Here is a 57,076-nt window from a genome sequence, read left to right on the forward strand (position 1 = left end):
GGCATTCACCCCAGAGTATTTGGGGCCAAAAGAAGCCCGCCCGAGCGTCAGTTGCAGCGCTTGCGGGCATCATCCAGCGCTGCGGTAAAGCCCAGCAGCGAGAAGGTGTCTTTGGTCTGCGTGCCACGGGCAGAGCGCGCGGTCAGCACGGCTTCTTTGCCGCGCTTCATGGCGGCGATGATTTTTGCGTCCGCGTCTTCGGTTTCCGGCCAGGCCCATTCGCCTTGGGTGACCAGCGCGAATTTGTCATCGCCGATTTCCAAGTCTACGGTGGAGTTCGGGGCAAAGGGATAGCCGCCGGTGAAGGTCACGTTGGGGGCTTTGGTTTCGGACGGGCGGAAGAACACAAACAGGCGGATGGCGCTGCGGCGCACCGCGACGACGCGGCCGTCGCGGGTGTTGACCGGCGGTTTGGAGGTTTGCGAAGCCGCGAAGCATTCTTTTGGATCGGTTTCTTCAAACACGCTCCACGCCACATGGGCGCCGACGCGATTGGTTGAAGTGCCCTGTGCGGATGCTGTCAGTGTTGTTGCTGCCAATGCCACTGCAGCCACGCATGCACGAGCGGAAATTTGTCCCAGTTTCCAAGCCATCTGTCCTGCCTCCAAGACCGTCTAAAACCTCAAATATGCGCCCGGAGGTCGGGTTAACCGTTACTCTTCTCTTAACGGGCGCGCTTTTTTGCTGACACAAACATATTCGCGACGCAAGGGCCATGCGCAATTGGGGGTTTGGGCAGGAAATTGCCATCTTTGGGCAAAAAACTCTGGTATGGGGCTGGCCTAGCGTGCACAGCCTGATCAAGCAAAGAGGAGATCAGATCATGACACAGCCTGTCAGCCTTGTGGAACTTTGGCGTGGTGACCTGCTGGAAAGCCAGCATTGGGGCCATGCGGTGGTCTGTAACGGAGCTGGTCAGATTGTGGAGGCCTGGGGCGACCCTGAGGCTGTGGTCTATCCGCGCTCTTCTGCCAAAATGATCCAGGCATTGCCGCTGGTGACCTCGGGTGCGGCGGCGAAATATGGCTTGGGGCCTGAACATCTGGCGCTGGCGTCGGCGTCTCATAGCGGCGGCGCGATCCATGTGGAGGCGGTGTCGGACTGGGCTGGAAAGCTGGGTCTGACTGAAGGCGACTGGTGCTGCGGGCCGCAGACGCCGAAAGATCCGGTGGAACGGAAACGTGTGATCCGCGCCGGACAAAAGCCCGGCCAGTTCCACAACAATTGCTCTGGCAAACACGCTGGATTCTTGACGCTGAGCCAGCATTTGGCCTCGGGGCCGGACTACACGGCTATTGATCATCCGGTGCAACAGGCCGTACGCGCCGCCTTCGAGGAGGTCACCGGCGAGGCGTCTGATCATATTGGTCTGGATGGCTGCTCTGCGCCGAATTTCTCGACCTCAATGGTGGGGATGGCGCGGGCGATGGCGTGGTTTGCCACCGCCCACCAGCGCGCTGATCCGCTGAGCGCGGCGGCGGTGCAAATCCGTTCGGCCATGATGGCGCATCCCGACCTTGTGGCGGGCGAAGGCCGGGCCTGCACCCGCCTGATGCGGGCGCTGAATGGTAAGGGGGCGGTGAAAACCGGCGCCGAGGGGTATTTTGTTGCGATCCTTCCCGAGCAAGAGCTGGGCGTGGCGCTGAAGATTGCGGATGGCGCTACGCGGGCTGCGGAATGCGCCATTGCCGCGCTTTTGGTGCGCCTTGGGGCGCTTGACCGCGATGACCCGGAGGCACAGGCCTTTATTAACGCGCCGATCCAGAACTGGCGCGGGCTGCAATGCGGGGTCATGCGCCCTGCGGCGGGGCTGTTGGCCTGAGATTACATCTCGTGGATTTCCGCGACCTCGACGCTGCCAGACCCATCGAGAACCATGGGGCAGCCTTTGGCCAAATCGCAGGCGGCGTCGATCGTGTCGGCGGCAATAATGCTGTAGCCGGACACCGGATTGGCTCCGCCATCCCCCTGCACGCCTGCCTGAGACACGGTTTTTGACATCATCACCGGGTTGCCGCCGTCGATCACGGCTGCGCCCATATCCGAAAACCAAGCCATCCAGGCCGCCATGACCTTTTCGCCTTCTTCCGGGGTCTCGGGTGGGGTGCCACCGTGATAGACCAGTAAAAACTTGGGCATCTCGTTACTCCTTCCACTTTGCGATGGGGCAAGCCTACGCAAGGAGGGGTAGAATCAGCAAACCGGTTACAGCAGATCCCAGATCAGTTTTGCGGCCAGCGTCAGGGTGGTCAGCACCAGCAAAGGCTTGATCAGTCGCGCGCCCTGTTTTTGTGCGAGCGCCGCACCTGCGCGTGCGCCCAGAATCTGGGCACAGCCCATCGCCAGCCCGGTTGCCCACCACGGCGTTGCGACCACCGCAAAAGCCGCAAGTGCCCCGGCGTTAGAGGCAAAGTTCAACAGCTTTGTATGTGCGGTTGCTTTCAGCACGCCATAGCCCGCCATCGACACAAAGGCGATCATATAGAAGCTGCCCGCCCCCGGACCCAGCAGGCCGTCATAGGCGGCGCACAGCGGCACCATCGTGCCGGCAAATACCGCAGGCGCCATGCGCGCGGCGCGGTCGCTGTCGTTGAGCCCCTTCTTAAGGGCAAAGAACAGGGCAACGGCGACCAGCAGGACCGGTAGTACCAGCCGGATCAACTCGACCGGGAGGCGTGTCACCAAAAGCGCGCCTAGGATCGACGCCACAAAGGCAATGGCTGCGGATCCCGCCTGTGCGCGCAGGTTCACATGGCCGCCGCGGGCATAGGTCAGCGCCGCGGTGGCCGCGCCAAACAGCCCTTGGACTTTATTGGTGGCCAGCGCGGTCACTGGGTTTGCGCCCGCGATCAGCAGCACCGGCACAGTGATCAGCCCGCCACCGCCTGCAACCGCGTCGATGAACCCCGCCGCAAACCCTGCCGCCAGCAGCAGCGCCAGAACTTCGATCGAAACCTCGAACATGGATCAGACGGCGAAGTCGTCGCGGCTGTAGCCTTGGATGTACAAAAGCGCGGTCAGGTCGCCGTGGTTGATGCGGATCTCGCATTCCGCCGCGACCGAGGGTTTTGCGTGCAGGGCGACGCCAAATCCTGCGCGGCCCAGCATGCCAAGATCATTGGCCCCATCGCCAACGGCGATCACGTCCTGTTCCGTCAGGCCCAGACGAGCTGTAATCTGCTCCAGCGCGTCAACTTTGGCTTCGCGGCCCAGAATCGGGCGGCTGACCTCGCCAGTCAGTTTGCCATCTTCGGTGATCAGCGTATTGGCGCGGTTTTCATCAAAGCCCAGCTCGGACGCGACCCGCGCGGTAAAGGCGGTGAACCCGCCCGACACCAGCGCCGCATAGGCGCCATCTGCCTTCATCGTCGCCAGCAGGGTTTTGCCGCCGGGCATAAAGGTGATGCGCGTGTCCAGAACCTGACCAATCACGTCTTCCGGCAGTCCTTTCAGCAGGCCAACCCGTTCGGTCAGCGCACCGTCAAAATCCAGCTCGCCATTCATGGCGCGGGCGGTAATGTCTTTGACCCGTTCGCCAACACCGGCCTCATCGGCCAGCTCGTCAATGCATTCCTGCTGGATCATGGTACTGTCCATATCGGCCAGCAGCATTTTCTTGCGGCGGCCTTCGGTGGGCAGAATCACCAAATCCACCCCCATTTTTTGCAGATCCGCCCAGACGTCCCATTGATTACCCGGCTTCTCAGCCAGCGAAAATTCAGCCGCAATGCCTGGGTTCAGCCAGTTTGCCTCGCCGCCGCCCCAGGCATTGCGCAGGTTTTCAACCAGTGCAGGCTCCAACGACGGGGTGGTGGGGTTCACAAGCAAAGTGGCGGTAAACATGCGGTTTTGTCCTTTGGAAAGCGGAGTCTCCGCTTTCTTAACGACGGCTGAACAACAGGGCTAGGGGGCAGCGGCGTCGCACCCAAAAGTTTCCGATAGGCGTCAATATAGGTCGCAATTTGATCTGATATGGCCGCTATCGGTCGATTTTAGCTGTTGTGCACCGGCGTGCGGCCCCGTAGATCGGTCCGTGGGACACCTCTCCCCAACGAGAGGCGCGTATCTGAAAGGGTAGCAGTAATGGCTATTGAACAACCGGCAGCGCGGCCGGCAAACCCGCGTTTTTCCTCTGGCCCCTGTGCCAAACCCCCCGTTTTTGATCTCGCTAAACTGAGCGATGCGCCTCTGGGTCGCAGCCACCGTGCCGCTGTTGGCAAGGCCAAGCTGAAGGACGCCATTGAAGGCACCCGCGAGGTTCTCGGGATCCCTGCTGATTACAAAATCGGTATTGTTCCCGCGTCCGACACCGGCGCGGTCGAGATGGCCATGTGGAACCTGCTGGGCGAACGCAAGGTCGAGATGCTCGCTTGGGAAAGCTTTGGCGCGGGCTGGGTCACCGATGTGGTCAAACAGCTGAAAATCGACGCCGAGGTCAAAACCGCCGACTATGGCGAGATTGTCGACCTGAGCACCGTTGATCCCAAAAACGATGTGGTCTTCACCTGGAACGGCACCACTTCGGGCGTGAAGGTTCCCAATGGCGACTGGATTGCAGATGACCGCGAAGGTCTGACCATCTGTGATGCGACTTCTGCCGCCTTTGCGCAGGATCTGCCTTGGGACAAGCTGGATGTGACCACCTTCTCCTGGCAGAAGGTTCTGGGCGGCGAAGCGGCGCATGGCATGATCGTCCTGTCCCCGCGCGCAGTTGAACGTCTGGAAAGCTACACGCCCGCATGGCCGCTGCCGAAAATCTTCCGCCTGACCAAAGGTGGCAAGCTGATCGACGGCATCTTTACCGGCGCGACCATCAACACACCCTCGATGCTGTGTGTTGAAGATTACCTGCTGGCGCTGGATTGGGCGCGCAGCTTGGGTGGGCTTGAGGGCTTGAAAGCCCGCGCGGATGCCAATGCCGAAGCGGTGCATGCCTTTGTCTATGCCAACGACTGGATCGAAAATCTGGCGGTGGATGCGGCGACACGGTCGAACACCTCGGTTTGTCTGAAGTTCGCGGATGCGCGCATTCAGGATGGTGCGGCCTTTGCCAAGGCCGTGGCAAAACGTCTGGAGGCGGAAAACATCGCGCTGGACATCGGCGCCTACCGCGACGCCCCGGCGGGCCTGCGCATCTGGTGTGGCGGCACGGTTGAGACCGCCGACATTGAGGCGATGCTGCCCTGGCTGCAATGGGCCTTTGAGGCCGAGATCGCAGCCCAAGCCTAAAGGCATGTGCCCGGCGGCGGACGCCGGGCCATTTTCCCCTATTTTGTGGCCCAAAGCGGCCCCCCGACATCAAAGGACCAAGACCCATGGCTCCCAAAGTACTCGTCTCTGACAAACTTTCTGAAACCGCCGTCCAGATCTTCCGTGACCGCGGCATCGATGTGGATTTCCTGCCCGACGTGGGTAAGGACAAGGAAAAGCTGGCGGAAATCATCGGCCAATATGATGGCCTCGCCATCCGTTCCGCGACCAAGGTGACCCCGACCATTCTGGAAGCGGCCACCAACCTCAAGGTTGTGGGTCGTGCTGGTATTGGCACCGACAATGTGGACAAAGAAGCGGCCTCCAAGAAGGGCGTGATCGTCATGAACACGCCGTTCGGCAACATGATCACCACGGCAGAACACGCGATTGCGATGATGTTTGCGGTGGCCCGTCAGATCCCCGAGGCGTCCGAATCCACCCACGCGGGTAAGTGGGAAAAGTCCAAGTTCATGGGCGTTGAGCTGACCAACAAAACCCTTGGCGTGATCGGTGCGGGCAACATTGGTGGCATCGTCTGCGACCGTGCCCGTGGCCTGAAGATGAAAGTCGTCGCCTTTGACCCCTTCCTGTCCGAAGAAAAAGCCGCGAAAATGGGCGTCGAGAAGGTCGAGCTGGACGATCTGCTGACCCGCGCCGACTTCATCACCCTGCACGTGCCGCTCACTGATGGCACCCGCAACATCCTGTCTGCTGAAAACCTCGCCAAGACCAAGAAAGGCGTGCGCATCATCAACTGTGCCCGCGGGGGTCTGGTCGATGAGGAAGCCCTGGCAGAGCTGCTGAAATCCGGCCACGTGGCTGGCGCGGCGTTCGACGTTTTTGCGGAAGAGCCCGCAAAAGAGAACGCCCTGTTCAACCTGCCCAACGTGGTCTGCACCCCGCACCTCGGTGCCGCCACCACCGAGGCTCAGGAAAACGTTGCCCTGCAGGTCGCCGAGCAGATGTCCAACTATCTGCTGACCGGTGCCGTGGAAAACGCGCTGAACATGCCGTCCGTGACCGCCGAAGAAGCGCGCGTGATGGGGCCGTGGATCAAACTGGCCGACCACCTTGGCAACTTTGCGGGCCAGATGTCGGACGAGCCGATCACCGCGATCAATGTGCTTTATGATGGCGTCGTGTCTGAAATGAACCTCGAGGCGCTGAACTGCGCCGTGATCGCCGGTATCATGAAAAACGTGAACCCGGATGTGAACATGGTGTCGGCCCCGGTTGTCGCCAAAGAGCGTGGCATCCAGATCTCTACCACCAATCAGGATAAATCCGGCTCCTTTGATGGCTACATCAAAGTGACCGTGGTCACCGCCAAGCGCGAGCGGTCTGTTGCGGGCACCGTCTTCTCGGATGGCAAGCCGCGTTTCATCCAGATCAAAGGCATCAATATCGACGCCGAAGTGGGCGCGCATATGCTCTACACCACCAACGAAGATGTCCCCGGCATCATCGGTGCGCTGGGTCAGACCATGGGTGATATGGACGTGAACATTGCGAACTTTACCCTGGGCCGCTCTGACGCGGGCGGCGAAGCGATTGCGCTTCTGTACGTCGACGCACCGGTGCCCGCCGAAGCGCGTGCGAAACTGGCAGAGCTGGGCCTGTTCACCCAGATCAAACCGCTGCACTTCGATGTTGCCTAAGCGACCCCGCCGATAAAATCACCAAGGCCCGCCAATTTGGCGGGTCTTTTTTGTTTGTGTTTGCAGGGGGCGAGTGCGGGTTTTCCAGCCTTTGCAACCACGGTAGGGCTGCTAGGTTGGCACCATATTGTTTTGTGGATTGCTTTTGAAATTATGGTTTTGAACAAGAAAAAACTCTTTGAAGTTTTAGGACTTGCCGCGCTCCCTCTCGTTTTTTGGTTCTTGTGTGACGACGGCCTGTCTGAACGTGAGGCTTGGTCGCGTTTCGTGGTTGTCATGTTGCTGTCCGTCGCGCTGTGGCCGCTGCGCTACTGGCCAAATGCATTGGGGCAACCGCTTGGATATAAGGTCTGTTTTGCTGTCTTTCTGGGATTGTACTTCGGGCTTATGATGATGCTGGCTCTTTCCGGCGAAGGGGTCATCATTGAGCCGCTCATCTCCCTGCTGCTCTCGGGTGGGATCTTTGGGGCGTCAATGCTGCGCTTTCAAAAAGGTCATCCCAATGCACCACTTGTGCCGCAGTCGGTGTGGCGGGCCATGGCAATGCGACTGGCCGTTGGTGTCTTCGGTCCCACTTTGATGATTCTGGGCGGTGGGTTGCCGCTGTCCGCAGCCGGTTTGGTCGGGGTCGCTATGCTGTTCGCAGTGCCCCAGCCTTCTGAAGCGGGCTTGCCCAAAACAGAGGCACGTGTGCGGCAGGCCATTGGGTTCCTGTTACTCTTGGGGTTTATTGGGGTGCAGGTATTCCTCTGAAGGCGGCTTTCTTATGACCCAGCCCATTTATGCCATTGGCGACAGCCACGGCCACCTTGACCAATTGCTTGAACAGATTGCCCTGATCGAAGCTGATGGGGGCAAGGACGCAAAGATCATCTTTTTGGGTGACTATGTGGATCGGGGCCCCGACAGCTACGGCGTGATCGAACATCTGGCGCAGGGGCTGGATGCGGGGCGCAACTGGGTCTGCCTCAAGGGCAACCATGACCGTATGTTTGAATGGTTCCTCGAAGACGTGCCGCGCCATGATCCGCATATGCTGGTCGGCTATCATTGGCTGCATGACCGTATTGGCGGCGTCGCCACGCTGGCCTCTTACGGGGTCGAGGTGCCCGACCGCATCCGGCTCGAAGATCTGCACGCACAGGCAAAGGCCGTGGTGCCACAGTCCCATGTGGATTTCCTGCAGGCGCTGAGGCCATATCATCAGGAACAAGAGCTGTTGTTTGTCCATGCAGGCGTACGGCCCGGCGTTGCGCTGGAGGATCAGATCGAAAATGACCTCGTCTGGATCCGCGACGGGTTTCTGGACTTCGACGGCAGCTACCCTTGGCTTGTTGTCCATGGGCACACGGCGCTGGACCACCCCATCCATTTTGGAAATCGCGTCGACCTGGACGGTGGGGCTGCTTATGGCCGCGCGCTGCGGTCTGCGGTGTTTGACGGCACCGACGTGCAGCTTCTTTCGGCGCAGGGGCGCGAGCCGATGGTAAGGAATTCCTGAGGTTCGCAGACATTTACAGGAATTTCATTTGAGAAAGGCGCGGTTAGCGCCTAAACTCAACCATAGGCTGATTTCGTTCGTCCTTGGTTGGTCGGTTCCTTGTTAGGTTCCATGTAACCAGTTAATCAGCCTGTTTTTTATTTTGTCCCTTTGTTTTTTTCGAGTGGGCAGGCCTTTGTTCCATGTGGCCTGCTCACTCTTTTTTTCGGCCCTGATCCATGTGCCCTGATCAACGGGCCATGGTCACCAGGTCTGGATTACGTCCAATCCAGCACGACCTTGCCGCTTTGTCCGGATTTCATCGCAGCAAAGCCATCTTTGAACTCATCCACACCATAGCGGTGGGTGATCACTTTGCTCACGTCGAGGCCGTTTTGCAGCATTGCGATCATCTTGTACCAGGTTTCAAACATCTCGCGGCCGTAGACCCCTTTGATGGTGATCGCCTTGAACACAATCCGCGACCAGTCGACGGGGGATTTGCCCGGCGGAATGCCCAAGAGCGCAATCTTGCCGCCCATCACGAGGCTTTCGACCATCTGATCCAGCGCGACCTGGTTGCCGGACATCTCCAGCCCCACATCAAAGCCCTCTTTCAGGCCCAGCTCTTGTTTGACGTCGTTCAGGTCTTCTTTGGCGACATTCACTGTGCGCACATCGGCAACCTTCTCGGCCAGCGCCAGACGGTCGGGGTTGATGTCGGTGATCACCACATTGCGGGCCGAGGCATGGCGCGCGACGGCTGCCGCCATAATGCCAATGGGGCCCGCGCCAGTGATCAGCACGTCTTCGCCCAACAAATCAAAGCTCAGCGCGGTGTGCACCGCATTGCCAAGCGGGTCGAGGATCGCGCCGATCTCGTCCGGGATATCGTCGGGCAGGGGCACCACGTTGAACGCGGGCAGGCGCAGGTATTGCGCAAAGGCCCCCTGTTCATTGACCCCAATGCCACGGGTGCCGGGATCTAGGTGGAACTTGCCCGACCGCGACTGACGGCTGTCATATTCCACCAGATGGCCTTCGCCCGAGCAGCGCTGACCAATCCGCAGGCCAGTCACATCCTTGCCCAGCTCCACGATCTCACCGGCAAATTCATGGCCTGTGATCATCGGTGTCGGCACCGTGTTGGCCGCCCAGTCATCCCAGTTCCAGATGTGAATATCGGTGCCGCAGATGCCGGTCTTGTTGACCTTGATAAGCACCTCGTCCGGGCCGATTTCCGGCACCGGGGCCTGCACCATCCACAGGCCTTCTTCGGGCTTGGATTTCTCAAGGGCTTTCATCGTATTCGGCAGCATATCAGATCACTCCACAGGCTTTGCCGGCCACCTCAAAGGCGTTCAGCGCGCGGGTCAGGTCCTCGCGGGTCAGGGCGGCATTCATCTGCGTGCGGATGCGGGCCTGCCCTTTGGGCACAACCGGGAAGAAGAAGCCAGAGACATAGACGCCTTCTTCAAACAGGGTGGAAGCCATCGCCTGTGCCAGTTTGGCATCGCCAAGCATAACAGGGACAATCGGGTGTTCGCCGGGCAGCAGCTCAAACCCCAGCTCGGTCAGCCCGTCGCGCCAGAACTTGGTGTTCTCAAACAGCTGCGCGCGCAGGGCGTCGCCTTCTTCGACCAGGCGGATCGCCTCAATGCCCGCGGCGACAATCGCCGGCGGCAGAGAGTTCGAGAACAGATAGGGGCGGGCGCGCTGGCGCAGCAGGTCAATCACCGGCTGTGGACCGGCGATATAGCCACCGATCGACCCACCCATCGCCTTGCCCAGTGTGCCGGTCATAATGTCGATATCGACGCCAAAATGGTCCGGCGTGCCTGCACCGCGCGGCCCCATGAAGCCTGTGGCGTGGCAGTCATCGACCATCACAACTGCGTCGTATTTATCAGCCAGCGCGCGCACGGCGGGCAGGTTCGCCAGATACCCATCCATGGAGAACACGCCATCGGTGGCAATCATGATATGGCGCGCACCTGCGGCGCGGGCCTCTTTCAGCTTGGCTTCCAGATCGTCCATGTCGTTGTTGGCATAGCGATAGCGCTGCGCCTTACAGAGGCGAATGCCGTCAATGATCGATGCGTGGTTCAGACTGTCGGAAATGATTGCGTCCTCGGACGTCAGCAGCGGTTCGAACAACCCGCCATTGGCGTCAAAGCAAGCCGCAAACAGGATCGAGTCGTCTTTGCCCAGGAACTTTGCCAGCTTCTGCTCCAGCTCGCGGTGCAGATCCTGTGTACCGCAGATAAAGCGGACCGAGGCCATGCCAAAGCCTTTGTCGTCCATGACGCCTTTTGCTGCCGCAATCAGATCGGGATGATCTGCCAGACCCAGATAGTTGTTGGCGCAAAGGTTGATCACGTCGCGTTCGCCAACCTTGATCGTGCCCGCCTGCGGCGAGGTGATCATGCGTTCGCGCTTATAAAGACCATCCGCTTCGATCTGCGTGAGGGTCTCGGAAATGTGGTTCAGAAACTGTGTGGCCATGGATGCTCTCCGTCGATTTCCTGAATTTCTGACATATTGGATTTTATTCCGTAAAGCCGGATTGCGACATTGCGGAGGAAAAATCCACCATTGCGGACACTATCGGAAACAGCAGTTCCAAATAGAAACAGGCCGCGCCCATTGGGTGCGGCCTGTCTATGACTGTAACATATCGGAGTGTTTTAGCTTGATTTGACGATCAGAAAGACCCTTGCTGGCCCATCAGAGGTTACAATTTTATGAGCAACGTCAGCGGCATAGCGCGCCGTGTCGCCGGGAGAGAGCCTGTCGGAGGCGCTGCCGGATTCAACCGTCACCTGACCTTCCAGAACGGTCAGCTGTTCCAGTGTTCCGGGGCCGTGTGGCTGGCTTGCCAGTTCCGCACCCGAATCGAGCCGGATGTCATAGACCTCATGTCCGCCGGCATCTTCGGGCGGGGACAGGATCATAATCCGACATCCTTTGGAGCGATTCTCGATCATCGGGACCTGATTTGCGCGCAGAACATCGATGCTGTCCTTGGCCTCGTGATTCTCCAGCAGGCCCGCAAAATCCACCTGCAGCGCGCGGGTCAGGTTCCACAGCGTCGCAATCGTCGGAGAGCTTTCGCCCCGTTCGATCTGGCTTACCATCGAACGCGACACGCCCGACAGGTTGGCCACGGCTTCAAGGCTCAGGCCTTGTGCGCGGCGCGCTTCCTTCAAGCGGGCGGGCAGGAGGGTGAGGATGTCGTCGCTGTTTTCCGTCATGGCGGAATGTCTGCTGCCTGCGTCTTGCTTTGTCAATGACGGGACGTTGCGCGCGACACCACCCATGGCAGAGGTCATAGTGACGCCAAACCGCTCAGCAGGGAGAATTTCTATGACGGATATCGTGATCTTGGATGGCGCACGGACGGCGATTGGTACGTTCGGTGGCGCATTGGCGCAAACCAGCCCGATCGATCTGGGGACGGTCGCCACTAAAGCGGCGCTTGCGCGTTCGGGTGTTGACGGGGGGCAGATCGGCCATGTGGTCTTTGGCCATGTGATCAATACGGAACCGCGCGATATGTATGTGGGTCGTGTGGCCGCCATGCAGGCGGGCATTCCGGAGACCACGCCCGCAATGACGGTGAACCGCCTGTGTGGGTCGGGTGCGCAGGCGATTGTTTCTGGTATTCAGTCGCTGATGCTGGGGGACGCTGAGTTTGCCCTGACCGCGGGTTCTGAGAATATGTCGCGCAGCCCGTATATTATGCAGAACGCGCGCTGGGGTCAGAAAATGGGCGATGTGAAGTCGCTCGACATGATGCTGGGCGCGCTGAACTGCCCGTTTGGCACGGGCCATATGGGTGTCACGGCCGAAAATGTCGCTGACGAGCATGAGATCACGCGCGCGGAAATGGATGCTTTTGCCCTGACCAGTCAACAGCGTGCCGCCGCAGCGATTGAGGCGGGATACTTCAAAGAGCAGATCGTCCCTGTTGAGGTGAAGATCAAGCGTGACCTGGTGCCATTTGAAGTGGACGAACACCCCAAGGCCACCACCGCCGAGGCCTTGGCGGGGTTGCGCCCGGTGTTCCAGAAAGACGGGCAGGTCACCGCAGGCAATGCCAGCGGCATCAACGATGGTGCCGCCGCGCTGGTTCTGGCCCGCGCAGAAGCAGCAGAAAAAGCAGGCCTGAAACCAAAGGCGCGTATCCTTGGGTATGCGCATGCAGGTGTTCGCCCAGAGGTCATGGGCATTGGCCCCGTTCCTGCGGTTCAAAAGCTGCTGGAGAAAACCGGCCTGCAAGCGAGCGATTTTGATGTCATCGAATCCAATGAAGCTTTTGCATCGCAAGCGCTGGCAGTGAACAAGGTGTTGGGGCTGGATCCGGCGGTTGTGAACCCCAATGGTGGCGCAATTGCGCTGGGTCACCCAGTGGGGGCGACGGGCGTGATCATCACGGTGAAGGCGCTGTATGAGTTGGAACGCATTGGCGGCAAACGCGCGATCATCACCATGTGTATTGGCGGTGGTCAGGGCATTGCCATCGCAATCGAACGCCTCTGATCAGGGGAGGGGCTTTGCCCCTCTGCGCTGGCGCGCATTCACCCCAGGATATTTGGAAAAAGATGAAAGGCGCCGGGTGCGTGATGCCCGGCTTCTTTGCGGTTTTAAGCGACACCTAGATCTTCGGCGGGGCCAAAGAATTCAAAGTGGATGCGATCCATGCTGACGCCCGCATCGCGCAGCCCCTTGATTGCCATGGCCATGAACCCTTTTGGTCCACAGATGTAGTAGTCAGACGCCGCCAGGTTGGTATTGGCCGCTAGCCAGTCGGGGCTCATCCGTCCGGCAATGTCATAGTTTGCAGTGTCGCTGTCTTCCGGGGCCTCGTAAAAGACCACAGACCGCGAGGCCAAAGCCCGACTATGAGCGCCCATTGCGTGGGTTTTCCCGTTCAATGTGGCGTGTACGAAGGTGGTCTGAGCCACGCTGCCCGAGAGGCTTTCCAGCATCGACACCATTGGGGTCAGGCCCACGCCGGCCGACAGCAGCACCACATCGCGTTTTTCCGGGGCAAGGAAGAACTCGCCCGCGGGTGCGGCCACGTGCAACAGGTCACCGACCTTCGCGCCGTCATGCAGCCATCCGCTGACTTTGCCGCCGGGCTCGCGTTTCACGGTGATGCGGTAATGATCGGTGTTCGGACCGCAGGAAATGGAATAGTTTCGCCGCGCCTGGCCTGTTTCCGGACGGTCAAAAGCGAAGGACAAATACTGTCCCGGCTTGTGACGCATGACGCTGTTGCCATCCACTGGGCGCAGCACGAAGGATTTGATCGTTTCGCTTTCTTCCCGGATCTCGGCGATGCGGAATTCCCGGAATCCTTCCCAACCGCCTTCGCTGGCAGCGATCTGTTTGTACATGCTGTCTTCGGTGTCGATCAGCAGGTTAGCAAGGACCCAGTAGGCTTCGCCCCAGGCATTCAGGACATCGGGGGTTGCAGCCTCACCCAGCACATCGGCGATCGCCTGCAGCAAGGCGTTGGCGACGTGAACATAATGATGCGGCTTGATCTGAAGACCGACGTGTTTGTTGACGATCCGGTCCACCACGGGGCCCAGCACGGCGAGGTTATTGATGTTCTTTGCGTAGCCCAGGATCGCATTGGTGAGCGCTGCGTGCTGGGGCGAATCGCCGGATTGGTGACTCTGGTTGAACAGCGCGCGGATTTCAGGATCCGCCAGCAGATGCTGATACATGGTCGCAACGACCTGCTTCCCGTGCTGTTCAAGGGCAGGAACAGTTGCGGCGACGATCGCTTTGGTTTCAAGGCTCAGTGGGTTGGTCATGGTCCAAACTCTTTGCTTTTCCGAGGAGGCTAAAAACATTCAGTGAGAATGAATGTATTTGGTGGAGTTGAAACATTCAACCCAGTTGAATATTAAATCAGAAGGCAAGGAGGGCGCGATGAAGCTGAATCTAAAAACTGACTATGCGCTTAGGGTGCTGATTTTCCTCAGTAATAAGCCGGAGGAGATGTTTGATATTGAGACATTGAGCCGCACCTATGATTTGCCCGCAAGTTCGCTGATGAAGATCGTGAGCGAACTGGTCGCGGCCGGGTTTGTACACAGCACACGCGGCCGGTCTGGCGGAATTCGCATTGGCAAAGACCCCGCAGAAATTCGTGTCGGCGATGTGGTGCGCGCCATGGGCGAAGGGATGCAGATGGTTGATTGCTCGACCTGTTTGCTGGTCAGCAATTGCAAACTGGCGGGGGTCCTATGTGAGGCCGCGCAGGCCTTTGAGGCGGTTCTGATGAAGTACCGCCTCAGTGATCTATTGGCAGGCCCGGCCCCGGTTCTTGTGCCCTTTCAGACAGAGGGGCGCCCGGTTCAAGCCTAGGCGCTTACATCAGCCAGCTGCCAAGCGCGGCAATGGCAAGCCCTGCAACCAAACCGCCCGCAGCTGGCGCTATCCAGGCGCGACGGGCGTTGTTTTGGGCGTCTTCCCCGTTCTGCGCAATAAGGGCGCGTTCCACCAATGCGGGCAGGCGGGGGCCAAAACGGGCCAGAACCTTAGCGGTTTTCGCCAGATCCGAGGCCACAGCGCGGGGGCCGATGGAGGTCTTGATGTAGTCCTCGACCACGGGGCGCGCAACTTCCCAGATGTTAATGTGCGGGTCGAGCGAGCGCGCCACGCCTTCGACCACAACCATGGTGCGTTGCAGCAGGATCAGTTCGGTTCGGGTTTCCATGCCAAAGCGTTCGGTCACCTCAAACAGGTAATTCAGCAGCCGTCCCATAGAGATATGCGAGGCATCCATGCCAAAGATCGGCTCGCCAACCGCACGCAGGGCACGGGCAAATTCGTCCACATCCTGATGGGCGGGCACATAGCCGGCTTCAAAATGGACCTCGGCCACGCGCTTGTAATCGCGGCGGATAAATCCAAAAAGAATCTCGGCATAGACGCGGCGCGTATATTCATCAATGTGACCCATGATACCAAAATCATAGGCAATGATATCGCCATTCGGGGCGACCTTCATATTGCCCTGGTGCATGTCGGCGTGGAAGAAACCATCGCGCAGCGCGTGGTTTAGGAACAGCGACAGCACCCGTTCGCCAAGCGCGCGGCGATCGTGGCCCGCTGCATCCAGCGCATCATTGTCACCAATGGGGCTGCCATCGGCCCAGCCAAGCGTCATCACGCGACGCGAGGAGTATTCCCAATTCACCGGCGGCAGGCAGAACCCTTCGTCTTTGTCGGTATTGGCGGCAAATTCCGAGGCAGCAGAGCTTTCCAGACGCAGGTCCAATTCGCCGTTCACCACGCCTTCAAAATGGGTGATGACCTCCATCGGGCGCAGGCGGCGCGCACCGGGCGCGCAGAGCGAGACAATGCGCGCTGCCAGATAGAAGGCGTCTACATCCTTGCGAAAAGCGCGTTCAATGCCGGGGCGCAGCACTTTGACGGCCACTTCCTGCCCGTTTTGTTTCAAGCGGGCGCGGTGTACCTGCGCGATCGAGGCCGCGGCAATGGGTTCGGAAAACTCAGAAAAGATCTCAGACACCGGCTGGCCCAGTTCGCGCTCGACCTCGGCCAGGGCTTCGTCTTTGGAAAACGGCGGCAGCTTGTCCTGAAGGACACGCAGCTGCTGGGCCAGCTCGTCCCCGACCACATCGGGGCGCGTGGACAGAACCTGACCGAATTTGATGTAGGCCGGACCCAGCGCCGTCAGCGCGCGGGTGGCGGGGGGCATGTCAGGATCACCGGCATAGCCCATCCATTGGAAGGGCCATCCCAGCGCATAAGCAACGGCGCGCAGGGGGGCAGGGGCCTCAAACGCGTCCAGCACGACATTCATCGCACCTGTGCGCACCAGTGTTGCGCCTGTGCGGATCAGGCGGACAATATTATGGGGACCACGCATGGATCAGATCTTCCAGCCAGAGTGCAGGGCGGCAATGCCCATCGACAGGTTGCGGTACTTGGCGTTCTCGAAACCCGCTTTGCGCACCATCGACAAGAAAGTGTCCTGATCCGGGAAGTTGCGGATCGATTCCACCAAATACTGGTAGCTGTCATAGTCGCCCGCAATCATCTGGCCCATGCGGGGGATGACGTTGAAGGAATAGAGGTCATAGAGCTTCTGCAGCCCTTCATTGGGCAGCTGCGAGAACTCCAGCACCATGAGCCGACCACCGGGTTTCAGCACCCGGTAGGCCTCGTTCAGGGCCACTTGCGGGCGGGTCACGTTCCGGATGCCAAAAGAGATGGTGTAGACGTCGAAGGTATTGTCCTTGAACGGCAGCGCCATGGCGTCGCCGGTGACCCAGTCGAGGCTATCTGCCATCTGGTCGGCCTCGGCGCGCAGGCGGCCTTCTTCCAGCATCGGGCGTGTCAGATCCAGCACGGTCGAATGGCCGTAGCCTGCGCGTTTCAGGAAGCGGAAGGAAATGTCACCGGTGCCGCCCGCCACATCCAACAGCTTCTGACCAGGGCGCGGTGCCAGCCAATCCATCATCGCGTCTTTCCAGACGCGGTGGATGCCGACACTCATCACGTCGTTCATGATATCGTATTTGGAGGCGACCGAGTTAAAGACCCCCTGAACACGCCCGGCTTTTTCATGCTCGGGCACGGTTTCGAAACCAAAATGGGTGGTGCTCTCAGTTTTCTCGGTCATGCGGCTTGCCGTCCTTGATGTTTCGCTCTTGTTATAGAGCGCTGACAGGGCGGCACAATGCGCCCAAGTGTACGAGGAGCATGTAATGCCTGAATTGCCCGAGGTCGAGACGGTGATGCGCGGTCTGCGCCCATCGATGGAAGGTGCGGTGATCCAGCACGCCGAGGTCCGCCGCCCGGATCTGCGCTGGCCCTTTCCGGATCGCATGGCGGCGCGGTTGACCGGTGCGCGGGTTCTGGCGATGCGACGGCGGTCAAAGTACATTCTCGCGGAACTGGACACCGGTGAGACACTGCTGATCCACCTGGGCATGTCGGGACGTATGACAGTGTCAGGCGACCCGCTGGGGCAGTTTGTGCATGATCACCCGCAACAGGAAAAGCACGACCATGTGATGTTCGACATGGACAATGGCGCGCGCATCACCTTCAACGACCCGCGCCGATTTGGGGCGATGGATCTGCTGGATACGGCAACTGCTGAGGACAGCAAGCTGCTGTCGGTCCTTGGTCCCGAACCCTTTGCAAATGAGTTCAACGAAGACCACCTGATTGCGGCCCTGAAAGGCAAGAACACGCCGATCAAAACCGCGCTTCTTGACCAGGGAATCATTGCCGGGCTTGGAAATATTTACGTCTGCGAGGTCCTTTTTCGGGCGGGTATTTCGCCCAAACGAAAGGCAGGCCAGATATCTGCCCCGCGCATAGCAGCACTGGTTCCGATCATTCGGGAGGTGCTGCGAGACGCCATTGACGCGGGCGGATCCTCGCTCAAGGATTTCCGGCAAGCCAATGGAGAGCTTGGATATTTCCAGCATTCCTTTGACGTCTATGGCCGCGAGGGAGAGCCCTGCCGACGCGAGGGTTGCGGTGGTAGCGTAAACAGAATCACGCAATCAGGTCGGTCTTCTTTCTATTGTGGCAAGTGCCAAAGATAGCTTGAATGAACCTGAGTGCGTGGTAAGGACTCGGGCTCGAGAGAAACAACTGAAAGCGAATTGTCATGGCCTTTGAGACGCTCAACGTCGATATTCAGGACCACGTCTGCACCATCAAGCTGAACCGGCCTGAAGCGTTGAATGCGCTCAACAGCGTTCTTGTGAGAGAGCTCTGCGAAGCTCTTGAGGAAGCCGACGCCAGCGACAAGGTGCGCTGTATTATCCTGACTGGTTCCGAGAAGGCTTTTGCTGCGGGCGCCGACATCAAGGAAATGTCCGAGCTGACCTATGTGGAGGTCTTTGCCTCCAATCTGTTCGCCAGCGCCAATGATCGTATCGCGGCGATCCGCAAACCGATCATCGCGGCAGTCGCCGGTTACGCGCTGGGCGGCGGCTGCGAACTGGCAATGCTGTGCGATTTCATCATCGCGGCCGACAATGCGAAATTCGGCCAGCCCGAGATCAACCTCGGTGTGACCGCAGGTATTGGTGGCACGCAACGCCTGACGCGTTTTGTGGGCAAGTCCAAATCCATGGACATGAACCTGACAGGCCGTTTTATGACCGCAGAAGAAGCGGAACGTTCGGGTCTCGTTTCGCGTGTGGTTCCGGCCAAGAAACTGATGGAAGAAGCCACCGGCGCGGCGCAGAAGATTGCTGAGAAATCTCTGCTGACCGCTATGGCGGTGAAGGAAGCGGTGAACCGTTCCTACGAGCTGCCGTTGAACGAGGGGCTATTGTTCGAGCGGCGGGTCTTCCATTCAATGTTTGCGACCGAAGATCAGAAAGAGGGCATGGCTGCCTTCTTAGAAAAGCGCGAAGCACAGTTCCGAGACAAGTAACAAGGCGGATAGGGGCGGTGACCTTTAGGTGATCTCCCCGTGAGGTCACCACGCCAAAAGGAGAGGATGGCGGGTCCCGAACCAGGGCCCGCCGTTTTTGTTCCAAAGCTTTGATGGCTTTTTTGTCAGGGGGGCTAAACAAGGGTCCGGTGTTCGACCCACTTGCCAAGCCCCGCCCTTTCCGGTAGAGACCTCCGCCATACATGCGCGTGCAGCCCGCTCTGGCTAGAATCACACCGGTGGATCTGATCCGGGTTTGGCTGGCATTCGCCCTTTTTTGAAACGAACCCGAAGATAAGGTCCAATACCATGGCAAATAGCCCTCAGGCCAAGAAGCGCGCACGTCAGAACGAAAAACGCTTTGCAGTCAACAAAGCCCGTCGTTCGCGCATCCGCACCTACCTGCGTAAAGTAGAAGAAGCCATCGAATCCGGTGACAAGGAAGCAGCGACCGCAGCTCTGCGCGCAGCTCAGCCGGAACTGATGCGCGGCGTCACCAAAGGCGTTTACCACAAGAACACCGCATCCCGTAAAGTGTCCCGTCTGGCATCCCGCGTTAAAGCGCTGGGCTGATTCCAAACGGAGCTGTGACGCAAGCGTTACGGTTTTACGGAATTGCTGATTCCTTCCCCAGATGGGGATAAAATTGACGGAATCGAACATTCAAAGGCGCCGCGCCCCGCGGCGCCTTTTTCATATTTGCCGGATTCCCATTTCCCCCACAGAGTCGTGGGGATTCTTTGTGGGGGATTCCGGAGTCAACATCATAGTTCAGTTGCCGCCTACCGCTTGGAATTGGTACCACTGTTCCAGCGATTCATTCGCTGGGGGGACAGGCTGCCAGCGGCGATTCTAACGGGCATTAGAACCGCCAACAGCTTCGGATCTTGCGCTTTCGAGACCTATGTCTTGTGGGCCATGATGAAGTTGTTTTGCCACTTCCGGAGACCTTTGTCGGTTACCGGTTGTGGATATCCTGTCTTTTTCGGTGAGCTCGGGTCGAGCGTTTTACGCGTCGGATGTGTGTGTTCCGCGCGTGGTGGCGTTTTTCATATTGGGAAACATCTCTCAGGCTGTCTTTGTGCAAAGTCAGTCGACGCTCTTCCTATGCCTGATCGCTGTCGGGCGGCCTTCGGTTGGTCCGACGCTGAGACGAATAAGGAAAGGTCCCTTCCAATTGGGGCCACAATGATAGGAATGCGTGAGGCGCAGCATGAACGAAGATACCTGGGGCCAACTAAGAAACCGTTTGCTTAAGACGGTCGGGCAGAACAACTATACGACTTGGATTGAACCGCTGGAACTGGAGCGCGTGGATGCCGGTGTGGCAACCTTTCAGGTTCCAACGAACTTTATGGGCAATTATGTCAGTCAGAACTTCTCTGACCTGATTCTGCACGAATTCTCCCTGTCGGGTGAACCGGTGCAGCGACTGGCCTTTAAAGTGGCGGCGAATTCTCCGACACGTCCCGTGCAGCCCACCCCTGCCAAGCCTGCTGCGGCCCCGAGCCCGGTGCGCGAGGCGTCCAGTGTGATGGAGACTGCCGTGTCCGAGAAATCCCCCTTGGAAGAGCTGCAAGCCGCGCCGCTTGATCCGCGCTATACCTTTGACAGCTTTGTTGTGGGTAAACCGAACGAACTGGCGCATGCTGCCGCACGCCGCGTTGCCGAAGGTGGTCCGGTCACCTTTAACCCACTGGTGCTTTATGGTGGTGTTGGCTTGGGTAAAACCCATCTGATGCACGCCATTGCGTGGGAGCTGACCGAGAAGAACCCGCACCTGAACGTGCTGTATCTGTCGGCTGAGCAGTTCATGTATCGCTTTGTGCAAGCGCTGCGCGAACGCCGCATGATGGACTTTAAACATCTGTTCCGGTCCGTGGACGTGCTGATGGTCGATGATGTTCAGTTTATCGCCGGCAAAGATTCCACTCAGGAAGAGTTCTTCCACACCTTCAACGCGCTGGTGGACCAGAACAAACAGATCATTATCTCTGCCGACCGTGCGCCCGGCGAGATCAAGGATCTGGAAGACCGAGTGAAATCCCGTCTGCAGTGCGGTCTGGTCGTCGACCTGCACCCGACCGACTATGAGCTGCGTCTGGGCATCCTGCAGACCAAGGTTCAACAGAACCGCCAGACCTACCCGGATCTGAAGATCCAGGATGGCGTTCTGGAGCTGCTGGCGCACCGCATTTCGACCAACGTGCGTGTTCTTGAAGGTGCGCTGACCCGCCTGTTCGCCTTTGCCTCGCTGGTGGGTCGCGAGATCGACATGGAGCTGACCCAGGACTGTCTGGCCGACGTGCTGCGGGCGTCCGAGCGCAAGATCACCGTTGAGGAGATCCAGCGTAAAGTGTCCGAGTACTACAATATTCGGATGTCGGATATTATCGGCCCGAAGCGCCTGCGCTCTTATGCGCGTCCGCGTCAGGTGGCGATGTATCTGTGCAAACAGTTGACCAGCCGCAGCCTGCCGGAAATTGGCCGCCGCTTTGGTGGGCGCGACCACACCACTGTCATGCACGGTGTGAAGCGGATCGAAGAACTGAAGACCATCGACGGCCAGATCGCCGAAGATGTGGAAATGCTGCGCCGCGCGCTTGAGGCCTAAGACAAGCGAACAACAGGCCGCGCCTCTATGAGGTCTGTTGCCAAACGGTCCCGGTTGCCCGCCGGGGCCGTTTTTTTGACCCAACCCACCGTGTTAAGTGTGCCTTGCGCAACACCGCATTGGCCTTGGGCAAGGTTTGCGGCCGTGGTGCTGGGTCAGCCCTTGACGGTTCTGTAAAACCTTAGAAGAAATCTACAAAAAACCTTGTGTCACAGGCGCGAGGCGGTAACCTGCCGGTCCCTACCAACGTTGGCGCGGCAGAAACGCCCGCACAAGAACACCCAAGACGCAGGGACCCCGATCCGGGACGCCAGATGAAGAGGAATGACGGATATGAGAATCAGCATTGAACGCGGCACCCTGCTCAAGGCCGTGGCCCAGGCGCAGTCGGTGGTTGAACGCCGCAATACCATCCCGATCCTCGCCAATGTTCTGATCGAAGCCGAAGGCGAAACCGTTCAGTTCCGCGCCACCGATCTTGATATCGAAGTGGTCGACAAAGCGGTTGCACAGGTCGAACGTGCCGGTGCGACAACTGTGGCTGCAACCACCCTGCATGAAATCGTTCGAAAACTGCCCGATGGTGCGCTGGTGACGCTGACGGCTGATGCGGCCTCGGGCCGTCTGACGGTTGAAGCGGGCCGGTCGAACTTCTCGCTGGCGACCCTGCCGCGCGAAGACTTCCCGGTTATGGCGACTTCCGAATACCACTCCAACTTCACCGCGAACGCTGCCGTCATGCGCCGTCTGTTCGACAAGTCGAAGTTCGCGATCTCCACCGAGGAGACCCGGTATTACCTGAACGGCGTGTACATGCATGTGACCGACGGGTCTGATGGCCGCAAGGCGCTGCGCTGTGTTGCCACCGATGGTCACCGTCTGGCGCGGATCGATTCCGATCTGCCGATGGGCGCCGAGGACATGCCGGGCGTGATCGTGCCGCGCAAAACCGTTGGCGAACTGCGCAAGCTGCTGGACGATGACGAAATGGACATCGCAGTGTCCGTGTCCGAGACCAAAGTGCGCTTTGCGACGCCGACCATCACCCTGACCTCCAAGGTCATTGATGGCACTTTCCCCGACTACACGCGCGTTATTCCCGTCGGCAACACCCGCCGTCTGGAAGTCGACGCGTCCGAGTTTGCCAAAGCTGTGGACCGCGTGGCGACCGTGTCGTCCGAGCGTTCGCGTGCGGTGAAGCTGCAGCTGGAAGAGGATAAGCTGATCCTGTCGGTCAATGCGCCCGACAGCGGTGCCGCCGAAGAAGAGCTGGCCGTGGCTTACGGTGACGAGCGTCTGGAAATCGGCTTCAACGCGAAATACCTGCTGGAGATCGCCAGCCAAGTGGACCGCGAAAATGCTGTGTTCATGTTCAATTCGTCCGGCGATCCGACCCTGATGCGCGAAGGCACAGACGAAAGCGCGGTGTACGTCGTCATGCCGATGCGTGTGTGAGCGCGGTCGGATGCCTCCGGCGGGGATATTTGGAAAAAGATGAAAGATAGGCGCGCGCCATGTCTGCGCTGACTTCCTTGCAACTGTCTCATTTCCGCTCGCATCTGCGAGCGGAATTGCGTTTGGACGGCCGCCCGGTGGCCATCCATGGCAACAACGGGGCGGGTAAGACCAATATTCTTGAAGCCGTGTCGCTGTTTTCACCTGGGCGCGGTATTCGCCGCGCAGCGGCCGCAGAAATGGCGCGCCGTCCCGAGGCGCTTGGCTGGAAGCTGTCGGCTGTCCTGCAGGCGCCGGACATGGCGTTTGAGGTTGAGACTTGGGCCGAAGGTGGCAATGCACGTCAGGTGAAAATTGACAATAAGCCCGCCAATCAGGTGGCGCTGGGTCAGATTGCCCGGGTGGTCTGGCTGATCCCTGCGATGGACCGGCTGTGGATCGAAGCGGCAGAAGGGCGGCGACGGTTTCTGGATCGGATTGTTCTGAGCTTTGACCCCACCCATGCGGAGGCCACGCTGGCTTACGAGAAAGCCATGCGTGAACGCAATCGGCTGCTGAAAGACAATATTCGCGATGCTGTCTGGTACAAGGTGCTCGAAAGCCAGATGGCCGAAGCGGGTCACCGTATTCATCAGGGTCGTGTCGGCGCGGTAGATCGGCTTATGGCGGCGCAGTCTGCAGCAGAGACGGCCTTTCCCACGGCGGAGCTGGAACTGATCCAGAGCGAGGGCAGCATGCCCACCACGGTTGAGGATTTTCGGGATGCGCTGGATGAAAGCCGGTTTCGGGATCTCAACGCCGGGCGCACTCTGGTTGGTCCGCACCGCAGCGATCTGATCGGCACCTATCAGGCCAAAGGTCTGCCTGCGAAGGATTGTTCGACCGGGGAACAGAAAGCGCTGCTGGTGTCGCTGATCCTTGCCAATGCGCGGGCGCTGGCAAAGGCGGAGGGCGCACCGCCTATTCTGCTGCTGGATGAGGTCGCGGCGCATCTGGACGCGGGACGTCGTGCGGCACTTTATGACGAGATCTGCGCGCTTGGCGCGCAGGCCTGGATGACGGGGACGGGTCCAGAGCTCTTTGGTGAGCTTGGAGATCGGGCACAGAGGGTAGAGGTGCGCGACGAAGACGGGCAATCAGCCCTGATTACGGGCTGAGCCAGGCCTGCAAAAAGGGCTGAAGCGCCGCTTTGGGGTCGCGCAGTTCGTGTTCCATGCAGAAGCTAATGGCGAGCACATGGGCAAGGAAGGCCTCAATACCTTCGGCCAGAAATTCGGGGTCCAACCCCGCGCGCACCGTGCCTGCGGCCTGCATCTGGGAAATCCAGCCTTTGGCAAGGTCGCAGCGACGGGTGAAGGTTTCTGTGACGACCTCATTGGTTTCAGACCCAGTGGCGCCGGAATAGCGCAGCAGGATGTCAAAAATCATCCGATCCTTGGCGACGAAATCCAAATGAACGAACAGGCGCTTGGTCAGATCGTCGATCGATTCGGGGGTGCCTAGGCCATGGATCTGATCTAGCTGGCCCATAACTTCGCCACCGATCAGCACCGCAAGCAGCCCGTCCTTGTCGCCAAAGTGGGAAAACAGCGTGCCCTTGGCCACGCCAGCGCGGGCAACGACATCTTCGACTCGCAAGCCGCTATAGCCCTGTTCGGACACGATTTCCTGTGCAACCGCGAGCAGTTTGGCGCGGGTTTCTAGGCGGCGTTTCTGGGGCGCGCGTGACATGGGGTCTCCGTGAAAATGTGACCATGGTCAAAAATAATAATTGACCGAGGTCATTTTTGTGAGTCATAAACTGACCGAGGTCAATTTAACAATCTGGAGCCCGTCATGTCCATCAAGAAGATCATCCTTATCAATGGCCACCCCGGTCAGTCGTCGCTGAATAAATCTCTGGCTGAAACCTACCGCCGAAGCGCCGAGGCGCGTGGGCACGAGGTGCGCTACCACGACATCTCTGCCATGGAGTTTGACATGGATTACGGCGAGGGGGGGTATAGCGATACAAAGCCGCTTGAGCCGGCGCTGGAGGCGTTGCTGTCCGATCTGGAGTGGGCCGAGCATGTGGTCGTGACCTCCCCGCTGTGGTGGGGGGCGATGCCGGCCAAGCTGAAGGGCGCGTTTGATCGGGCGCTGTTGCCGGGCCGCGCGTTTGACACCCGCAACACAACGGCGATTGGCTTTCCCTCTCCAATGCTGAAGGGCAAGACCGCCCGTGTTCTGCTGACAGCGGATACCCCGGCGGTCCTGCTGTGGTTGATGTATGGCAATGCGATCAAGAAAATCTTCGCCCGTCAGATTCTTGGATTTGTCGGCATTAAGCCCACGCGTTTCACCTCCTTTTCGCCGGCCAGTCATGCGGATGAGAAAAAGGTGCAAAGCTGGCGTGAAAAAGTTGCGCAGCTTGGCGCCGAAGCCGCCTGATTCGACCCCCGATTCTGGCAAGAAAAAAGGGGGCTTGCGCGTGACAAGCCCCCTCTTTCGGCGTATAAAATCCGAAAGCAAATTTAGGAAAGCGTGAATGTCCGAAAACGAGCAATCCCCGGCAGAATATGGCGCAGATTCCATCAAGGTTCTCAAGGGGTTGGAGGCGGTCCGCAAACGCCCTGGCATGTACATTGGTGACACCGATGACGGCTCTGGCCTTCATCATATGGTTTATGAGGTTGTCGACAACGGCATCGACGAGGCACTGGCTGGTCATGCGGATGCGGTAAACGTCACCATTCACGCAGATTCTTCGATCTCTGTCAGCGACAACGGACGTGGTATTCCGGTGGATATCCACCCGGAAGAGGGCGTTTCAGCGGCCGAGGTCATCATGACGCAGCTGCATGCGGGCGGTAAGTTCGACAGCAATTCTTACAAGGTGTCCGGCGGTCTGCACGGTGTGGGTGTGTCCGTTGTGAACGCGCTGTCTGACTGGCTGGAACTGCGCATCTGGCGAAACGGTAAAGAGCACGTTGCGCGTTTTGAGCGCGGCGACACCGCGAAGCATCTGGAAGTGGTTGGCGAGTGCGGGGATCGCACCGGCACCGAGGTCCGGTTCTTGGCGTCGACCGACACGTTCTCCAACCTGGAATATGTCTATGAGACGCTGGAAAAGCGCCTGCGCGAGCTGGCCTTCCTGAACTCTGGCGTGCGGATCATTCTGGCGGACGAACGCCCGGCAGAACGGCTCGAGGTGGAGCTGTTCTATGAAGGCGGCGTCAATGAGTTCGTTAAATACCTCGACCGGTCCAAAACCCCGGTCATGGACGCGCCGATCTACATCAAAGGCGAAAAAGACGACATCGGTGTTGAAATCGCCATGTGGTGGAATGACACCTACCACGAGACCGTGCTGCCCTTCACAAACAACATCCCGCAGCGCGATGGCGGTACCCATGTTGCGGGCTTCCGCGGCGCGCTGACCCGGACCATCAACAACTATGCGCAATCTTCGGGCATTGCGAAGAAGGAGAAGGTCAACTTTACCGGTGATGACGCCCGTGAAGGCCTGACCTGTGTTTTGTCCGTGAAAGTGCCGGATCCGAAATTTTCCTCTCAGACCAAAGACAAGCTGGTCTCTTCCGAGGTGCGCCCGGTTGTTGAAAGCCTGATGGGTGAAAAGCTGGCGGAATGGTTTGAAGAAAACCCCAACGTTGCCAAGCAGGTTGTCGGCAAGATCATCGAGGCCGCGCTGGCCCGCGAAGCGGCCCGCAAGGCGCGCGAGCTGACCCGCCGTAAAACCGCGATGGATGTGAACTTCCTTGCCGGTAAGCTGAAAGACTGTTCTGAGAAAGACCCGTCAAAGACCGAAGTCTTCCTCGTCGAGGGTGACTCGGCTGGCGGTTCCGCACAGACTGGCCGTGACCGTCAGACGCAGGCCATTCTGCCCTTGCGCGGTAAGATCCTGAACGTGGAACGCGCGCGGTTTGACCGGATGCTGGGCTCTCAAGAGATCGGCAATCTGGTGATGGCGCTTGGCACCGGCATTGGGCGGGACGAGTTCAACATCGACAAGCTGCGCTACCACAAGATCGTCATCATGACGGATGCGGACGTCGACGGCGCGCACATCCGCACACTGCTGTTGACCTTCTTCTATCGCCAGATGCCCGAGCTGATCGAAGGGGGCTACCTCTATATTGCGCAGCCGCCGCTGTACAAAGTGTCGCGCGGCAAGTCCGAGGTCTACCTCAAAGACCAGAACGCGCTGGATGATTACTTGATCAACCAAGGTGTCGATGGCGCGGTGCTACGACTGGGCAATGGAGCCGAGATCGCCGGTGCGGACCTGACCCGTGTGGTCGACGAGGCCCGCCAGCTGAAGCGCGTTCTGGACGCCTTCCCGACCCATTATCCGCGCCACATTCTCGAGCAGGCTGCCGTTGCAGGCGCCTTTATTCCGGGTGCTGTGGACAGCGACCTTCAGGGCGTGGCCGACAAGGTGGCGCAGCGTCTGGACCTGATCGCGCTGGAATACGAACGCGGTTGGCGGGGTCGTATCACGCAAGATCACGGCATTCGCCTGTCCCGCATCCTGCGCGGCGTCGAAGAGTTGCGGACCTTGGATGGCCCGATGCTGCGTTCGGGCGAAGCCCGCAAAACCGGCAGCTTCACCGCGTCTTTGCAGGAAATCTATGGCTCCACCGCCGTTCTGCAGCGCAAGGACCGCAACCAGATGATCCACGGCCCCCTTGGCCTGCTGAAAGCGATCCTGGAAGAGGGCGAAAAGGGCCTCTCCCTGCAGCGCTACAAAGGCTTGGGTGAAATGAATCCTGACCAGCTGTGGGAAACCACGCTGGACCCGGATGCCCGCACGCTGCTGCAGGTTCGCGTCGACGATATGATTGAGGCGGATGATCTCTTCACCAAGCTGATGGGCGACGTGGTTGAGCCCCGTCGAGAGTTCATTCAGAAAAACGCGCTTAGCGTGGAAAACCTCGATTTCTAAATGTGTTAGAGGGGCCGTTAAGGCCCCTTTTTCTTGACCGACACTGACTGAATATGGGCATGATGTGACCGTATGCAGGGGAGGTGCAGACCATGATTTCAGAAGCCATTGACGACCTGCGCGATCTGCTGGGCGAGCGGCTTTCAACGGGCACGTCCGTGCGGGAACTTCACGGCCGAGACGAGGCCTATTCCGCACCTGCTTTGCCGGATGCGGTGGCCTTTCCAGAGACCACCGAAGAAGTCTCTGCGATCATGAAGGTTTGCACCAAATACAAGGTTCCGGTTGTGCCATTTGGCATTGGGTCTTCGTTGGAAGGCCACGTGATTCCGATCCACGGGGGCATCAGCGTCGATACCAGTCGGATGAACAGCGTGCTGGAAATTCACAGCTCTGATTTGGATGCAGTGGTGCAGCCTGGGGTGACCCGGACCCAGCTCAACACAGAGCTGCGCGACACGGGCCTGATGTTCACGGTGGACCCCGGTGCCGATGCCACGATCGGCGGAATGGCGGCAACCCGGGCGTCTGGAACGAACACCGTGCGCTATGGCACCATGCGCGAAAACGTCCTCGCGTTGGAGGTCGTTCTGCCGGACGGCACGGTGATTGAAACCGGATCACGCGCCCGTAAGTCGGCTTCGGGCTATGATCTCACTCATCTCTTTGTGGGGTCAGAAGGGACCTTGGGTATTATCACCAAGTTGACTGTTCGCCTGTTTGGTCAACCCGAGGCGATCCTGTCTGCAACCTGCGCCTTTGAGACCATCGAAGAGGCTGTGCATACGGTGATCCTTGCCATCCAAATCGGTCTGCCTATGGCACGGATCGAGCTTCTGGACGAGGTTCAGATGCGCGGGATGAATACCTATAATCCAGACATGGACATGCCTGAAAAGCCTCATCTTTTCCTAGAGTTCCACGGAACAGAAGCTGGGGTGAGAGAGCAGGTGGAGCAATTCGAAGCCATCGCCGAAGACCTCGGCGTATCCGGGTTCAGCTGGGCCACAAAAGCAGAAGAGCGCAACCGCCTGTGGCAGGCCCGTCACAACGCCTATTACGCCGGTAAATCTCTGCGCAAAGGCTGCGAAGGGATGGTGACAGACTGCTGTGTGCCGATCTCTGCGCTAGCGGATTGTATCGCACACACCAAGAAGCTGATCGCACAGAGCGGACTGATTGCGCCATTGGTTGGGCATGTGGGTGACGGCAATTTTCACCTGCTCATCTTGGTTGATCCAGAGTCAGAGGACGAATTGGCACGTGCCAAAGCGCTGGCCGAAGCCGTCAGTCAGACAGCCCTGAAATTCGGTGGCACTGTGACCGGCGAACACGGCGTCGGCACCGGCAAGATGAAGTATATGGAGCAGGAACACGGCGCAGCCTATGCGTTAATGAAAACGCTAAAGCAGGCTGTTGATCCATTGAACCTGATGAACCCCGGGAAAATGGTGGCGCAAGGCTAGCGCCACCGCTTCTTCAGTCGATCCACCCATGCGATTTAAGGCCCCGTTCGCGGGCGAGACGGACCTGCTTTTGGCGTTCCCGAAAGCGGTTTTTGTCTGCCTCAGAGGTCTCGTGTGCGCATTGATGGCACGAGACGCCTTTTTCATATTCGGGACGCAGCTTGTCTTCGGGCAAGATCGGTCGGCGGCAGCCGTGGCACAGTTCATGCGGGCCTTCGACCAACCCATGCCCCACAGAGACGCGGTTGTCGAAGACAAAGCAATCGCCTTCCCAGCTGCTGTCTTCCTTGGGCACTTCTTCGAGGTACCGCAGGATGCCCCCCTTGAGGTGATAGACATCCTCTACCCCTTGTCCCAACAGGTAGTTCGTTGATTTTTCACAACGAATGCCACCGGTGCAGAACATGGCAACGCGCTTGTTGTGGAAGCGGTCCTTGTTGTCTTCCCACCATTTCGGGAAGTCGCGGAAGCTTTCCGTCTTGGGGTCAATCGCGCCTTCAAAGGTGCCAATGGCAACTTCGTAGTCATTGCGGGTATCGATCACCACCACATCATCAGAGCGGATCAGATCGTTCCAATCCTCGGGCTCCACATAGTTGCCAACCGTGGACAGCGGGTCCACATCTGGCTGGCCCAGGGTGACGATCTCTTTCTTGAGCCGCACTTTCATTTTGCCGAAGGGCGCATCTTTGGCGGTGGCTTCTTTCCACTCAAGGTCTGCGCAGCCCGGCAGGGACTTGATATGTGCCAGAACCGCATCAATGCCTGCGCGGGGGCCTGCGATGGTGCCATTGATCCCTTCGTTTGCCAGCAGCAAAGAGCCCCTCACTTCCTGAGCAACGCACAGGTCAAGAAGCGCAGGTTTAATGGCTGCGGGATCGGGGAATCGGGTGAACTGATAGAGAGCGGCGATCGTGTACATAGTCCCGCCCTTAGAGCGATGAGAGGGGCAATTCAAGCCTCGTTTTGGTCGATGCCAAAAGATTAAATGGTGTAACAGAGTATCATATTTTGTTGGCCTTTTCGCAACATCGCAGTCAGATGACAGGTCGACGCAGGGTGGGCTCTTGCAGATTTTCGCAGGCCTGCCCAACAGATATTGGTTGCATTGGAAAGGACCGGCTCATGTCAAAAGCCTTGCTCGTCATTGACGTCCAGAACGATTTTTGCCCGGGCGGCGCCTTGGCTGTGCCCGGTGGTGATGAGATCGTCGCCCCAATAAACGCGATGATGACGCAGTTTGACACTGTGATCCTGACACAGGACTGGCATCCGGCAGGGCATTCCTCGTTTGCGTCGTCTTACGACGGCAAACAGCCTTTTGAAACAACTGAACTGGACTACGGCACACAGGTGCTGTGGCCGGATCATTGCGTAAAAAACAGCGATGGGGCGGCGTTCCACCCTGACCTGCGCACCGATGGTGACCTTATCATTCGCAAAGGGTTCCGAACCGCCATCGACAGCTATTCCGCGTTTTTTGAGAACGATCAGGTGACGCCCACTGGGCTCGAAGGGTATTTACGCACCCGGGGCATTGAAGAATTGACGCTCGTCGGTCTGGCGACCGATTTCTGCGTGGCCTTTTCCGCAATGGACGCGCGCCGCTTGGGTTTTGATGTTACGGTTGTTCTGGATGCTTGCCGGGCGATCGATCTGGATGGATCCCTTGACACGGCCTTGAACAATATGCGCGCGCGAGGTGTCGTTATTGCCTAAGCAAAGTGTGAGAAAATTAAGGACACCACTATAGAAAAACCTAAAATCGCGGGTTGGAAAGCACGGGACTTGGAAACAGGGCACATGGAAAACTTGAAGCCGGGCACGCCAGGCCCCTTGGCCCTGCACAACGAGCAGTTCAGCAAACGAGGGATGCTGCTGCGCTATGCGCGTGGCCGTGTCGCAACCGTTTGGCCGCGCATTCTGATCGGTGCTGTGGTCACTCTTTTGTTGTCTGCGTGGTTCGACCCGCTCCTGCCTTTGCTGTTGCTGTTCATCTATCTGGTGGCCGAACTTGCGGAGACGGGGTTTCTCTTTAATCTGCCCGCACTGCTAGAGCGTGGGATGTCGCTGCGAAGCGGCTTTCGTATAGCCAGTGTTTTTGCGGTTGGATTTGCGCTTTCTGTTGTAGCATTTGCGGCGTTTCCAATGCTTTACGGTTTGGAGGCAGATGACGGTCAGCTGTCATTGCCAGTCCCATTCTTCAGTCTTTGCGGGATTTTGGGGCCTGCGCTGACGGCGTGTTTCGATCTGCGCTACCATCGGGTCGCGAGCCTGCTGCGCGTGGGGATCTTGGCCGCCTCTCCGATCGGCATTGCGCTATACCAGCAGATTTGCTGCGACGTGCATTATGGCACGCATGCAATCGGGCTGTTGCTGACCTCCTGTGTTACGCTCTGTATGGCGCTGGTTTGGACCGGCGTCTATATCCAGAGCCGTCAGAAACGGTCGCAGCGCTCGATGCGGTCGCAGGCGCTTCAGCGTCAGGCTTTGGCAGATGCTTATATGCGTCTTTACGACCAGAAACAGGAAGCGCGCCGCCTTGCTTTGATCGCGGAGAATGCAAATGACAGTGTCATGCTGCTTGGCCGTGACGGAGAGATACTCTGGGCGAACGAGGCGTTTACCCGCATCACTGGCTATTCTGCGGACGAGGCTGTTGGCAAATCGCCCTGTGATATTCTCCATTTCGGGGAACATATCCCGGACGAAGTTTCCGCGGTTGAACGGGGACGCCGCAATGCGGAACCCTTCCGCATGACGCTGCAGAACCAACGTAAAGATGGCACGACCATTTGGTTGGATACAAACCAGGTGCCGGTGTTTGACGAAAAAGGCGAGCTCGAGGCCTTTATCGCGGTCGAACGTGATATTACGGCCATCAAACATCACGAAGAACAGCTCGAGGCGGCGAAGGCCGCTGCCGAGGAAGGCGCGCGCGTAAAAGAAGAATTCCTCGCCACGATGAGCCATGAATTTCGCACGCCAATGAATGGTGTGTTGGGCATGGCCCAGCTGCTGCAAGAAACCGCTCTTAATGAGGCGCAGCGCGAATACGTTGATACCATTCAGAATTCATCGCAGGCCCTGCTTGAGTTGATCAATGATGTGCTGGACCTGTCCAAGATGAACGCCAGCGGTGTCACGCTGACAGAGGCGGATTTTGATCCGCGGGCCTGTTTTGGGGATGCGCTGCGCCTGTTGCGACCACAAGCCCGCGAGAAAGGGCTGACACTCGCCCTGTCCGTCGCGCCGGAAGTGCCGCAGCTTCTGCGCGGTGATCATCGCCGCCTGCGGCAGATCATTATGAACCTTGTCGGCAACGCCATTAAATTCACCGAAAAAGGCAGCGTTGAGGTTTCGGCCACAGCCCGGACCGAAGGTGATGCGGTGCGGTTTTGTTTCGAGGTCAGCGATAGTGGTATTGGCATCGCGCCCGAGCAGCTGGACAAGATCTTTGAACGGTTTTCGCAGGCAGATGCGGCCATCACGCGCAAATTTGGCGGCACGGGTCTGGGGCTGCCCATTTCACGGCATCTGGCCGAAGCGATGGGCGGCACAATCACGGTGCGGTCGGGTCTGGGCGATGGCGCAACCTTTGCCGTCGACCTGTTGCTGAGCCCGGCCCAGACGCGGCCAGAGGGGGGTGCCGCGCCTCAACCCGAGATCCCGACGACCCTGCCCGAAGGGGTCAGCCTGCGCGTTCTTGTTGCGGAAGACAACCGCGTCAACCGCCTGATCATCACCAAGTTCCTGGATGGGTTTCCCATTGAATTGAGTTTTGCGGAGGATGGCGAAGAAGCGGTCGCCAAAACTCTGGCGGAGCGCCCACAGCTGGTCCTTATGGATGTCTCAATGCCGCGCAAAAACGGTTTGGATGCGACCCGCGAAATCCGGGCTCAGGCGGTGGAACAGCCCTATATCACGGCTTTGACGGCCAATGTGGATGACCAAAGTCGACAGGCTTGTATAGCGGCCGGTATGGATGGCTTTCTCAGTAAACCGCTTGCCCGCCGGGAACTTGTCGCGATATTGCTGCAAGTAGCAGAGCAGGTCAGCGTGCCTGCTCCTTCATGACCCAGCCCCGCCTTTGGCGCAGCAGCGGTATCTACATTTCTTTTTGGCCAGAAAGGTCTGACCTTGGACATCGCGACCCGCGTTTATAACCACAAGTGGAAAATCGATCCGATTGTGCGGTCCTTGATCGACACCGATTTCTACAAGCTGCTGATGTGCCAGTCGGTGTTTCGCAACAAGCCCGACACGCGCGTGGTGTTTTCGCTGATCAACCGGTCGGACAAGGTGCCGCTGGCGCGTCTTATTGACGAAGGCGAGCTGCGCGAGCAGCTGGATCACATCCGGTCACTGTCGCTGTCGCGGGGCGAAAGCACATGGCTGCGCGGCAATACGTTTTATGGCAAACGTCAGATGTTCCGCCCCGATTTCATGGAGTGGTTCGAGGGTCTGCGTCTGCCGCCGTATCATCTGGAACGGCGCGGCGATCAGTACGAGCTGACCTTTGAAGGCAGCTGGCCCGAGGTCATGCTGTGGGAAATCCCCGCCTTGGCGGTCCTGATGGAGCTGCGCTCGCGCGCTGTTCTGGACGACATGGGGCGCTTTGAACTGCAGGTTCTTTATGCCCGTGCGATGACACGGGTTTGGGAAAAAATCGAACAGTTGCGCGACATTGACGGGCTGTCGATTGCGGATTTCGGCACCCGTCGCCGCCACAGTTTCCTGTGGCAGGACTGGTGCGCGCAGGCGATGATGGAGGGCTTGGGCGACAAATTCACCGGTACCTCGAACTGCCTGATCGCCATGCGTCGCGAGGTTGAGGCGATCGGCACAAACGCGCACGAGCTTCCTATGGTCTATTCCGCTCTGGCCGAAGACGATGCAGGCCTCGCGCGTGCACCCTATGACGTTCTGTCTGACTGGCACGAAGAACATGACGGCAATCTGCGGATTATCCTGCCGGACACCTATGGCACCAAAGGGTTTCTGGACAATGCCCCGGATTGGCTGGCGGGCTGGACCGGGATTCGGATCGACAGTGGTGATCCCGCAGGCGGCGCTGAAACCGCCATTCAGTGGTGGCAGGAACGCGGCGAAGACCCGCGTGCAAAACGGGTGATTTTCTCGGACGGTTTGGACGTTGAAAAGATCCGCGAGCTGCACGGGCAGTTCGCAGATCGGTTGAATGTCTCTTTTGGGTGGGGCACGCTGCTGACCAATGATTTCCGCGGGCTGGTGCCTGACGACGCGCTGGCGCCGTTCTCGTTGGTGTGCAAGGCGGTCTCTGCCAATGGCAAGCCAACGGTTAAGTTGTCCGACAATCCGGAAAAAGCCATGGGCCCAGCCGAACAGATCGAGCGCTATAAGCGTGTCTTTGGGGTGGGGCACCAAGAGTCCATGGATGTGATTGTCTGAGCGTTAGCTGCGGCCGACCACAAAGGTGAAGCTCTTTTCCTGTTCGGCCGCAAAGGCCGCGCCGGTGCGCAGGTCTTTGATGTCCGGCAGCAGGCTCAGGCAGGTGCCCCAGAAAGACAGCGCCGCATGAGAGGTCCGCGATATGCCCATACGCCAATGGCCGCAATGGGTGGCAAGAACCTGTTGCGCCGCCTGTTGACCCAAGCCTTTGCGCCGGTACTGGGGAAAGATGGTGAACTCTGACAGCTCGCGGCGGTCTTCCGGCAGCTTCAGGACCACGGAAAAACCCACGGTCGTGGCCTGATCTATCAACCACCAGACGTAGGTGTCGCGCCGGTTGAGCAGTTGCCCGGCACGTTGCATCACGTCCAAACGCGCTTCCGGCCGCACCTCGGCAAGGTAGTTGGCCAGCTGACTCGCAAATCGCCCCTTTTCGTCAGGCGAGATGGCCCGCAATGTCACCGGGCAGAGGTCATAGGTCGTGTTCGTCATCGGCTTGGTCCGCGACGCCTTTGTTTGATTTCGTCAGCGCAGTGTGACTCGCGAGGGTTAGAAAAGTGATACCAGCGTTGCAATCTCTGTTGCGACCGCACGCCGCCTTGACCTTTTTCCCGACGTAATAAAGTTTCGCCGCGGTGCCGCATGACTGGCATTCAACCTTTGAAATTGGTAAAGACGGTCAAATTTTGACTGTGACAGCGCGCGCAAGCTGCCTCTCGCGACAGGCCCGCGCCCCCGGAGGAGACCGTGATGAGTGCCACAGCCCGTAAGACTGCCCTGAATGCGCAGGATATCCGCGCCATGAAGGGCGGCCAGCCCATTGTCAGCCTCACCGCCTATACAACGCCGATGGCGCGTCTGATGGATTCGCATTGCGACTTTGTCCTGGTGGGCGACAGTGTCGGCATGGTGCTGCATGGTCTGACCTCGACGTTGGGCGTGACCATGGAGATGATGATCCTGCATGGCCAGGCCGTGGCACGCGGCCTGAGCCGCGCGTGTCTGGTGATCGACATGCCCTTTGGCTCTTACGAGGAAGGTCCGGCGCAAGCGTTTCGCAATGCTGCCCGCATGATGGCGGAAACCGGCTGCGCTGCGGTGAAGCTCGAGGGCGGCGTGGAAATGGCCGAGACCATTCGCTTCCTTGTGGCACGCGGCATTCCGGTGATGGCACATGTGGGCCTGACCCCGCAGTCGATCAACACACTGGGGGGCTACAAGGTGCAGGGCCGTGGCGAGGCGGGCGATCAGCTGTTGGCTGACGCCAAAGCGGTCGAGGAAGCAGGCGCTTTCGCGGTTGTCCTTGAAAAAGTTCCCGCCGCACTGGCCGACCGCGTGACCGAAGAGATCGGCATTCCGACCATCGGCATTGGCGCTTCGGCTGGCTGTGACGGTCAGGTGTTGGTCGTGGATGATATGGTCGGCTTTTTCACCGCGTTCAAACCAAAGTTTGTGAAACGCTATGCCGAACTTGGCCCTATTGCAGAAGAGGCGATTGCGGAATATGCCGCCGAGGTACGCGCCCGGACCTTCCCGGCGCCGGAACATACCTTTGCCGAAACCGCACCCGGTTCGTCCAAATGAAGGATATCGCCGCTATGACTGCCGCTCCGATCCTGCGCTCGCTTGCTGACCTGCGCGCCCTGCGCCGTGAAAGCATGATGAAAGGCGAGACTCTCGCTGTGGTGCCGACAATGGGCGCGCTGCATCAGGGGCATCTGTCGCTGGTCGAAGCTGCAAAAGCTGCCTGCGATCGCGTTGTGGTGACAATCTTTGTGAACCCCAAACAGTTCAACAGCCCGGAAGATCTGGCGAATTATCCCCGGACCGAGGTTGAGGACGCAGAAAAGCTCGCTCCTTTTGGCGTGGACGCGATCTTTGTGCCCGACCCGAACGAGATGTACCCGCAAGGCTATGCGACCGAGGTTGCCGTGGGTGGGTCGATCACCAGCGTGATGGAAGGCCCCTTCCGTCCCGGCCATTTCGAAGGTGTGGCGACCGTGGTGGCCAAACTGTTCCTGCAGACCGGTGCGGATAAGGCGTTTTTTGGTCAGAAAGACTACCAGCAGCTGATGGTTGTGACCCGCATGGCCCGTGACCTGGACATCCCGATCGAAGTGGTTGGGTGTCCCACCGTGCGTGAACCCTCGGGCCTTGCCATGTCGTCACGCAATACGCGGCTGTCTGAAGCCGGGCTTGTGACGGCTGGCAAGCTGAACCCCTTGATGGAAGCGGCTGCCGAACGCCTGCGTTCGGGCGCACCTTATGCCCCGATCGAGACTGGCCTGCGCGCCGATCTGGCCACGCTTGGTTTCGGTGAGGTCGAATACATCGATCTGCGCTGCGCAGAGACGTTGGTGGCGCTGGAACAGGCTGACAAACCGGCGCGGATGTTTGTGGCAGCCTGGCTGGACGGTGTTCGCCTGATCGACAATATCGCGGTCTAGTTTGCAGCGTCCCAACGAAAGATTTCGTAGGGGCTGGTAGCGGTAGCAGATTTATGGCTACTGTCCCCTCCAAAGCGACTTCGAAGGGGACCAAATGACCTATATTCTCGCCATCGACCAAGGCACAACCTCGACCCGTGCCATTCTGTTCGACCAGGACATGAAGGTGGCGGCCAGCGCCCAGGAAGAATTTCCGCAGCACTATCCGCAGGCGGGCTGGGTTGAACACGACCCCGAAGATCTGTGGAACACCACGCTCAGCACTTGTCGCGCCGCAATTGCGAAGCTTGGCATTGCCGCGTCCGACATTGCGGGTATCGGCATCACCAACCAGCGCGAAACCACGGTTGTCTGGGACAAGACCACAGGCAAGGCGATCCACAATGCGATTGTCTGGCAGGACCGCCGCACCGCCACCATCTGCGAGGGGCTGCGCGCAGCGGGTCACGAAGACATGGTGCGCAATGCAACGGGTCTGCTGCTGGATCCCTATTTCTCGGGCACCAAGGTGAAATGGATCCTCGACACCGTCGAAGGCGCACGCGCCAAGGCTGCGGCGGGCGATTTGCTGTTTGGCACCGTCGACAGCTTCCTGATCTGGCGTTTGACCGGCGGCGAAAGCCATGTGACGGATGCCACCAATGCGGCGCGCACGCTGATCTATGACATCCGCAAGGGCGAGTGGAGTGCTGAAATCTGCGCGCTTCTGGATGTGCCGACCGCGATGCTGCCCGAGGTCAAAGACTGCGCCGCAGAATTTGGCGTCACCGATCCCGATCTGCTGGGGGCGGCTGTGCCGATCCTTGGCGTGGCAGGCGACCAGCAGGCAGCAACCGTCGGTCAGACCTGCTTTGAGCCCGGCATGATGAAATCCACCTATGGCACGGGCTGCTTTGCGCTGTTGAACACGGGCGATACGCCGGTTCTGTCGGAAAACCGCATGCTGACCACCATCGCCTACCAGCTGGACGGTAAACCAACCTATGCGCTGGAAGGGTCGATCTTTATTGCCGGTGCAGCCGTGCAATGGCTGCGCGACGGGCTGGGCATTATCCAAAGCGCATCGGAAACAGGCGATCTGGCCGAAAAAGCAGATCCGGGTCAGGACGTGATTTTGGTCCCGGCCTTCACCGGTCTGGGCGCGCCTTACTGGCAGCCTGAATGCCGCGGTGGTATGTTTGGCCTGACCCGTGGCTCTGGTCCGGCTGAATTTGCCCGCGCCGCGCTGCAATCTGTGGCCTATCAGACCCGCGACCTCTGGGAAGCGATGCGCGCAGACTGGGGCGGTGAGGCCAAGGTCACCCTGCGGGTCGATGGCGGCATGAGCGCCAGTAATTGGGCCATGCAGAGCCTGTCTGACCTCTTGGGGGCTGCTGTGGATCGCCCGGTGATGCAGGAAACCACCGCTTTGGGCGCAGCGTGGCTGGCGGGCATGAAGGCGGGGATCTACCCGGATCAAGCAGGTTTTGCCGCCACTTGGGCGCTGGATCGCCAGTTTACACCTGATCTGGAAGAAGAAGCGCGCGAGGCGGCTTATGCCCGCTGGAAACGTGCGGTTGATGCGGTGATCAGTGTCTAAGCTTTTTGTCGGCGGGCAGGGCGATCTTGCCCGTCGACACGAAATTGGTGAGAGCTGCGGGTCTAAGACCGGGGCAGCTCCTCCGCAAAAATCAGACCGGCGTGGTCCTTGAGGTAGATCTTGATCCACGGCGTGAACTGTTCCGGGTGGTGGGCGATCTCTTCGTTCAGGCTCGCCACGGACATCCAGCGCGTGTCCATGACCTCATCCGGGTTAAGCGCAACTTGCAGGCCTGCTGTGGCCTGAGCCACAAATACATCGACCACCTCGTGTTCTACCAAACCACCGCCGACGTCCGCGCGGTATTCCAGCTGGCCGCGAAATTCGGGGGTAAGCCCCGTGATGCCAAGTTCGTCCTGCAGGCGTCTTTGCGCACAGGCGGCACTGTCCTCGTCCCACATCGGATGCGTGCAGCAGGTGTTCGCCCAAAGACCCGGCGTGTGATATTTGCCAAGCGCCCGGCGCTGCATCAGGATCTCTTTGCCGCGCAGCACAAAGACCGAGACCGCCTTGTGGCGCAGGCCGCGTTGGTGAACGTCCAGCTTTTCGACAGGGGTCAGTGTCCCATCGACCCAGGCGGGGATCATCTGGTGCATTGTAGTGTCCTCGTGGAGCATGGCTTGGCGCCTACGCGAGCCTCGGCCATTGCGCAAGCCCGGTCCGGTATCCAACCGTCAAAAAGGGCCGCAGGCATGGCCCGCGACCCTTAATATTCTCGATTTCGATCGCTTAGTTCGAGACGGCGTCTGCGTCGGTGGTCTCTTCTTCGACAGCGGCGTCCGTTGCGGGCGCGGGGCCATTTTCAAGCAAATAGGCGTAGATGTCTTCCCCGCCTTTTTTCAGCTTAAAGCTCATCTTCGATTTGGCTTTGGTGCTGTCGAGCTGTTCTTTCAGGAATTTCTTCGGGTCAGCGGTGTAGGCAACAAAGCTTGCCTCATCCCAGACCAGACCGGCTTCGCCAGCAGCAACCAGATCCTTGCCATAGCGGAAACCGTCAACAGTGCCGGCGGTTCGGCCTGCAACACCCCAGAGGTTCGGGCCGGTTTTGCCACCCTTTTTGATCACATCGCCATTGTCTGCGACGATCATGTGGCAGGACTTGCATTTGTTGAACGCTTTTTCGCCTTTGGCGGTGTCTCCTTCGGCAAATGCAGGGGCTGCAAAAAGGCCGAGGGCTGCAATAGTCAGCAGGTGTTTCATGAGGTAGCTCCTGTAGCGTTTGGCTGCTTTGAAATAGGAGTTTTTCAGTAAGTGAAGTCAATGCGGCAATTGTCGCAGAAGCTGCCAAAGTGAATGCGAAGGTGGCGCAAATGGTTGTAATTATGAAGGTTTGCTTTCTTTCCAGCAGGGCAGGATATCGCCCGCCGCAGGGCTGGCTTCATAGACCGCTCTGGCAATCGCGCGGGCCAGACACAGCGACGCGGCATGACAGAGGGTTGCAATGTCTTCTGCGCCAGTAGGGCGGGCTGACGTGCCGGTGGCGGCGGCGAAGACCAGATCGCCGTCCAGAGGGGTATGCGCAGGCACAATGGCGCGGGCCATGCCGTCATGGGCGGCGGTGGCCAGCCGTTGCGCTTGGGCTTTGGTCAGCGTGGCGTCGGTCGCGACAATTGCGATCGTTGTATTGCTGCCTTCAGGCGATATGGAAAGGCCCGCGAGGTCTGCCATTTTCTCGATCTTGGCGGCGCGGTAGTTGCGCCCCAATCCCGCGCGTGTGTCGGGGCCCAAGCCGCCAAACTCTGCGTTAATCTCGTATGGGGCGGCCCAAAAATGCCGCTCGCCCGGGGTGGTGACGGACCCAACGGGGTTGGCTGCGACCAAAGCACCAACTGTATGGCCACTGTCCAGCACCAGTGAGGCAGAGCCAAGCCCACCTTTCTGCATGCCGGTCAGCGCACCCGTGCCTGCACCAACCGACCCCAAAGCAAAGTCTGGACTTGCAGACGCGAGTGCCGCGCGGCCCAACGCCCTGTAGGGATTTTCGTCCCAGTCCTTCTCGCCACCGTTCAATAGGTCAAACAGGATGGCGCCGGGCACAATTGGTACGACAGCCGGGCCCAGACGAAACCCGCGCCCCTGCGCGCGCAGCCCGTCCACCACGCCTGAACAGGCATCCAACCCAAAGGCAGAGCCTCCGGACAGCACCAGTGCGTCCACGGCCTCCACCGATTTATCTGGTGCGAGCAGATCGGTTTCCCGCGTGCCCGGCGCGCCACCCATCACATGGACCGCAGCGACAAAGGGTTGGTCCCCTATCAAAACCGTGCTGCCGGATTTGAGTGTGTCGTCTTGCGCATGGCCGACCTTTAGGCCGCCAACATCCGTGATCAGGTTACGCGCGCCGGGCTGCATGGGTCAGATCCGGGGTTTTGGGGCGGCGGTTTCAGGGTCGCCGGTGTTGGGAACCCCTTTGGGTTCGATCAGCAGCACCTTGCATTCGGCCTCGGCGCGCGGGCGGTGCACCACGCCCTTGGGGACAATGAACAGTTCACCAGCTTGGACGGTCTGCGAAGGCTGGCCTTCAAGGTCCATGGCCATCTCTCCTGCCAGAACCAGAAAGAAATCATCGGTGTCTTCATGCAGGTGGTAGGGGAACTCGCCCTGAAACCTGACCACCATCACGTCATTGTCGTTGTAGTCTGCCACCACATGGGGATCCCAATGGCTGGTGAACTGTTCCAGTTTCGCGGCCAGATTGATCGTCTTCATACCGTCTCCCCTTTGGCATTAACGATTTATTCACGTGAAACACTGCGCGGTGTCAGTCGTCTTGAACCTTACCCCGTCCTGCCTTGATCTCGGATCTTTGTTTCTTGGCGTCGAGCCTGCGGCGCACGGAGCCTTTGGTTGGTTTGGTCGCAATCCGCCGCTTGGGTGCGACCAAGGCGCGGCGGATCATCTCGGCCAGACGTTCACGCACGATCTCGCGGTTGCGGACCTGACTGCGGCTTTCGTCGCATTGCAGGATGATCGCCCCATCTTTGGTCCAGCGCCGCCCCGCAATCCGTTTGAGCCGGGATTTCACAGGGCCCGGCAGAGCAGGCGAGCGTTCGGCCTCGAACCGCAGCTCCACAGCCGAGGAGACCTTGTTTACATTCTGCCCACCAGGCCCCGAGGCGCGCATGAAGCTCTCGGTCATTTCCCAGTCCTGCAGGGTAATCGTATCGTTGATCCGCAACATGGGCCAAGCATATGCGGACAAACGGAAAAGGGCCACCCAAGCGGGCGGCCCATCCGAATGTTTTGAAAGCAAGGGCAGGTTAGGGCCAATATGGCCCAGCCGAGTGGCCTCCGCCCCAAGGGCTGCCTCAGATCAGCGCCGCCCCGGTTGTTGCTACCTCTTGCTCCAATACCTTCTTAGACACTGGATCACCTCCTTTGCTTTGCTGTTACCGTTGGCCTCAGGCTGGCACAGAAACCGGGGATCTCCAAATCAAAAATGCGAGCTTATGCAGGGCGTGCCGAAAGGCGCTGAACAATCACGCGGAAGGGGATCAGCGCGATCAGCGCCAGCGACAGCTTGACCATCCAGTCCGCCACAGCCAGCGACACCCACAGCGGGGCTTCCGGGCCTGCGCCCAGGATGGGCAGGATTTCACCAGCCCAGGACACGTCATTGGCCGGTTCGATCCAGGTCAATGCGCCGGAAAAGGCGATGGTGAAGAAGATCGCGGTATCCAGCGATGAGCCAACAAGGGTCGAGGCCAGCGGCGCGCGCCACCATGCGCCCGAGCGCAGTGCGGAGAAGATCGCGATATCTGTCCGCTGTGCAATCAGGAAGGCCAGACCAGAGCCAATGGCAATGCGCAGGGTCACCAGCGGGCCGAATTCGCCCATGATCTGGGTGCCAATCAGCGAACAGATAACGCCGACGACAAAACCAACCAGCACAACGCGGCGGGCGGGACCTGCGCCATAGACGCGATTGATGACGTCGGTCACAAGGAATGCGATCGGATAGGTAAAGGCGCCCCAGGTCAGCCATTGGCCGAACAGGAACTGGACGAGGATGTTAGAGGCCACCACAACGGCAGCCATGGCAAAAATGCCGGGCAGATAAGAGCGGGTCATGTTGGATCCGTTTTTTAGACAAGGTCGCGGAGACTTGTGTGCCTGTGTTTGGGTGGCACAAGTGATCGGCAGGCTTTAGGCGGGATTTATCCACAAGGCAAGCGATTCTGGTGGGCTGGGCTAGTCGGGCAGCTGGTATTCGACAATCTCGGTGCGCTGTATCCAAAGGAAATTGTCGTCTGAAATCATCGTTGCGCGCAGTGACCCCTGACTGTCACGCCAGATCGAAACAGCTTCCAGATTGTCATGGGTCGCAACCGAGGTCTCCAGCAGCGTGGTGGCCCCGCTCAGCTGGCCTGCGCCCCAATTAAATCGGCGCAGGCGGGATCGGAACCCAATGCTGGCAAAGGAACGCTCCAGCACATAAAGCCGCCCATCTGGGCCAAAATCGGCCCCAACCGGCATAAAACCCTGTGTTTGTGGATAGTTGAATGTGGAAGCCCAGACTGCGCCATTCCAGACCCACACCCGCAGTGGATCACGCGGGACTGCGGGCAATTCGGACAGCATCACCAGCGCGCCGTCTGGGCTGATCGCCAAAGCCTCAAAGCTCTTGTTGCGACGGGCGTGCCAAAATGCACGCGGACGCGGCAGTGCGGTGGCCCGGGCGCTGGGCGCGGTATAGTGCAAAGCGCTGGGTGGGCTTTCTAAGGACACAAAAATTGTGCCATCGGCCGCAATCGCCAGCCCTTCCGTATCATCCAGGCGTGATGACAGCGGTTTGCCATCGGGCGCACGCAAATGGACGGGGGGCTGGGCCGCGACGGTATCAATCCGCCCATCGCTGTCACGCGCGATGCGCGCCTTGAAAAACTGCGCTTTGTCGTTGAGCACGGTGAAACCTGCGCCATCATCGCTGACCTCAAGACCGGAAAGCCCGCCAAACCATGGCGCGCGAATATGCCATCTGTAGCTTTGTAGATGCGTGACACCCGGCGCGAACCGTTCAGCTGCCCAGCTGGCCGGGGCCAGCATGCACACGGCAACCGCTATCTTGAGCGCAGAACGCGTGCGCATTGATCGGGCAGGTCAGACAGTCGAGCTTCGCGACGGGGTTTGGGTTTGGGGGCGTTGGGATCACGCGGTTTGGGTGCGGGGGGGCTCAGGATATCGCGCACCCATTGTTCAGCGTCCGCACAGCCGTCCCCTTTGGGGGGCGCGGCCTGATCGACGCAACCTTTGGCGCCCCGCGGGCAGGCCAGACGTACATGGAAATGGTAGTGATGCCCCCACCAAGGCCGGATCTTGCGCAGCCAGCGGCGGTCCCCTTTTTCATCCTTGCACATCTGCACTTTGGCACCGGGGAAGACAAAGATCCGTGCCACACGTTTGTCTTTGGCAGCGGCCCGCAGGACGGCATGGTGCTGGGCGCTCCAGTTCTTGTTCACATAGGCGCCTTTGGCCCGGCGCAGAGAGATGGAGGAAATATTTTCGCGCGCTTTGCGGCTCAGATCCAAACGGGTCGGCGGCAGCATCCAGATGTCGGCATCCAGACCAATCTGGTGGCTGCGGTGGCCGGACAACATGGGCCCACCGCGCGGCTGGCTGATGTCCCCCACATAGAGCCCTTCCCAACCCGGTTGCTTGGCGGCGAAACGGCTCAGGTCCTGAATGAAATCGATGGTGTCCGGATGCCCCCAATTGCGATTGCGCGACAGGCGCATGGCCTGCCATGTGGGGCCGGTTTCTGGCAGGGCCACTGCGCCTGCGACACAGCCCTTGGAATAGGACCCCAGAGGCGCAGGGCGTTGTTGCGACCCTTTGGTTTCGGCCCCGAACAGTTGTTTTGCAGGGGCTTCAGCTTGCGCAGGAAAGGCAAGCGCGCAGAAAATACTGGCTACAAATGCGATCAGAACTGGGATCTGCTTCAACGCTGGTCTCCTTGGCTGTCCACCCATTTCAATAGAAGCAGACCAGCTAGGAACAGCGCAATAACCGGAGAGATGCCAATGCGTGCATTTTCCGTCAATGTGGTCACCAGACCAATCAGTGCAGGGGCAAGAAAGGCGGTGGCGCGGCCCGACAGACCATAAAGCCCAAAAGCTTCGGTCGCGTTTTCCGGTGTCGTATGACGCACCATCAACGACCGGCTGGCCGCTTGCAAAACTCCGCCAAAACCGCCAATCAGCGCGCCGCAGGCCATGAACAGCTGGTCAGGTAGGTCGGAGCCTTCGGCCAGCGGCACGCCAAAGATCGCTTCGCGTGACATATTGACCACGACAATGCACACGGCGGTCAGGACAAGGATAGAGGCAATGATAACCGGCTTGGGGCCAAAAGCGCGGTCGGCCTTGCCGCCAAGCCAGCAGCACAGCGCCGCTGACGTGGCACCAAGAATACCAAACACCCCGATCTGGGTCAGTTCCCAGTCCAGCACCAGTTTTGCGTAAACACCGCCGAACATATAAAGCCCGTTGAGCGCATCGCGATACAGCATGGACGCACCAAGGAAAAAAGCGAGGCTCAGGCGTTGACCCAGCGCTTTGATCGAGTTCAGAACCTGTCGCAGGGCCCCGGCAATATCACCGCCCCGGCCGCGCACATTGCGATCGCGCACCCAAAGGAAATAGGGCACCATAAAGACCGCAAACCACAGCGCGGTAAATGGTCCAACCGCACGGGTGCCTTCCTTGGTGGCCGCCTCTAGGCCAAAGGCCGGATCAAATTCGGCGATGGTCTTTCCCGTGCCCTGTTCGACAAAAAACGCCAGCATCAGCGCCAGCGCGACAACGCCGCCCAGATAGCCAAAGGCAAATCCCGACCCCGAAATATCGCCGACCTCGTCCTTGCTGCCAAGGTTGGGCAGCTGCGCATTGATAAAGATCCCAGCGAATTCCGCTCCAATAAAGCCGATGGCAAAGCTGATAAGCACCCATACCAGATTGCTGCCAGAGGGATCCGTGTACCAAAGGCCAAAGGCACCAATCATATAAGCAATCGAAAAGACCGAAATCCAAGGGCGGCGTCGCCCGCTTTGGTCGGCTATAGCGCCAATCAAAGGTGCCAGAAGGCCAATGGTCAGACCGATCAGGGTCATCGAGGTCGACCACATGGCCTGCGCGCGGGCCTTGGCGGCTTCGTCCTCTAGGCCAAGGCCAAGAAAGTGCTCGGTTGCGACTGCGGCAAAGAAGGGGCCAAAGACAAAGGTGACCAGCAGCGTATGATAGGGCTGGCTGGCCCAGTCAAAGAACCACCATCCCCAGATGCGTTTGCGGTTGTTCGTGGCTGCGGAAATTTCGGCCATGGGTATTTATCCTTCAATGCTAAATACCCTAATGAAGCGCTCAGCCCGCTCTGGCAAGCGTCTCGGGGGTGTCCTGCATCGGCGGCCAGGGGCGTTTGTCTTCGGCATCACACCAGGCTTGCACCCAGTCTGGCAGCGCAGGGCTTTGCAGGTCGGCCTGGCCCCAGGCAGTGGCCACCTCGGTTGGCGGTACAATGCCTTTTTTGCTGGTAAAGCAGGTGCGCAACAGCGCGTGGCTGGCGCATTCACCGTTCTTTTTCCAGATGCTCTGTTCGATGTAGAAAAACTTGTCGTCCCAGCCGATGGCGCGGCTACGCATCTCAAAGGGTTCAAACGCAAAAATGCGGCGACGATAGCGGATGGTGCTGCCGGCGACGGCCACGGCCCAATTGTTGTTCTTCAAAACCGGAACCAGCCCCACCCGAACGGTCAGCATGGTGCGGCCCAGATCAAACAGGGTGAAGGTGCGCCCGTTGTTGAGCTCCATCCAGATATCCAGATCCCAAGGCCAGCAACGGTGATGAGACACATGCATGTCGAGCGGGCCCAGAGGCGCCATACGCTTGGCCTTAAACGCGTCCTTCAACAGGCGAACAATCGGGTACATAGGGCCTCCGCAATGATTTTTTGATTTATTCCTGTGATTGTCTTGCCACCTGTTTAGCCCGCGTCAACCAGCAACCTCGCGGCAGGGTTGCGAATTGTGATCAGGCTGCATAGGTGGAAGGACAAACAGCTTAGGAAACGGACCTCATGTTGGCCATCTACGATCTACTTCAACTCGTTCTGGGTGTCGTCTACACCATCATGATTGTGCACATCATCATGAGCTGGCTGATCAACTTTCAGGTTCTGAACCTGGGTCAGCAGCTTGTCGCGCAGATCTGGTACGGCATTAACCGCCTGCTGGAGCCGCTGTATCAGCCGCTGCGTCGTATTCTGCCCAACACGCACCCCCTTGATCTGGCACCGCTTGTGGCGCTGATCGCCGTGATCGCGCTGCGCGCAATCATTCTGCCTGCCGTCTTTGGTGTAGGCCGCTACGGCTTCTAACGTGGCGAAGCGCAGCACAAAGCTGCGCTTGCCCCTTGCCGGTCGAATCGCTCTGTGGGATTGTGCAGCCCGTAAAAGAACGAGCAGCGATCCCCGTCCGTGACCATTACCCAAACCTCTGCCTTGCCGCTGTTGCGCGACATTTTTGGCTATGACGCCTTCCGGCCCGGCCAGGAAGAGATCGTTGATGCCGTGACCGCGGGCGAAAACGTCTTGGCGATCATGCCAACGGGTGGTGGTAAATCTTTGTGTTTCCAACTGCCTGCGTTGATGCGGGACGGGATCACCGTGGTGATCTCTCCGCTCATTGCATTGATGCGGGATCAGGTGCGCGCCCTGCAGGAAGCGGGTGTCTGCGCCGGTGCGCTCACCTCGGGCAATACCGAGGAAGAGACCGAAGCCGTTTGGGATGCCATCGAAGAAGGTCGCCTGAAACTACTGTACATGGCGCCGGAGCGTCTGGCCTCGGGGGCTGCCATGGGCATGCTGCGGCGGATCGGGGTCAGCTTTATTGCCGTGGACGAGGCCCACTGTGTTAGCCAATGGGGCCATGATTTCCGCCCCGACTATCTGCGGATCGGCGAATTGCGCCGCGCGCTGGACGTGCCTTTGGCGGCCTTTACCGCCACTGCGGATCAGGAAACGCAGGAAGAGATCGTCCAGAAACTGTTCGACGGCGAAGCCCCGCGCGCCTTTCTGCGTGGCTTTGACCGGCCCAATATCCATCTGGCCTTTGCCGCCAAAGACAGCCCCCGCCGCCAGATCCTGGACTTTGCGGCCGCCCGCCCGGGGCAGTCTGGCATTGTCTATTGCGGCACGCGCGCCAAAACCGAAGACCTGTCCAATGCGCTGAACGCGGCCGGTCATACCGCCTGCTTTTATCATGGCGGCATGGATGCCGAAGACCGCCGCATTGTGGAAACCCGTTTCGCCCGCGAAGACGGTTTGATTGTGGTGGCCACCGTGGCCTTTGGAATGGGGATCGACAAGCCGGACATCCGCTGGGTGGCCCATGCGGACCTGTCGAAATCAATCGAGGCCTATTATCAGGAAATCGGTCGCGCCGGCCGCGACGGGGCACCGGCGGAAACGCTGACCCTATTTGGCCCCGAAGACATTCGCCTGCGCCGCAATCAGATCGACGAAGGTCTGGCCCCGGCCGAACGGCGCGCAGCGGATCATGCGCGCCTGAACGCGCTGCTGGGGTTGGCAGAGGCCATGACCTGCCGCCGCCAGACACTGCTTGCCTATTTCGGCGAAGCGGCAGAGCCCTGCGGCAATTGCGATCTGTGTGACACCCCGCCTGCGACCTTTGATGGCACCACGTCGGTGCGCAAGGCGCTGTCAGCAATTTTGCGCACGGATGAGACCTATGGATCAGGCCATTTGATCGACATTCTGTTGGGCAACACGACCGACCGGGTGCGGGCACGTCGCCATGATGATCTGTCGGTTTTTGGCTGCGGTCAGGAGCATTCCAAAGCGGAATGGCAGGCGGTGTTTCGGCAGATGATGGGCCGCGATCTGGTGCGTCCCGACCCCGAACGCCATGGCGCGTTGCGGATGACCGAACCTGCGCTGCCGATCCTGAAAGGCGAGGCGTCGATTACTCTGCGCAAAGACACGATCAAAGCCGCTGGTCGCCGCCCTGCGGTAAAAGCGCTGGTGTCGGATGAAGACGCGCCGCTGTTGTCGGCGCTTAAAGCCAAACGACGGGCACTGGCAGAGGCACAGAAAGTCCCGGCTTATGTGATTTTCCCAGATCGCACCCTGATCGAGATGGCCGAAAACCGTCCGCAGACTCTGGATGCGATGGCGCGGATTTCTGGTGTCGGGGCCAAAAAACTGGACCGCTATGGCGCGGAATTTGTTGCGGTTATCAGTGGCGAAACCGAAGAGCTGCACCCGGCGCGCCGCAAGCTGGCCGCGCGCGGTGTTGGAGAGTTGTACGATCAACTGCTGGAAGTGCAGGGGCAGCTTCTATACGGAACATGTGGCACGCTGAAGCCGCTGACCTGCTCGGCGTCGATGTTGGCCAAGGTCGCAGCACTGCGCGCCGATGATGAAGCCGGGCTCGCCCGGCTGCTGGGAGAGCGCCGCACGGAACGTTTTTCTTCGGCGTTTCTGGACGTCTTGCGCGGCGCGGGCTAGGTCATCACCAAGGATCAAAAGGGGACAGAACATGCAGGTTGTGGTTTCACCAGCCAAGAAGCTTGATTGGAGCACACGGGAGCACGACGTGACTTTCCCGGCTTTTCAGCAGGATGCGATTGCACTTGCTGCAGTTGCGCGCGATCTGTCGGTCGCTGACCTGATGAAGCTGATGCACATCAGCGAAGATCTGGCCAAGCTGAACTATGACCGTTTCCGCGATTTTGCCGATGACCCGAAAACGGAAGACCTGCGTCCCGCCGCACTGGCATTTGCCGGAGATACCTATCAGGGCTTGGAAGCAGCGTCCCTGGATGCGGAGGAAATGGCTTGGGCACAGGATCATTTCCGCATCCTGTCCGGTCTGTATGGCTTGTTGCGCCCCTTGGATGCGATCCAACCCTATCGTCTGGAGATGGGGTCGCGGCTGAAGAACCCGCGCGGAAAGAACCTCTATGAGTATTGGGGGGCGCAGATTGCCGAAGCCCTCAATGCGCAGGCGGCGGCTATCGGGAGCGATGTTCTGGTGAATTGCGCCAGCCAGGAATACTTTGGCGCCGTCGATTTGGGCGCGCTGAAACCGCAGGTGATCACCCCTGTCTTTATGGAAGACAAGCCCGGTGGCCCCAAAGTTGTAAGCTTCCACGCGAAGCGTGCGCGTGGTGCAATGGCCCGTTTCATTATCCAGCGCCGTCTGACAAATTCGGCTGGCATCCTGGAGTTTGACACAGGTGGCTATGCCTATCGTGCGGAGCTGTCAGAGCCGCAAAAACCGGTGTTCTTGCGGGCCGGATAAGCCCTAGCCTGCCTGTTCCAGTGCGAGTTCCAGCGGGGCGGCATCTGTCGGGTGGTAGGCGTGGATCTTTTCGTGGATCAACGCCTTGCGTAGGGGTTTGGTCAGATAGTGGTCCAGCCCTGCGGCCAAGATCCCTTCGGAATCGCCGTCCATTGCGTGGGCTGTCAGGGCCACAATCTGTACATGGGCGCCGGTTTCAGTTTCCAGCCGCCGGATTTCCTGCGTGGCTTCTTTGCCATCCATCTTTGGCATGGAGATATCCATAAAGATCAGGTCCGGCTGGAAACTTTGATAAAGTTCCACAGCCTCCAGGCCATTGCCCGCAAATTGCAGATCAATATCCAGTTCTTTGACCATCTTGCGGAAGACCAGTTGATTCGTGCGGTTGTCTTCGGCAGCGAGGACACGCATGCGACGCATATTGCCCGACGGGGCCGAAGGTGCCGGGGCAGACGTGGACGGTGCTGGATCGGATTGCGTGGCCGGGGGCGTTTTGGCTGCTGCGGCGGCAGTGCCAGTTTTCTGCAGGTTGCTGAGAGCTGCAAACATCCCGCCGCGGGGCAGGGGTTTTTGCAGCACGCCATTGAAAATTTCTGCGACAGAGGCGTCCTTGTGGTCGGCAGGATCCGAGGACAGCAAAAGAATCGGAACGTCACGCCAGTCGTGCCGCAGGGCGCGGGCCAGTTTGAGCCCATCCATATTGGGCAGGTTGCGATCCGTGATCACCACGTCGATCTGAGCGTTCATCAGCTCCAGCGCCTGTGCCGCTGTATCGGCGGTGGTCACCTGCAGGCCCATGCGGTTCAGCTGACGGGCAAGGATGTCGCGGTTGGCGACAAGGTCATCCACCAACAGCACCTGCTTCAGATTCCCGGGCAGTTCTGGCGTGGCTTGCTCGCCATTGGCGGCCTCGCTTAGCGGGATGCGGAAGCCAAAACAGGACCCTTCGCCATGGGTGCTTTCAACCCAGATTTCGCCATCCATAAGCTTGACCAGCCGTTCGGTAATGGCGAGGCCAAGACCGGTTCCTTCGAACTGGCGGTTGGTGGCATCTTCGACCTGATTAAATTCGCCAAAGATATGTTTGATCTTCTCTTCCGGGATGCCGATGCCCGTGTCCTCGATCGAGATATGGACATTGACTGTGTTTTCTTCGGGATGCGGGACGCCGGTGACGCGGGCGGTAACATGGCCTTCGCTGGTGAATTTCACCGCATTGCCAATGAGGTTGGTCAGGATCTGGCGGATACGCCCCGGGTCGCCGATGAAATTGGTTGGCATGAAGAGGTCGAAATCAACCAGCAGCTCCAAACCTTTGTCGCGCGCATTGGCCTGCAGCAGCATGACCACCTCGTGCATGCAGGCTTCGAGGTCGAAGGGTTCGGGATGCAGAACCAGTTTGTCGGCCTCGATTTTGGAATAGTCCAGAACGTCGTTGATAATGACCAGCAGTGCCTCGCCCGAGTTTTTGATCGTATTGGCATAGAGGCGCTGGTCGTCCGTCAGGGTGGTGTCGAACAACAGTTCTGCCATGCCGACAACGCCGTTCATTGGCGTGCGAATCTCGTGGCTCATGTTCGCGAGGAAGGCGGATTTGGCGCGGCTGGCGGCCTCGGCCTTTTCGCGGGCGGTGCGCAGTTCTTCTTCGTAGTGGACGGTCGACGTGATATCGAGCGCAAGGCTGATCATATCGCCATCATGACCGCGCTGGTCGATCACCTTGACATAGCGGTCGTTCCACAGCCGGATTACGGTCGGTTCCGGCTGTGGCGATTGCCAGCGTTCGGACATCATGGCGCGCCAGGAATCGGCGGTCAGTTCTTCGGTATCGATCAGCCCTTCGTCGGTCAGGATCTGAAGAATGCGCTGATAGGAAATGCCCGGCGCAACCTCTTCCACACCCTCAAAAATATTCAGGTAGGCCGTGTTCGCGCCAATCAATCTGCTTTGCGAATCGAAAAAGGCAAACCCGTCCTGAAAGGCCTGGATTGAATGCCACAAGCGGCGTTCGGCCTGTTCTACTTTTTCGTTGGCAGTGTTGAGATCGCTTTTCACCTTTTCGTTTTCATCACGCACATTGGCGATGGTCGCTTGCGTCACACCAATGCGTTTGGTCAGGGCAAGCGCGTGCCGGCCCAACTTGCGGTTGGCTTCCGTCAATTCGGCTTGTTTCAGTTCTAAAAGTCGTTCAGCGGCAAGACGGGCGCGTCGTTCCTGAGCCAACTTGTCTGCAAGCGACATGCAGCAAACTCCAAAAAAAGGTGCGGGTGTGATATCAACCCGCCCACTTTTGCAGAGATTCCTTAATCAGGGTTTAGCGGCTGGAAACCATGTCACTTATCGGCGTCCTTCGCGCAGCCATGCGACGACCAAAGTGCCCATCGCCAGCAGCAGCATCAGCCAGGGAGGCAGCAGCTGGCTTTGTCGGACTGTCGTCGTTTCGGCCGCGCCGCGTGGCAAAAGCCCAATCCAACCGCGCCCGGCTGCGGGGCGCCCTTCGCGGATGTCGCGCAACCTTGGAATACCATCTTCAACGGCCAGCGTGCCGCCGCGCCATGTTTGGATCAGCGGTGCCAGGACAGCACCCGTTGCCAATGGCGTTTCAAATTCTCGCGGCGACTGTGGGCCAAGGCCGATGACGGTTTCCTGATCGCTTTCGCGCAGGCGATAGAGGCCCACCATAGGCCCCTCATATCGCCCTTCCCAAAGACCCGGTGCGGTCTGTGTCAGCTCGCGCGTTTCAACTTCGCCGTCCGGGCGCTGGATTTCAACGGTCCCGACCGTGTCGCCGAGGCTGCGACGACGGATGATCAGGGACTGCCCAGAAGCGGTCGCGCTCAGCACCTCTTCTTCCAGCTCTGGTTCTTTCATCATCCAGTGGGACAGACGGCGCAGCAGCTCCAGCTGCGGTCCGCCGCCATCGTAGCCACGTGACCAAAGCCAGGCGTGATCGGATGCCAGAAGTGCGACACGCCCTTCGTCGACGCGGTCCAGAACCAGAAGCGGGCGATCATCAACGCCCTGCATCAAGGTGTGGCCACTTGTGGCAGCCAGATCGACCAGACGAAGCCACCGGCCCCAGCTGTCGCGACCTTCAAGGTCAGCGGTCACCGGGTGTTTGTCGCCCGTCAGGGTCACGGCAGGGCGATAGGATTGTTCCAGCACACGGGCCGAGGGCTGCGCCGGCAGAACGTCGGCCAGAGGCGTGCGGAAGATACTATCCGCACTGGCAAAGTCAGGACCCGCAGCCACCAGAACCGCGCCGCCGTCACGCACATAATTGGCAACGTTATCCAGATAGATGGTCGGCAAGATGCCGCGTCGCTTGTAGCGGTCAAATATGATCAGGTCGAAGTCGTCGATCTTTTCCAGAAACAGCTCGCGTGTGGGGAACGCGATCAGGGACAGTTCCTCCACCGGCACGCCGTCTTGTTTTTCGGGGGGGCGCAGAATGGTGAAATGCACAAGATCAACCGAGCTGTCTGATTTCAGCAGGTTGCGCCAACTGCGGCCGCCCGGATGTGGGGCACCGGACACCAGCAAAACCCGCAGGCGATCGCGCACACCATTGATCTGCACCAAGGCCACATTGTTGCGATCTGTCAGCTCTCCCAATGCGGGGGGGGTGCGAAATTCGATCACATTGCGTCCGCCGTGGGGCAGGGTTACGGGCAGTTCAAAGTCCCGTCCCACTGGCAGGGCAAATCTTTGCGGCGCTTCGCCGTCGACGGCAATATCCAGTTCCGCATGGCTCTGGCCTGCTGGCACTGCGCCAGCGTCGTCAATGCGCAGAGTTAGCGTCAGGGGCTCGCCGATTATGCCAAAGCTCGGCGCGTTGCGGACGATCAGGCGGCGGTCCCAGTCGGTGCTGCGGCCGGTGTGCAAAAGATGCAGCGGCGCAGGCAGATCGGGGGCTTGATCCATATCGTGGACCTGCCCGTCGGACAGCGCAATGATGCCCGCAATCCGCGCGCGCGGCTCATCCGCCAGCGCCTCGCGAATGACCGTCATCAACTGTGTACCGCTGTCGTCCGCGCTGTCGGGGATGGTGATCCAGCGCACGTCTGTGTTGGGGCGATCCGATAGGGCGGATGCAAGTGCGTCACGCGCCGTTGCCATTTGATCCGGACGATCGGCCAATTGGTTCGACGCACTTTGGTCCAGAGCAACCAGGACAATATCCGACAGCGGGCTCTGGTCGGCCTCTTGGCGAATGGGACCTGAAAGGGCGGCCAGCACAAACAGAGCGGCCAATCCCCGATAGCCCCAGCCCGGCAGTCGCCGCCAAAGAGCGACGCTGAGGGCCAGCAAAGTCAGCGCTGCCAGCGCGGCCAGCACCGGTAGCGGCACCAAAGGGTCAAAAAGCAGGCTCTGGCTCATTTGAATGTGCTCCTCATTGCCCCAAACGATCCAGCAGGGCCGGCACATGCACCTGATCTGATTTGTAGTTTCCGGTCAGCACATGCATCACCAGATTGACCCCAAAACGCCGTGCCAGTTCCCGCTGCCGCTCACCACCATAGCCGCGCCCTACCGGATACATCGGCGCGCCAGAGGCATCCACGGCCCAAGCGGCCGCCCAGTCGTTGCCGCCAATCACCACTGGTGTGACCCCATCGTTGAGCTGGCGGAAGGGCAAGCCTTCGACCGTTTCGGCCTCGGTGGCGATGGCTTCGACCCAGACAGGGCCTCGGAGATGCCGACCGGGAAAGTCCTGCAACAAGTAAAACGCGCGGGTCAGCACGTGGTCACGCGGCACAATTTCGAGCGGCGGAATATCCAGAGCAAGCGCGATCTGTTGCAGCCGTCGCGCGGCCGGGCTGGTGCTGCCGGTGACGGACAGATCCGAATCGCGGGTGTCAAAAAAGATCATCCCACCGTTCGCGAGATAGGTGTTCAGCCGACCATAGGCCTCGGCCGAGGGCATCGGCTGTTGCGCGGTCATCGGCCAGTAGAGGATCGGAAACAGGGCCAGCTCGTCCCGTTCCAGATCGACTCCAAAGGGGGCTGCGGGTTCCACAGAGGTGCGGTATCGCAGCACATCAGACAGCCCGCGCAGCCCGGCCTCTGCGGTGGCATCCACTGACGCATCCCCGGTCAGCACATAGGCGAGCCGGAGTTCACCGGCCAGTTCTGCTGCGGTTTGCGCCGGAGCGGGGTTAGGATGCAGGAGCAGCCCCGCCAGAACAACAGCTGCGGTGCCTTTGGCCGCTTTGGCGGGGGACCAAAGGCCGGACACCAGCAAAGATGCGGCCACATCCAACGCCATCAAAATCAGTGCCATGGACAGGAACAGGCCGCCAAGGGGGCGTTCCGGGCTGGCTTCAAACGCACGCACAGGAATGTCCTGTGGCCAGATGGCAGGCTGGAGCGTGGATCCAACAGGCAGGACATTGCGCGCCAGACTGCGCTTGCCGCTTTGGTACAGGCCGGGCCAGAGGTCAGGTCCAGCCGCGGCCTCAATGAGCGCGGGCCCGGCAACACCCGGTTGCGTTCCCGCGTCGCGCAAGCGCCCGAAGCCATCCAGCACGTCCACAGGCTGCCAAATGGTTCCGTCCAGTTCTGTGGCCTCGGGCGCTTTGGCTGCTGAAGAAACAGCCAGCCTCTCGAGCATGTCAACAAACAGGCCCGACAGGGGCAGGCTACTCCACTCCGCATTGGCGGTCACATGGAACAACACGATCTGCCCCTGGCCAAGGTCTTTGCGTGTGACCAGCGGCGTTCCATCGGCCAGTTCGGCAATGACGCGATTGGCCAGTTCAGGATCCGGTTGCGCAACGACCTGGCTGCGCACGGTCACTTCGTCTGGGATCTCCAGCTTGTAAAACGGGGAGCCTTCGGCAAAAGGCGCCAGCGTTTTCGGGTCACCCCAGCTCATTGCGCCGCCAATGCTGCGTCCACCAATACGCAGGCGCACAGGCATCAAGGGTTCCTCGCGGTCGCGCGCCGTGTCCGAGGCCGCAAGCCGCGGGCCTGCAAACCGCAACAAAAGCCCCCCATCCACAATCCAGTTCACCAGAGCCTCTTCTTGAGCCGCAGGCAGATGGGCCACATCGGCCAGGACAATCACGTCCGGCTTGGCAGGCAGAAGATTGGCAAGCGTGCCTTCCAGGAGGTCTGCGCTGGGGGCCAGCGCCTCGCGCAGGTAATGAAGCGGCGACAGCAGGGCGAGCCCCTCATTGCCAGCCTGTGACGAAATCAAAGCCACTTCGCGCCGCCGCAGCCGATCATCGCTGAGTGCAATTGCTCCAGCAGAGCGTACATCGGCGAGGGCAAAGCGGCTGATCCGCGCGCGCAGCTCTGCCGGGAGCGACAGCCGGGTTTCCGCCGTCGTGGCGCCAGCCTCAAACTGAAACGCGACGCTGGCAAGGATGCGTTCCTGCCCACCGGGGTCCAGTCCCAAGGCCTGAAGCTGGTGCGCACTGGCCGGGCCGGGATTTGCCCGTGTCGCCTGCAGCACAATGGCCCCGTCTTCAAATGCGGCGGGCAAAAGACCCACGACCTCATGTTGGTTTTGCAGCACTTCGACCGCGCCGCGGTCGCGCAGGGCTGCGATGAAATCTCTGCGCGCTTCGCGGTCGTCGACAAAGGACAGGCCATCGCTGATCCAGAGCGTGTCAAACCCCTGTTGCGCCTCTGTCACGTGGCGGGTGGCCGCCGACAGCATTTCGGTCGAGGGCTGCCAGGGCTGCGGGACCACACCAGCCAACAGCCGCGCCTGCACATCAGCCGGTTGAAATTGCAGTGGTGTAGGGTCGGTCAGGGACAGCAGGGCCACTGGCCGATTGGCGCGCGCGGCATCCTGCAGAAGCGACTGCAGTTGAGTGCGTGTCTCAGACCAATGCGCAGCCCCGGCCCAGCTGGCGTCGACCACAAGCAGCAGGGGCTTAGGACTGTCTATGGCGCGCGCGGGATTGAGCACAGGTCCGGCCAGGCCAAGGATCACAGCGGCCAGCGCCAGCAGGCGCAGCAAGAGCAACCACC

Annotated in this window: 51 protein-coding genes (1 of these 51 only partly in view); 25 read left to right on the forward strand and 26 right to left on the reverse strand. The window is 59.5% G+C overall.

From position 1 onward, the window contains the following. Positions 1–47: 47 nt before the first annotated feature. Positions 48–593, reverse strand: a complete 546-nt coding sequence (locus TRM7557_RS12995; RefSeq protein ID WP_058290620.1) for an invasion associated locus B family protein — start codon at positions 591–593, stop codon at positions 48–50. Positions 594–823: 230 nt separating this feature from the next. Here TRM7557_RS12995 and TRM7557_RS13000 point away from each other — a divergent pair, with 230 nt between their 5' ends. Further along, positions 824–1,822, forward strand: a complete 999-nt coding sequence (locus tag TRM7557_RS13000) for an asparaginase (RefSeq protein WP_058290746.1) — start codon at positions 824–826, stop codon at positions 1,820–1,822. A 2-nt stretch (positions 1,823–1,824) separates the two neighbouring features. Here the strand turns inward: TRM7557_RS13000 and TRM7557_RS13005 are convergent, their stop codons facing one another. The 3 genes from TRM7557_RS13005 to serB all read right to left on the reverse strand — a co-directional run bounded on the left by TRM7557_RS13005 (position 1,825) and on the right by serB (position 3,843). Further along, positions 1,825–2,139, reverse strand: coding sequence for a YciI family protein (locus tag TRM7557_RS13005; RefSeq protein WP_058290621.1), 315 nt, complete (start codon positions 2,137–2,139; stop codon positions 1,825–1,827). A gap of 66 nt (positions 2,140–2,205) precedes the next feature. Next, the gene (locus TRM7557_RS13010; protein WP_058290622.1) at positions 2,206–2,964 is read right to left on the reverse strand and encodes a TSUP family transporter; all 759 of its coding nucleotides are present in this window, start codon (positions 2,962–2,964) and stop codon (positions 2,206–2,208) included. A 3-nt stretch (positions 2,965–2,967) separates the two neighbouring features. Then, on the reverse strand, positions 2,968–3,843 hold the full coding sequence (gene serB, locus TRM7557_RS13015) for a phosphoserine phosphatase SerB (RefSeq protein WP_058290623.1): 876 nt from the start codon (positions 3,841–3,843) through the stop codon (positions 2,968–2,970). 240 nt (positions 3,844–4,083) lie between these two features. Here serB and TRM7557_RS13020 point away from each other — a divergent pair, with 240 nt between their 5' ends. The 4 genes from TRM7557_RS13020 (at position 4,084) to TRM7557_RS13035 (ending at position 8,412) form a co-directional block, all read left to right on the forward strand. Then, a complete protein-coding gene (locus TRM7557_RS13020) occupies positions 4,084–5,229 on the forward strand; it encodes a phosphoserine transaminase (RefSeq protein WP_058290624.1) in 1,146 nt (381 codons plus the stop codon). Between the two features lie 86 nt (positions 5,230–5,315). Next, on the forward strand, positions 5,316–6,911 hold the full coding sequence (serA, locus tag TRM7557_RS13025) for a phosphoglycerate dehydrogenase (protein ID WP_058290625.1): 1,596 nt from the start codon (positions 5,316–5,318) through the stop codon (positions 6,909–6,911). A 36-nt stretch (positions 6,912–6,947) separates the two neighbouring features. After that, on the forward strand, positions 6,948–7,664 hold the full coding sequence (locus TRM7557_RS13030; RefSeq protein ID WP_131727554.1) for a hypothetical protein: 717 nt from the start codon (positions 6,948–6,950) through the stop codon (positions 7,662–7,664). 13 nt (positions 7,665–7,677) lie between these two features. Further along, positions 7,678–8,412: a metallophosphoesterase gene (locus tag TRM7557_RS13035; protein ID WP_058290627.1), complete on the forward strand. Its 735-nt coding sequence runs from the start codon at positions 7,678–7,680 to the stop codon at positions 8,410–8,412. A 257-nt stretch (positions 8,413–8,669) separates the two neighbouring features. Here the strand turns inward: TRM7557_RS13035 and tdh are convergent, their stop codons facing one another. From tdh to TRM7557_RS13050, 3 genes are all read right to left on the reverse strand, one after another. Next, positions 8,670–9,695, reverse strand: a complete 1,026-nt coding sequence (tdh, locus tag TRM7557_RS13040) for an L-threonine 3-dehydrogenase (protein WP_058290747.1) — start codon at positions 9,693–9,695, stop codon at positions 8,670–8,672. 16 nt (positions 9,696–9,711) lie between these two features. Continuing rightward, a complete protein-coding gene (locus tag TRM7557_RS13045; protein ID WP_058290628.1) occupies positions 9,712–10,896 on the reverse strand; it encodes a glycine C-acetyltransferase in 1,185 nt (394 codons plus the stop codon). A 182-nt stretch (positions 10,897–11,078) separates the two neighbouring features. Further along, the gene (locus TRM7557_RS13050; protein WP_058290629.1) at positions 11,079–11,645 is read right to left on the reverse strand and encodes a helix-turn-helix domain-containing protein; all 567 of its coding nucleotides are present in this window, start codon (positions 11,643–11,645) and stop codon (positions 11,079–11,081) included. Positions 11,646–11,757: 112 nt separating this feature from the next. Between TRM7557_RS13050 and TRM7557_RS13055 the strand changes: the two genes are divergently transcribed. Continuing rightward, positions 11,758–12,933 carry an acetyl-CoA C-acyltransferase family protein gene (locus TRM7557_RS13055; protein ID WP_058290630.1) on the forward strand — a complete coding sequence of 392 codons (1,176 nt, stop codon included), beginning with the start codon at positions 11,758–11,760 and terminating at the stop codon, positions 12,931–12,933. A 104-nt stretch (positions 12,934–13,037) separates the two neighbouring features. Here TRM7557_RS13055 and hmpA read toward each other — a convergent pair whose 3' ends face one another. After that, positions 13,038–14,219: an NO-inducible flavohemoprotein gene (hmpA, locus tag TRM7557_RS13060; protein ID WP_058290631.1), complete on the reverse strand. Its 1,182-nt coding sequence runs from the start codon at positions 14,217–14,219 to the stop codon at positions 13,038–13,040. Between the two features lie 118 nt (positions 14,220–14,337). On the opposite strand from hmpA, the gene TRM7557_RS13065 reads away from it, so the two are divergent. Continuing rightward, positions 14,338–14,775 carry an RrF2 family transcriptional regulator gene (locus tag TRM7557_RS13065; protein ID WP_058290748.1) on the forward strand — a complete coding sequence of 146 codons (438 nt, stop codon included), beginning with the start codon at positions 14,338–14,340 and terminating at the stop codon, positions 14,773–14,775. Between the two features lie 4 nt (positions 14,776–14,779). Here the strand turns inward: TRM7557_RS13065 and ubiB are convergent, their stop codons facing one another. Then, complete coding sequence (gene ubiB / locus TRM7557_RS13070; RefSeq protein ID WP_058290632.1) at positions 14,780–16,306, reverse strand: 2-polyprenylphenol 6-hydroxylase; 1,527 nt, start codon at positions 16,304–16,306, stop codon at positions 14,780–14,782. Positions 16,307–16,309: 3 nt separating this feature from the next. Continuing rightward, positions 16,310–17,062 (reverse strand): bifunctional demethylmenaquinone methyltransferase/2-methoxy-6-polyprenyl-1,4-benzoquinol methylase UbiE, encoded by a 753-nt coding sequence (gene ubiE, locus TRM7557_RS13075; RefSeq protein WP_058290633.1) that lies wholly within the window; start codon positions 17,060–17,062, stop codon positions 16,310–16,312. Positions 17,063–17,147: 85 nt separating this feature from the next. On the opposite strand from ubiE, the gene mutM reads away from it, so the two are divergent. From mutM to recF, 6 genes are all read left to right on the forward strand, one after another. Next, entirely contained in the window at positions 17,148–17,999 is an 852-nt protein-coding gene (gene mutM, locus TRM7557_RS13080) for a bifunctional DNA-formamidopyrimidine glycosylase/DNA-(apurinic or apyrimidinic site) lyase (RefSeq protein ID WP_058290634.1), read from the forward strand. A gap of 65 nt (positions 18,000–18,064) precedes the next feature. Beyond that, on the forward strand, positions 18,065–18,841 hold the full coding sequence (locus tag TRM7557_RS13085; RefSeq protein ID WP_058290635.1) for an enoyl-CoA hydratase: 777 nt from the start codon (positions 18,065–18,067) through the stop codon (positions 18,839–18,841). 309 nt (positions 18,842–19,150) lie between these two features. Next, positions 19,151–19,414, forward strand: coding sequence for a 30S ribosomal protein S20 (rpsT, locus tag TRM7557_RS13090; RefSeq protein WP_058290636.1), 264 nt, complete (start codon positions 19,151–19,153; stop codon positions 19,412–19,414). Positions 19,415–20,054: 640 nt separating this feature from the next. Next, positions 20,055–21,455 (forward strand): chromosomal replication initiator protein DnaA, encoded by a 1,401-nt coding sequence (gene dnaA / locus TRM7557_RS13095; RefSeq protein ID WP_058290637.1) that lies wholly within the window; start codon positions 20,055–20,057, stop codon positions 21,453–21,455. A 333-nt stretch (positions 21,456–21,788) separates the two neighbouring features. After that, complete coding sequence (dnaN, locus tag TRM7557_RS13100; protein WP_058290638.1) at positions 21,789–22,910, forward strand: DNA polymerase III subunit beta; 1,122 nt, start codon at positions 21,789–21,791, stop codon at positions 22,908–22,910. Between the two features lie 59 nt (positions 22,911–22,969). After that, a complete protein-coding gene (gene recF / locus TRM7557_RS13105; RefSeq protein ID WP_058290639.1) occupies positions 22,970–24,067 on the forward strand; it encodes a DNA replication/repair protein RecF in 1,098 nt (365 codons plus the stop codon). Here recF and TRM7557_RS13110 read toward each other — a convergent pair. Beyond that, positions 24,057–24,641, reverse strand: a complete 585-nt coding sequence (locus TRM7557_RS13110) for a TetR/AcrR family transcriptional regulator (protein ID WP_058290640.1) — start codon at positions 24,639–24,641, stop codon at positions 24,057–24,059. The genes recF and TRM7557_RS13110 overlap by 11 nt on opposite strands. Before the next feature lie 105 nt (positions 24,642–24,746). Between TRM7557_RS13110 and TRM7557_RS13115 the strand changes: the two genes are divergently transcribed. The 3 genes from TRM7557_RS13115 to TRM7557_RS13125 all read left to right on the forward strand — a co-directional run bounded on the left by TRM7557_RS13115 (position 24,747) and on the right by TRM7557_RS13125 (position 29,321). Further along, a complete protein-coding gene (locus TRM7557_RS13115) occupies positions 24,747–25,340 on the forward strand; it encodes an NAD(P)H-dependent oxidoreductase (RefSeq protein ID WP_058290641.1) in 594 nt (197 codons plus the stop codon). Positions 25,341–25,437: 97 nt separating this feature from the next. Continuing rightward, positions 25,438–27,855: a DNA topoisomerase (ATP-hydrolyzing) subunit B gene (gyrB, locus tag TRM7557_RS13120; protein ID WP_058290642.1), complete on the forward strand. Its 2,418-nt coding sequence runs from the start codon at positions 25,438–25,440 to the stop codon at positions 27,853–27,855. A 92-nt stretch (positions 27,856–27,947) separates the two neighbouring features. Then, entirely contained in the window at positions 27,948–29,321 is a 1,374-nt protein-coding gene (locus tag TRM7557_RS13125; protein WP_058290643.1) for an FAD-binding oxidoreductase, read from the forward strand. Positions 29,322–29,334: 13 nt separating this feature from the next. On the opposite strand, the gene trhO is transcribed toward TRM7557_RS13125, so the two are convergent. After that, positions 29,335–30,243 (reverse strand): oxygen-dependent tRNA uridine(34) hydroxylase TrhO, encoded by a 909-nt coding sequence (gene trhO / locus TRM7557_RS13130; RefSeq protein WP_058290644.1) that lies wholly within the window; start codon positions 30,241–30,243, stop codon positions 29,335–29,337. 203 nt (positions 30,244–30,446) lie between these two features. Here trhO and pncA point away from each other — a divergent pair, with 203 nt between their 5' ends. The 3 genes from pncA to pncB all read left to right on the forward strand — a co-directional run bounded on the left by pncA (position 30,447) and on the right by pncB (position 34,751). Next, entirely contained in the window at positions 30,447–31,040 is a 594-nt protein-coding gene (gene pncA, locus TRM7557_RS13135) for a bifunctional nicotinamidase/pyrazinamidase (protein WP_058290645.1), read from the forward strand. An 84-nt stretch (positions 31,041–31,124) separates the two neighbouring features. Continuing rightward, positions 31,125–33,398: an ATP-binding protein gene (locus tag TRM7557_RS13140; RefSeq protein ID WP_058290646.1), complete on the forward strand. Its 2,274-nt coding sequence runs from the start codon at positions 31,125–31,127 to the stop codon at positions 33,396–33,398. A gap of 63 nt (positions 33,399–33,461) precedes the next feature. Next, positions 33,462–34,751 (forward strand): nicotinate phosphoribosyltransferase, encoded by a 1,290-nt coding sequence (gene pncB, locus TRM7557_RS13145; RefSeq protein WP_058290647.1) that lies wholly within the window; start codon positions 33,462–33,464, stop codon positions 34,749–34,751. A 3-nt stretch (positions 34,752–34,754) separates the two neighbouring features. Here pncB and TRM7557_RS13150 read toward each other — a convergent pair whose 3' ends face one another. Next, positions 34,755–35,243, reverse strand: coding sequence for a GNAT family N-acetyltransferase (locus TRM7557_RS13150; protein ID WP_058290648.1), 489 nt, complete (start codon positions 35,241–35,243; stop codon positions 34,755–34,757). Positions 35,244–35,501: 258 nt separating this feature from the next. Here TRM7557_RS13150 and panB point away from each other — a divergent pair, with 258 nt between their 5' ends. The 3 genes from panB to glpK all read left to right on the forward strand — a co-directional run bounded on the left by panB (position 35,502) and on the right by glpK (position 38,777). Continuing rightward, positions 35,502–36,335, forward strand: coding sequence for a 3-methyl-2-oxobutanoate hydroxymethyltransferase (panB, locus tag TRM7557_RS13155; protein ID WP_058290649.1), 834 nt, complete (start codon positions 35,502–35,504; stop codon positions 36,333–36,335). A gap of 14 nt (positions 36,336–36,349) precedes the next feature. Further along, entirely contained in the window at positions 36,350–37,198 is an 849-nt protein-coding gene (gene panC, locus TRM7557_RS13160) for a pantoate--beta-alanine ligase (RefSeq protein ID WP_058290650.1), read from the forward strand. A gap of 94 nt (positions 37,199–37,292) precedes the next feature. Next, entirely contained in the window at positions 37,293–38,777 is a 1,485-nt protein-coding gene (gene glpK, locus TRM7557_RS13165; RefSeq protein ID WP_058290651.1) for a glycerol kinase GlpK, read from the forward strand. A 62-nt stretch (positions 38,778–38,839) separates the two neighbouring features. On the opposite strand, the gene idi is transcribed toward glpK, so the two are convergent. The 10 genes from idi to TRM7557_RS13215 all read right to left on the reverse strand — a co-directional run bounded on the left by idi (position 38,840) and on the right by TRM7557_RS13215 (position 46,699). Next, positions 38,840–39,373, reverse strand: coding sequence for an isopentenyl-diphosphate Delta-isomerase (idi, locus tag TRM7557_RS13170; RefSeq protein WP_058290652.1), 534 nt, complete (start codon positions 39,371–39,373; stop codon positions 38,840–38,842). Positions 39,374–39,506: 133 nt separating this feature from the next. Next, positions 39,507–39,977 (reverse strand): c-type cytochrome, encoded by a 471-nt coding sequence (locus TRM7557_RS13175; RefSeq protein WP_058290653.1) that lies wholly within the window; start codon positions 39,975–39,977, stop codon positions 39,507–39,509. A 120-nt stretch (positions 39,978–40,097) separates the two neighbouring features. Beyond that, a complete protein-coding gene (locus TRM7557_RS13180) occupies positions 40,098–41,129 on the reverse strand; it encodes a P1 family peptidase (protein ID WP_058290654.1) in 1,032 nt (343 codons plus the stop codon). 3 nt (positions 41,130–41,132) lie between these two features. Then, positions 41,133–41,486, reverse strand: coding sequence for a cupin domain-containing protein (locus tag TRM7557_RS13185; RefSeq protein ID WP_058290655.1), 354 nt, complete (start codon positions 41,484–41,486; stop codon positions 41,133–41,135). Positions 41,487–41,538: 52 nt separating this feature from the next. Then, positions 41,539–41,958, reverse strand: a complete 420-nt coding sequence (arfB, locus tag TRM7557_RS13190) for an alternative ribosome rescue aminoacyl-tRNA hydrolase ArfB (RefSeq protein ID WP_058290749.1) — start codon at positions 41,956–41,958, stop codon at positions 41,539–41,541. Positions 41,959–42,224: 266 nt separating this feature from the next. Then, positions 42,225–42,848 carry a queuosine precursor transporter gene (locus tag TRM7557_RS13195; protein ID WP_058290656.1) on the reverse strand — a complete coding sequence of 208 codons (624 nt, stop codon included), beginning with the start codon at positions 42,846–42,848 and terminating at the stop codon, positions 42,225–42,227. Between the two features lie 120 nt (positions 42,849–42,968). Continuing rightward, complete coding sequence (locus TRM7557_RS13200; protein ID WP_058290657.1) at positions 42,969–43,865, reverse strand: esterase-like activity of phytase family protein; 897 nt, start codon at positions 43,863–43,865, stop codon at positions 42,969–42,971. Then, a complete protein-coding gene (mepA, locus tag TRM7557_RS13205; RefSeq protein WP_235811477.1) occupies positions 43,838–44,698 on the reverse strand; it encodes a penicillin-insensitive murein endopeptidase in 861 nt (286 codons plus the stop codon). The genes TRM7557_RS13200 and mepA overlap by 28 nt, the downstream gene beginning before the upstream one ends. Before the next feature lie 17 nt (positions 44,699–44,715). Then, positions 44,716–46,092: an MFS transporter gene (locus TRM7557_RS13210; RefSeq protein WP_058290658.1), complete on the reverse strand. Its 1,377-nt coding sequence runs from the start codon at positions 46,090–46,092 to the stop codon at positions 44,716–44,718. Between the two features lie 40 nt (positions 46,093–46,132). After that, positions 46,133–46,699, reverse strand: a complete 567-nt coding sequence (locus tag TRM7557_RS13215; RefSeq protein ID WP_058290659.1) for an acyl-CoA thioesterase — start codon at positions 46,697–46,699, stop codon at positions 46,133–46,135. Between the two features lie 146 nt (positions 46,700–46,845). Between TRM7557_RS13215 and TRM7557_RS13220 the strand changes: the two genes are divergently transcribed. From TRM7557_RS13220 to yaaA, 3 genes are all read left to right on the forward strand, one after another. Further along, positions 46,846–47,145: a YggT family protein gene (locus TRM7557_RS13220; protein WP_058290660.1), complete on the forward strand. Its 300-nt coding sequence runs from the start codon at positions 46,846–46,848 to the stop codon at positions 47,143–47,145. Positions 47,146–47,244: 99 nt separating this feature from the next. Further along, positions 47,245–49,296: a DNA helicase RecQ gene (gene recQ, locus TRM7557_RS13225; protein WP_207382658.1), complete on the forward strand. Its 2,052-nt coding sequence runs from the start codon at positions 47,245–47,247 to the stop codon at positions 49,294–49,296. 31 nt (positions 49,297–49,327) lie between these two features. Continuing rightward, positions 49,328–50,092, forward strand: coding sequence for a peroxide stress protein YaaA (gene yaaA, locus TRM7557_RS13230; protein WP_058290661.1), 765 nt, complete (start codon positions 49,328–49,330; stop codon positions 50,090–50,092). A 3-nt stretch (positions 50,093–50,095) separates the two neighbouring features. On the opposite strand, the gene TRM7557_RS13235 is transcribed toward yaaA, so the two are convergent. The 3 genes from TRM7557_RS13235 to TRM7557_RS13245 all read right to left on the reverse strand — a co-directional run. Then, positions 50,096–52,333: a response regulator gene (locus TRM7557_RS13235; RefSeq protein WP_058290662.1), complete on the reverse strand. Its 2,238-nt coding sequence runs from the start codon at positions 52,331–52,333 to the stop codon at positions 50,096–50,098. Between the two features lie 96 nt (positions 52,334–52,429). Then, the gene (locus TRM7557_RS13240; RefSeq protein ID WP_058290663.1) at positions 52,430–54,472 is read right to left on the reverse strand and encodes a hypothetical protein; all 2,043 of its coding nucleotides are present in this window, start codon (positions 54,470–54,472) and stop codon (positions 52,430–52,432) included. 13 nt (positions 54,473–54,485) lie between these two features. Further along, positions 54,486–57,076, reverse strand: partial view of a DUF4159 domain-containing protein gene (locus tag TRM7557_RS13245; RefSeq protein ID WP_058290664.1) — the 3' portion only. 181 nt of this gene lie beyond the right edge of the window; the window shows 2,591 of its 2,772 coding nt (coding positions 182–2,772); the start codon falls outside the window, past its right edge — the gene reads right to left on this strand; the stop codon is at positions 54,486–54,488.

The organism is Tritonibacter multivorans (genome assembly GCF_001458415.1).
Classification (GTDB): Bacteria; Pseudomonadota; Alphaproteobacteria; order Rhodobacterales; family Rhodobacteraceae; genus Epibacterium; species Epibacterium multivorans.

Excerpts from the sequence above, each read along its gene's own strand:
- TRM7557_RS12995 (WP_058290620.1), bottom strand. The coding sequence starts at position 593 with ATGGCTTGGAAACTGGGACAAATTTCCGCTCGTGCATGCGTGGCTGCA.
- TRM7557_RS13000 (WP_058290746.1), top strand. The coding sequence starts at position 824 with ATGACACAGCCTGTCAGCCTTGTGGAACTTTGGCGTGGTGACCTGCTG.
- TRM7557_RS13005 (WP_058290621.1), bottom strand. The coding sequence starts at position 2,139 with ATGCCCAAGTTTTTACTGGTCTATCACGGTGGCACCCCACCCGAGACC.
- TRM7557_RS13010 (WP_058290622.1), bottom strand. The coding sequence starts at position 2,964 with ATGTTCGAGGTTTCGATCGAAGTTCTGGCGCTGCTGCTGGCGGCAGGG.
- serB (WP_058290623.1), bottom strand. The coding sequence starts at position 3,843 with ATGTTTACCGCCACTTTGCTTGTGAACCCCACCACCCCGTCGTTGGAG.
- TRM7557_RS13020 (WP_058290624.1), top strand. The coding sequence starts at position 4,084 with ATGGCTATTGAACAACCGGCAGCGCGGCCGGCAAACCCGCGTTTTTCC.
- serA (WP_058290625.1), top strand. The coding sequence starts at position 5,316 with ATGGCTCCCAAAGTACTCGTCTCTGACAAACTTTCTGAAACCGCCGTC.
- TRM7557_RS13035 (WP_058290627.1), top strand. The coding sequence starts at position 7,678 with ATGACCCAGCCCATTTATGCCATTGGCGACAGCCACGGCCACCTTGAC.
- tdh (WP_058290747.1), bottom strand. The coding sequence starts at position 9,695 with ATGAAAGCCCTTGAGAAATCCAAGCCCGAAGAAGGCCTGTGGATGGTG.
- TRM7557_RS13045 (WP_058290628.1), bottom strand. The coding sequence starts at position 10,896 with ATGGCCACACAGTTTCTGAACCACATTTCCGAGACCCTCACGCAGATC.
- TRM7557_RS13050 (WP_058290629.1), bottom strand. The coding sequence starts at position 11,645 with ATGACGGAAAACAGCGACGACATCCTCACCCTCCTGCCCGCCCGCTTG.
- TRM7557_RS13055 (WP_058290630.1), top strand. The coding sequence starts at position 11,758 with ATGACGGATATCGTGATCTTGGATGGCGCACGGACGGCGATTGGTACG.
- hmpA (WP_058290631.1), bottom strand. The coding sequence starts at position 14,219 with ATGACCAACCCACTGAGCCTTGAAACCAAAGCGATCGTCGCCGCAACT.
- TRM7557_RS13065 (WP_058290748.1), top strand. The coding sequence starts at position 14,338 with ATGAAGCTGAATCTAAAAACTGACTATGCGCTTAGGGTGCTGATTTTC.
- ubiB (WP_058290632.1), bottom strand. The coding sequence starts at position 16,306 with ATGCGTGGTCCCCATAATATTGTCCGCCTGATCCGCACAGGCGCAACA.
- ubiE (WP_058290633.1), bottom strand. The coding sequence starts at position 17,062 with ATGACCGAGAAAACTGAGAGCACCACCCATTTTGGTTTCGAAACCGTG.
- mutM (WP_058290634.1), top strand. The coding sequence starts at position 17,148 with ATGCCTGAATTGCCCGAGGTCGAGACGGTGATGCGCGGTCTGCGCCCA.
- TRM7557_RS13085 (WP_058290635.1), top strand. The coding sequence starts at position 18,065 with ATGGCCTTTGAGACGCTCAACGTCGATATTCAGGACCACGTCTGCACC.
- rpsT (WP_058290636.1), top strand. The coding sequence starts at position 19,151 with ATGGCAAATAGCCCTCAGGCCAAGAAGCGCGCACGTCAGAACGAAAAA.
- dnaA (WP_058290637.1), top strand. The coding sequence starts at position 20,055 with ATGAACGAAGATACCTGGGGCCAACTAAGAAACCGTTTGCTTAAGACG.
- dnaN (WP_058290638.1), top strand. The coding sequence starts at position 21,789 with ATGAGAATCAGCATTGAACGCGGCACCCTGCTCAAGGCCGTGGCCCAG.
- recF (WP_058290639.1), top strand. The coding sequence starts at position 22,970 with ATGTCTGCGCTGACTTCCTTGCAACTGTCTCATTTCCGCTCGCATCTG.
- TRM7557_RS13110 (WP_058290640.1), bottom strand. The coding sequence starts at position 24,641 with ATGTCACGCGCGCCCCAGAAACGCCGCCTAGAAACCCGCGCCAAACTG.
- TRM7557_RS13115 (WP_058290641.1), top strand. The coding sequence starts at position 24,747 with ATGTCCATCAAGAAGATCATCCTTATCAATGGCCACCCCGGTCAGTCG.
- gyrB (WP_058290642.1), top strand. The coding sequence starts at position 25,438 with ATGTCCGAAAACGAGCAATCCCCGGCAGAATATGGCGCAGATTCCATC.
- TRM7557_RS13125 (WP_058290643.1), top strand. The coding sequence starts at position 27,948 with ATGATTTCAGAAGCCATTGACGACCTGCGCGATCTGCTGGGCGAGCGG.
- trhO (WP_058290644.1), bottom strand. The coding sequence starts at position 30,243 with ATGTACACGATCGCCGCTCTCTATCAGTTCACCCGATTCCCCGATCCC.
- pncA (WP_058290645.1), top strand. The coding sequence starts at position 30,447 with ATGTCAAAAGCCTTGCTCGTCATTGACGTCCAGAACGATTTTTGCCCG.
- TRM7557_RS13140 (WP_058290646.1), top strand. The coding sequence starts at position 31,125 with ATGGAAAACTTGAAGCCGGGCACGCCAGGCCCCTTGGCCCTGCACAAC.
- TRM7557_RS13150 (WP_058290648.1), bottom strand. The coding sequence starts at position 35,243 with ATGACGAACACGACCTATGACCTCTGCCCGGTGACATTGCGGGCCATC.
- panB (WP_058290649.1), top strand. The coding sequence starts at position 35,502 with ATGAGTGCCACAGCCCGTAAGACTGCCCTGAATGCGCAGGATATCCGC.
- panC (WP_058290650.1), top strand. The coding sequence starts at position 36,350 with ATGACTGCCGCTCCGATCCTGCGCTCGCTTGCTGACCTGCGCGCCCTG.
- glpK (WP_058290651.1), top strand. The coding sequence starts at position 37,293 with ATGACCTATATTCTCGCCATCGACCAAGGCACAACCTCGACCCGTGCC.
- idi (WP_058290652.1), bottom strand. The coding sequence starts at position 39,373 with ATGCACCAGATGATCCCCGCCTGGGTCGATGGGACACTGACCCCTGTC.
- TRM7557_RS13175 (WP_058290653.1), bottom strand. The coding sequence starts at position 39,977 with ATGAAACACCTGCTGACTATTGCAGCCCTCGGCCTTTTTGCAGCCCCT.
- TRM7557_RS13180 (WP_058290654.1), bottom strand. The coding sequence starts at position 41,129 with ATGCAGCCCGGCGCGCGTAACCTGATCACGGATGTTGGCGGCCTAAAG.
- TRM7557_RS13185 (WP_058290655.1), bottom strand. The coding sequence starts at position 41,486 with ATGAAGACGATCAATCTGGCCGCGAAACTGGAACAGTTCACCAGCCAT.
- arfB (WP_058290749.1), bottom strand. The coding sequence starts at position 41,958 with ATGTTGCGGATCAACGATACGATTACCCTGCAGGACTGGGAAATGACC.
- TRM7557_RS13195 (WP_058290656.1), bottom strand. The coding sequence starts at position 42,848 with ATGACCCGCTCTTATCTGCCCGGCATTTTTGCCATGGCTGCCGTTGTG.
- TRM7557_RS13200 (WP_058290657.1), bottom strand. The coding sequence starts at position 43,865 with ATGCGCACGCGTTCTGCGCTCAAGATAGCGGTTGCCGTGTGCATGCTG.
- TRM7557_RS13210 (WP_058290658.1), bottom strand. The coding sequence starts at position 46,092 with ATGGCCGAAATTTCCGCAGCCACGAACAACCGCAAACGCATCTGGGGA.
- TRM7557_RS13215 (WP_058290659.1), bottom strand. The coding sequence starts at position 46,699 with ATGTACCCGATTGTTCGCCTGTTGAAGGACGCGTTTAAGGCCAAGCGT.
- TRM7557_RS13220 (WP_058290660.1), top strand. The coding sequence starts at position 46,846 with ATGTTGGCCATCTACGATCTACTTCAACTCGTTCTGGGTGTCGTCTAC.
- yaaA (WP_058290661.1), top strand. The coding sequence starts at position 49,328 with ATGCAGGTTGTGGTTTCACCAGCCAAGAAGCTTGATTGGAGCACACGG.
- TRM7557_RS13235 (WP_058290662.1), bottom strand. The coding sequence starts at position 52,333 with ATGTCGCTTGCAGACAAGTTGGCTCAGGAACGACGCGCCCGTCTTGCC.
- TRM7557_RS13240 (WP_058290663.1), bottom strand. The coding sequence starts at position 54,472 with ATGAGCCAGAGCCTGCTTTTTGACCCTTTGGTGCCGCTACCGGTGCTG.